This window comes from Nibrella viscosa, from assembly GCF_039541875.1.
Lineage (GTDB): Bacteria > Bacteroidota > Bacteroidia > Cytophagales > Spirosomataceae > Nibrella > Nibrella viscosa.
Genome location: NZ_BAABHB010000011.1, coordinates 114,501 through 172,171 on the forward strand (window position 1 = coordinate 114,501; position 57,671 = coordinate 172,171).

39 protein-coding genes and 1 pseudogene (2 of these 40 cut by a window edge) are annotated in these 57,671 nt (G+C 56.2%); 15 read left to right on the forward strand and 25 right to left on the reverse strand.

Going from position 1 to position 57,671, the window contains the following annotated elements:
* The 3 genes from ABD931_RS21880 to ABD931_RS21890 all read right to left on the reverse strand — a co-directional run.
* Positions 1–546: the 5' portion of a hypothetical protein gene (locus tag ABD931_RS21880; protein WP_345270098.1), read on the reverse strand. 261 nt of this gene lie to the left of the window's left edge; only the first 546 of its 807 coding nucleotides appear in the window; its start codon is at positions 544–546; the stop codon falls past the left edge of the window.
* Positions 547–704: 158 nt separating this feature from the next.
* The gene (locus tag ABD931_RS21885) at positions 705–1,343 is read right to left on the reverse strand and encodes a carbonic anhydrase family protein (RefSeq protein WP_345270099.1); all 639 of its coding nucleotides are present in this window, start codon (positions 1,341–1,343) and stop codon (positions 705–707) included.
* A gap of 165 nt (positions 1,344–1,508) precedes the next feature.
* Positions 1,509–2,690, reverse strand: coding sequence for an Nramp family divalent metal transporter (locus ABD931_RS21890; protein ID WP_345270100.1), 1,182 nt, complete (start codon positions 2,688–2,690; stop codon positions 1,509–1,511).
* 240 nt (positions 2,691–2,930) lie between these two features.
* Between ABD931_RS21890 and ABD931_RS21895 the strand changes: the two genes are divergently transcribed.
* The 5 genes and pseudogenes from ABD931_RS21895 to ABD931_RS21915 all read left to right on the forward strand — a co-directional run bounded on the left by ABD931_RS21895 (position 2,931) and on the right by ABD931_RS21915 (position 6,487).
* Entirely contained in the window at positions 2,931–3,923 is a 993-nt protein-coding gene (locus ABD931_RS21895; protein WP_345270101.1) for a sialidase family protein, read from the forward strand.
* Between the two features lie 100 nt (positions 3,924–4,023).
* Positions 4,024–4,968 (forward strand): NADP-dependent oxidoreductase, encoded by a 945-nt coding sequence (locus ABD931_RS21900; protein WP_345270102.1) that lies wholly within the window; start codon positions 4,024–4,026, stop codon positions 4,966–4,968.
* A 63-nt stretch (positions 4,969–5,031) separates the two neighbouring features.
* The gene (locus ABD931_RS21905) at positions 5,032–5,322 is read left to right on the forward strand and encodes a Fic family protein (RefSeq protein WP_345270103.1); all 291 of its coding nucleotides are present in this window, start codon (positions 5,032–5,034) and stop codon (positions 5,320–5,322) included.
* 164 nt (positions 5,323–5,486) lie between these two features.
* A pseudogene (locus ABD931_RS21910) lies at positions 5,487–5,786 on the forward strand (Fic family protein); the annotation flags it as partial.
* The gene (locus ABD931_RS21915) at positions 5,669–6,487 is read left to right on the forward strand and encodes a hypothetical protein (RefSeq protein ID WP_345270104.1); all 819 of its coding nucleotides are present in this window, start codon (positions 5,669–5,671) and stop codon (positions 6,485–6,487) included. The pseudogene ABD931_RS21910 and the gene ABD931_RS21915, both read left to right, overlap by 118 nt.
* A 59-nt stretch (positions 6,488–6,546) precedes the next feature.
* Here ABD931_RS21915 and ABD931_RS21920 read toward each other — a convergent pair whose 3' ends face one another.
* Positions 6,547–10,401 (reverse strand): hydantoinase B/oxoprolinase family protein, encoded by a 3,855-nt coding sequence (locus tag ABD931_RS21920; RefSeq protein ID WP_345270105.1) that lies wholly within the window; start codon positions 10,399–10,401, stop codon positions 6,547–6,549.
* 1 nt (position 10,402) lies between these two features.
* Positions 10,403–12,910, reverse strand: coding sequence for a PIG-L family deacetylase (locus tag ABD931_RS21925; RefSeq protein WP_370469345.1), 2,508 nt, complete (start codon positions 12,908–12,910; stop codon positions 10,403–10,405).
* A 207-nt stretch (positions 12,911–13,117) separates the two neighbouring features.
* On the opposite strand from ABD931_RS21925, the gene ABD931_RS21930 reads away from it, so the two are divergent.
* A complete protein-coding gene (locus tag ABD931_RS21930; protein WP_345270106.1) occupies positions 13,118–15,382 on the forward strand; it encodes a sodium-translocating pyrophosphatase in 2,265 nt (754 codons plus the stop codon).
* 59 nt (positions 15,383–15,441) lie between these two features.
* Here the strand turns inward: ABD931_RS21930 and ABD931_RS21935 are convergent, their stop codons facing one another.
* From ABD931_RS21935 to ABD931_RS21995, 13 genes are all read right to left on the reverse strand, one after another.
* Positions 15,442–16,005 carry a 50S ribosomal protein L25/general stress protein Ctc gene (locus tag ABD931_RS21935; RefSeq protein WP_345270107.1) on the reverse strand — a complete coding sequence of 188 codons (564 nt, stop codon included), beginning with the start codon at positions 16,003–16,005 and terminating at the stop codon, positions 15,442–15,444.
* Positions 16,006–16,095: 90 nt separating this feature from the next.
* On the reverse strand, positions 16,096–17,037 hold the full coding sequence (locus ABD931_RS21940; protein ID WP_345270108.1) for a ribose-phosphate pyrophosphokinase: 942 nt from the start codon (positions 17,035–17,037) through the stop codon (positions 16,096–16,098).
* Between the two features lie 147 nt (positions 17,038–17,184).
* Positions 17,185–20,823 carry a VCBS repeat-containing protein gene (locus ABD931_RS21945; RefSeq protein WP_345270109.1) on the reverse strand — a complete coding sequence of 1,213 codons (3,639 nt, stop codon included), beginning with the start codon at positions 20,821–20,823 and terminating at the stop codon, positions 17,185–17,187.
* A gap of 109 nt (positions 20,824–20,932) precedes the next feature.
* On the reverse strand, positions 20,933–22,672 hold the full coding sequence (locus ABD931_RS21950) for a RagB/SusD family nutrient uptake outer membrane protein (protein WP_345270110.1): 1,740 nt from the start codon (positions 22,670–22,672) through the stop codon (positions 20,933–20,935).
* Between the two features lie 16 nt (positions 22,673–22,688).
* A complete protein-coding gene (locus ABD931_RS21955; protein ID WP_345270111.1) occupies positions 22,689–25,916 on the reverse strand; it encodes a SusC/RagA family TonB-linked outer membrane protein in 3,228 nt (1,075 codons plus the stop codon).
* 183 nt (positions 25,917–26,099) lie between these two features.
* On the reverse strand, positions 26,100–26,672 hold the full coding sequence (locus ABD931_RS21960) for a phosphatase PAP2 family protein (RefSeq protein WP_345270112.1): 573 nt from the start codon (positions 26,670–26,672) through the stop codon (positions 26,100–26,102).
* Positions 26,673–26,725: 53 nt separating this feature from the next.
* Positions 26,726–27,706, reverse strand: coding sequence for a tryptophan--tRNA ligase (gene trpS / locus ABD931_RS21965; protein WP_345270113.1), 981 nt, complete (start codon positions 27,704–27,706; stop codon positions 26,726–26,728).
* Positions 27,707–27,819: 113 nt separating this feature from the next.
* Positions 27,820–30,087, reverse strand: a complete 2,268-nt coding sequence (locus ABD931_RS21970; protein WP_345270114.1) for an NADP-dependent malic enzyme — start codon at positions 30,085–30,087, stop codon at positions 27,820–27,822.
* 69 nt (positions 30,088–30,156) lie between these two features.
* A complete protein-coding gene (locus ABD931_RS21975; RefSeq protein ID WP_345270116.1) occupies positions 30,157–33,492 on the reverse strand; it encodes a UTP--glucose-1-phosphate uridylyltransferase in 3,336 nt (1,111 codons plus the stop codon).
* A gap of 25 nt (positions 33,493–33,517) precedes the next feature.
* Positions 33,518–34,474, reverse strand: a complete 957-nt coding sequence (locus ABD931_RS21980; protein ID WP_345270117.1) for a UTP--glucose-1-phosphate uridylyltransferase — start codon at positions 34,472–34,474, stop codon at positions 33,518–33,520.
* A 3-nt stretch (positions 34,475–34,477) separates the two neighbouring features.
* Entirely contained in the window at positions 34,478–36,559 is a 2,082-nt protein-coding gene (locus ABD931_RS21985) for a cation:proton antiporter (RefSeq protein ID WP_345270118.1), read from the reverse strand.
* A 24-nt stretch (positions 36,560–36,583) separates the two neighbouring features.
* A complete protein-coding gene (locus ABD931_RS21990; RefSeq protein ID WP_345270119.1) occupies positions 36,584–37,153 on the reverse strand; it encodes a hypothetical protein in 570 nt (189 codons plus the stop codon).
* 107 nt (positions 37,154–37,260) lie between these two features.
* Entirely contained in the window at positions 37,261–38,223 is a 963-nt protein-coding gene (locus tag ABD931_RS21995) for a CvpA family protein (RefSeq protein ID WP_345270120.1), read from the reverse strand.
* 233 nt (positions 38,224–38,456) lie between these two features.
* On the opposite strand from ABD931_RS21995, the gene ABD931_RS22000 reads away from it, so the two are divergent.
* Positions 38,457–39,692, forward strand: a complete 1,236-nt coding sequence (locus ABD931_RS22000; protein ID WP_345270121.1) for a PQQ-dependent sugar dehydrogenase — start codon at positions 38,457–38,459, stop codon at positions 39,690–39,692.
* 336 nt (positions 39,693–40,028) lie between these two features.
* On the opposite strand, the gene ABD931_RS22005 is transcribed toward ABD931_RS22000, so the two are convergent.
* The 3 genes from ABD931_RS22005 to ABD931_RS22015 form a co-directional block, all read right to left on the reverse strand.
* Positions 40,029–40,772: a molybdopterin-dependent oxidoreductase gene (locus ABD931_RS22005; protein WP_345270122.1), complete on the reverse strand. Its 744-nt coding sequence runs from the start codon at positions 40,770–40,772 to the stop codon at positions 40,029–40,031.
* A gap of 1 nt (position 40,773) precedes the next feature.
* Positions 40,774–41,532, reverse strand: a complete 759-nt coding sequence (locus ABD931_RS22010) for a cytochrome b/b6 domain-containing protein (RefSeq protein WP_345270193.1) — start codon at positions 41,530–41,532, stop codon at positions 40,774–40,776.
* A gap of 75 nt (positions 41,533–41,607) precedes the next feature.
* Positions 41,608–41,937, reverse strand: coding sequence for a winged helix-turn-helix transcriptional regulator (locus tag ABD931_RS22015; RefSeq protein ID WP_345270123.1), 330 nt, complete (start codon positions 41,935–41,937; stop codon positions 41,608–41,610).
* A gap of 94 nt (positions 41,938–42,031) precedes the next feature.
* Here ABD931_RS22015 and ABD931_RS22020 point away from each other — a divergent pair, with 94 nt between their 5' ends.
* The gene (locus ABD931_RS22020; protein WP_345270124.1) at positions 42,032–42,664 is read left to right on the forward strand and encodes an NAD(P)-dependent oxidoreductase; all 633 of its coding nucleotides are present in this window, start codon (positions 42,032–42,034) and stop codon (positions 42,662–42,664) included.
* Positions 42,665–42,666: 2 nt separating this feature from the next.
* Here the strand turns inward: ABD931_RS22020 and ABD931_RS22025 are convergent, their stop codons facing one another.
* The 4 genes from ABD931_RS22025 to ABD931_RS29290 all read right to left on the reverse strand — a co-directional run bounded on the left by ABD931_RS22025 (position 42,667) and on the right by ABD931_RS29290 (position 48,433).
* On the reverse strand, positions 42,667–44,556 hold the full coding sequence (locus tag ABD931_RS22025) for a beta-N-acetylhexosaminidase (RefSeq protein WP_345270126.1): 1,890 nt from the start codon (positions 44,554–44,556) through the stop codon (positions 42,667–42,669).
* A 44-nt stretch (positions 44,557–44,600) separates the two neighbouring features.
* Positions 44,601–46,208 (reverse strand): hypothetical protein, encoded by a 1,608-nt coding sequence (locus ABD931_RS22030; RefSeq protein WP_345270127.1) that lies wholly within the window; start codon positions 46,206–46,208, stop codon positions 44,601–44,603.
* A 203-nt stretch (positions 46,209–46,411) separates the two neighbouring features.
* Positions 46,412–48,079 carry a DUF8614 domain-containing protein gene (locus tag ABD931_RS22035; RefSeq protein ID WP_345270128.1) on the reverse strand — a complete coding sequence of 556 codons (1,668 nt, stop codon included), beginning with the start codon at positions 48,077–48,079 and terminating at the stop codon, positions 46,412–46,414.
* A gap of 144 nt (positions 48,080–48,223) precedes the next feature.
* Positions 48,224–48,433 (reverse strand): TonB family protein, encoded by a 210-nt coding sequence (locus tag ABD931_RS29290; RefSeq protein WP_370469346.1) that lies wholly within the window; start codon positions 48,431–48,433, stop codon positions 48,224–48,226.
* 145 nt (positions 48,434–48,578) lie between these two features.
* On the opposite strand from ABD931_RS29290, the gene ABD931_RS22040 reads away from it, so the two are divergent.
* The 7 genes from ABD931_RS22040 to ABD931_RS22070 form a co-directional block, all read left to right on the forward strand.
* On the forward strand, positions 48,579–49,178 hold the full coding sequence (locus ABD931_RS22040) for an RNA polymerase sigma factor (RefSeq protein WP_345270129.1): 600 nt from the start codon (positions 48,579–48,581) through the stop codon (positions 49,176–49,178).
* A gap of 44 nt (positions 49,179–49,222) precedes the next feature.
* Positions 49,223–50,335 carry a FecR family protein gene (locus tag ABD931_RS22045; RefSeq protein WP_345270130.1) on the forward strand — a complete coding sequence of 371 codons (1,113 nt, stop codon included), beginning with the start codon at positions 49,223–49,225 and terminating at the stop codon, positions 50,333–50,335.
* 27 nt (positions 50,336–50,362) lie between these two features.
* A complete protein-coding gene (locus ABD931_RS22050) occupies positions 50,363–53,869 on the forward strand; it encodes a SusC/RagA family TonB-linked outer membrane protein (RefSeq protein ID WP_345270131.1) in 3,507 nt (1,168 codons plus the stop codon).
* A gap of 127 nt (positions 53,870–53,996) precedes the next feature.
* Complete coding sequence (locus tag ABD931_RS22055) at positions 53,997–55,517, forward strand: SusD/RagB family nutrient-binding outer membrane lipoprotein (RefSeq protein ID WP_345270132.1); 1,521 nt, start codon at positions 53,997–53,999, stop codon at positions 55,515–55,517.
* 61 nt (positions 55,518–55,578) lie between these two features.
* On the forward strand, positions 55,579–56,547 hold the full coding sequence (locus ABD931_RS22060; RefSeq protein ID WP_345270133.1) for an amidohydrolase family protein: 969 nt from the start codon (positions 55,579–55,581) through the stop codon (positions 56,545–56,547).
* Positions 56,544–57,338, forward strand: a complete 795-nt coding sequence (locus ABD931_RS22065) for an HpcH/HpaI aldolase family protein (RefSeq protein WP_345270134.1) — start codon at positions 56,544–56,546, stop codon at positions 57,336–57,338. Before ABD931_RS22060 ends, ABD931_RS22065 begins: the two co-directional genes overlap by 4 nt.
* Positions 57,339–57,397: 59 nt before the next feature.
* On the forward strand, positions 57,398–57,671 hold the 5' portion of the coding sequence (locus tag ABD931_RS22070; RefSeq protein WP_345270136.1) for a GntP family permease. 1,175 nt of this gene lie beyond the right edge of the window; the window shows 274 of its 1,449 coding nt (coding positions 1–274); it begins with the start codon at positions 57,398–57,400; its stop codon lies off the right edge, out of view.

Sequence of the window (57,671 nt, forward strand, 5' to 3'; positions counted from 1 at the left end):
CTGAATAGCCTGATAAGCAGCATTGTGCGACGCCCGGTTGGTGGCCCACTGATCGAATGTCTGGTTTTTGCGGGAGGTAGTAGAGGCTACATCGCTGGCGATCACCGCCACCAGCAATACCGTGTTAATAATTCTGGCCCGCTTCAACCGCTTCTCTTCCCGTATCTGATTGCGGGCTACTACATCGGCTTCGTAGATGGGGTCGGCTGCCTGACGGATGTACGGCTGATAGGTATTGGGGCGGGTTAGCGTATCTTTATCGCGGTTAAGGACGTAGACCGAAAAGTCGGCGGGGTTTAGGTCAATGGCCTGCTCGGTCTTGTTCTTTACTTCGACATCCAGGACTACATAGTCCATATCCACCTTTTCGTACGAGGCCACCACCACAATGCCGTCTTTCTCCGCTTTGGTAACGGGCCGGCCTTCAATCAGGGCCACATCGCCGGAGACCGGACGAAGCTGGTAAACCGATGGCGCACAGCCGCTGAGTATACTCAGTAAGCCAGGCAGCAGGATCAGTGTCGGCAAATAACGTACCCGTTTCATAGCCAGATCTTTAGTTTATGGCGAAAATACAAAATAAGAATCTATACCGTTGAATAACGGTATAGATTCTTAAAACCAGTAAAAGGTTGCACCGGCATCGGAAAATAAGTCCGATGGTTGCTTTTCTACTTGATTCCCTCGTATACCCAAGTAAAAAGCTAGGCGTGGATTGACTCCTCCAGAAAGGAAACCGCACCACTGGTTACGTCGTACATACCCCCGTAAATTTTGATACTGCCCTCATCGACCAGCTCCGCAATAATTGGACTCTGTTTGATGATCTGATCCATGACCAGACGAACATTCAGTTCGGACACTTTATTAACAAAATCTAAATTTTGACCGTTGCGCTCGGTTTGGTTTGTGGTTTCACGTTCCATAGCCGGGACTATTTTTTGCACCAATTGGGTAAGGTGACCCAGTTCGGCATGGTCGCAGGCCCCTTTGATGGCCCCGCAGCTTGTGTGGCCCAGTACCAGGATGATTTTTGAGCCAACTACCTTGGTGCCGAACTCCATACTGCCCAGAATGTCGTCGTTAAGAATATTGCCGGCGATGCGGATGTTAAAAATATCGCCGATACCCCGGTCGAAGATCAGCTCGGCAGGGGCGCGGGAGTCCATGCAACTCAGAATGGTGGCAAAAGGATATTGTCCGGTGCTGCGGGCGTGTACCTCCTCCAGCAGGTCGCGGTTCCGGTGCAGGTTATTGCAGAAACGATCGTTGCCCCGTTTCAGCAGGTCGAGGGCGGCTTCGGGCGATAAGGCTTGTTGCGCTTCTTTGGTACCTTCGTACATAACAAAGTGAGTTTTGGTTGGGATATAAACTTAGAATCCTTACTAAAAGCTATGGCCAACAGAAATCTCGTTGTCTGATCGCAATTAGTGAAGAATACGTAGAGAATCAACCTGGCCTTTGCGGGATTGTTTAAGAGAATTGTTTCAACGAATTCAGGATCGATGTTACTGAAAGGCCAGCCAGAGGTTGCGCAACCCTAAAAATGCAGTAACGGCTACAACAAGCAGCATGGCGACGTTTTGCCGGACCGAATTGCGGTAACGCGCAGCAAGTAACTGCTTGTGGTTGACGGCCCGCAGCAGAAAGACGGTAACCAGCGGCAATAACAGGCCGTTGATCGCCTGGGCCGTAATAATGACCGGCACCGGCCGGATACCCAGCCAGCCGAACGTCAGCCCCACAGCCATAACCAGCAGCCATACCGACCGGAAGGAAGCGGAGCCGGGTGACCAGCCCAGCAGCCCCTGGGCCGTCACGGCAGCCGCCAGCGGAGCTGTCAGACAGGAGGTAAAGCCGGCGGCAAACAGCCCAAATGCAAACAAACGACCGGCCCAGCCGCCCAGCCGATCCGATAAGGTCTGGGCAATATGCCCAAACGAAAATTCCCCCGTCACCAGTGTTCCCGCGACCAGGATAGCCATTGAAATCAACCCGCCGATAAGGACTGCGAGTCCAATGCCCCACCGCATCTGGGGCAGTGATTGCCCCTGCCCGATGCCCGAAGCCAGAAAGAGGTTGTAGGGCACAATGGTGGTGCCGATAAGGCCGATGACCAGCACCAGCGAGTCGCCGGGCAGAGCCGGAACCACCAGGGCCCGGCCAAAAGCGGCCGGCGAGGGCGCGGCACTGAACGCCACATAGGCAAAGGCAATCCCCATCACAAACACAACCAGGCCCAAAAATTGCGCGATCCAGCGGGTGGAGCCTATCCACAGGAGCGCAATGCCGACCAGACCAACCGCCGGCGTGAGCCAATGGACGGGCCAGTTGGTCAGCAGGCTCAGGCCGGAGACGGCCCCCAGAATGTTGCCGGCCTGGTAGGCGGCACAGCCGAACGCAACCGCCAGAAACAAAAACCAGCCGATAGCCCGCGAACGAACCCCGTACGACAGCGCGATGATCTGGCCCAGGCTATAGCCGGAAGCCAGCGTAATGCGGGCGGCTGCCTCCTGCAACACCACCGTACTGATGGCCGAAAAGGTGAGCGCCCACAACAGTTCCAGACCGAAGCGGGAGCCGGCCAGGGCACAGGTAGTTACCGTGCCTGGGCCAATAAAAGCGGCTGAAATGACGGACCAGAATAATAAACTGCTGAAGCCGGTACGGAGGGCGAGCGTTTTTGCCATGGTAGGATAAGCGACAGGTTACGGGAATCAGGAACGGGAATGCTGCAAACTACAGAAATGATTGATTTGACCGGCAGCATCGGTATAATTTCCGGCCTGATTGTCTTTTGGTTTTATCATCTTTATGGCGTGACTTGCCAATGAAGCCCTACGTCATGTAACCCACTCAGCTAACCCATTCGTATGCGTACCGTCCCTTTTTCCGGTTTTTTATCTGCCCTGTTACTGCTAGCCTGCCGAATGGCCTTCGCCCAGCCCGATCAGCAATCGGCTATTCTGCGTAGTGAGCTGATTTATGAGCAGGCTCCGTTTCCCCAATGCCATGCCTCTACGCTGGCCCAAACCCCGCAGGGTCTAGTGGCCGCCTGGTTTGGGGGCACCCACGAACGCCATCCCGACGTCGGCATTTGGGTGAGTCAACGGCAGGGTAACCGCTGGACTACCCCCGTGGAGGTGGCAACGGGTGTGCAGGCCGACGGCAAGCGGCTGCCCTGCTGGAATCCCGTGCTGTTTCAGGTACCCAACCGCGAGTTGATCCTGTTTTACAAAGTTGGTCCCAGCCCCTCGACCTGGTGGGGGCTGCTGAAACGATCGACCGACGGCGGCAAAACCTGGTCGGACGCCGAGCGGCTGCCGGAAGGGATTCTGGGACCGATCAAGGATAAACCCGTGCTGCTGGCGAATAATACCCTGTTGTGTCCCAGCAGCTCGGAGCACGATAACTGGCGCGTTCACTTTGAGACGACCACGGATTGGGGAAAAACCTGGCAGAAGACCGAAGCCATCAACGACGGCAAGTCTTTCGGGGCCATTCAGCCGACGGTGCTGGTGCATAAAAACGGACAGTTGCAGGCGCTCTGCCGCAGTACCAACGGATATGTCGTGGAAAGCTGGTCGACCGATGGCGGCAAAACCTGGTCTCCGCTGGTCAGTACCAGTTTGCCTAACCCAAACTCGGGCTTCGATGGGGTGTCGATAAAAGACGGTCGACATCTGCTGGTATATAATCCGGTTACCATTAATCCCGGTGCACGGAGCGGACTGCGTACTCCGCTCAGCGTGGCGGTTTCGCCGGATGGGAAACAGTGGAAACAGGCGGTGGTGCTGGAAAATGAGCCCGGCGAGTACTCGTACCCGGCCATGATTCAGACGGCCGACGGGCTGGTGCATATCACCTACACCTGGAAGCGGCAGCGCATTAAATATGTCGTGCTTGATCCCAGGAAATTATAAGGGCAGACCGCTAAGCCGGAAGGTCACCCGGTTTGGTCAATTTGGTTAAAACTACCGAAAGGCATCTCGTCCGGGATGCTTTTTTCTTTATTTTGCCGCGATGAAAGCAGTTGTATTAACAGAATTTGGTGCCCCGGACATGCTGGTTGTACAGGATGTGCCGACACCCGCGATCGGGGATAATGACGTTTTGGTTCGGGTAAAAGCCGCCGGTATCAATCCCGTGGATGTAAAAACCAGGCAGGGAAAAGCATTCGCCAATCAACTGAAAGAACACCAGCCGCTGATTTTGGGCTGGGATATATCCGGAGAGGTCGTTGAGGCTGGAGCCAGTGTGACTACGTTCAAACCGGGTGATGCAGTGTTTGGGATGGTCAATTTCCCCGGCTACGGAGCCGCCTATGCCGAATACGTGGCGACACCGGCGGCTCACCTGACCCACAAACCCGCCAATATCACCCATGAAGAAGCCGCTGCGGCCACCCTGGCTGCGTTGACCGCCTGTCAGGCGTTAGTTGATAAAGCGCACCTGCAGAAGGGACAAAAAATCCTGATCCATGCGGCTGCCGGAGGGGTAGGGCACTATGCCGTGCAACTCGCGAAGCACCTGGGCGCTTATGTGATCGGTACCTCATCGGCCGCCAACCGGGACTTTGTGCTGTCGCTGGGTGCCGACGAGCACATTGATCATAACAATCAACGATTTGAAGACGTGGTGCAGGATGCCGATGTGGTGCTGGTGGCAACTCTGGCCGACAATACCAAAGACCGATCGGTAGATACCGTGAAACCGGGCGGTACACTGGTGAGCATCCTGAGCGGCTTATCAGGCGAGAGCGCCGATAAAGCTGCGGCCAAAGGCCTCCGGGTCGAAGCATTTCTGGTAGCGTCAAACGGCGAACAGATGCAGCAACTGGCGCAATTGCTGGCAGCAGGTACGATCAGGTCGGAGGTATCTATGGCGGTGCCGGTGGAGCAGATCAGCGAAGCGCACCGGCAGGTAGAAACCGGCAAAACCAGAGGGAAAGTCGTAGTGACGTTCTGACCAATGACCACCGCAGTTGTCGTATCGACCCCACCCGAGTCTCAATCATGCCTATCAGGCGCTATGGACTTAAAAGACGTTATCGACCAGATTGACCAGTTAAAAGTTCAGATCGATGCCCTCGGACCGCTTTCAAAGGACTCCCTTGAGCGACTTGAGCAGAAGGTTCGCCTTGACTGGACGTATCACTCCAATGCCATTGAGGGGAATGCACTTACCTACGGAGATACCCGTACATTGCTGCTGTGGGGTATAACGGCCAAGGGTAAGCCCCTGCGCGATCATCTGGATCTGGAAGGGCATAACGAAGCGATTAAACAGTTAGAAAAGCTTGCCAAAAAAAGGAGCTGCTGAAGGAATCGTTGATCGAAGAATTTCATAAACTAATTCTGGCAGAACCATTCGAAGATTATCGGAGCGATATATTGGTTGGTAAATACAAAGACCGCGGCAATTACTTATACAACTACCGCGGAGAGCGGATCGACTTTTGTTCTCCCTAAGAGGTACCCAGACGGTTAAACGAACTGGTCAACTGGACAAACAACGCCATTAATCCGCCTAAGCGCCGAAAACAGCAGTATGACATACATCCGCTATTAATAGCCACTCACTTTCATCTTGAGTTTGTAAACATTCATCCGTTTAATGATGGAAATGGACGGCTGGCGCGGATTCTCTCCAACCTCATACTGATGCAATGCGGCTACCCGCCGTACATCGTAAAGGTAGATCAGCGCGAACAGTATCGGCGAACCATTCTAATGGCACGGGAAGAAGGATTGGCGGTCCTGGCCTTATTTTTGGCGAATGCCTGATTGATTCGCTTAATTTATACCTGAAGGCGGCAAAAGGAGAACCCCTGGAAGATCCGGACGACCTTGATAAAGAAATTTTCTTGCTGACGCGGCAACTGGAGTCTACAGGTGAAAAGCTACTGCTGGAAGATAAATCATCAGTAGTACAAAACCTGATCCAACAGGGACTTGGTGAGTTGCTGGACCTATCCTCACAGATGCTGGCGAAGTTGAATCCCTTTTTCAAAGGAGGTTCGGCTGATATGCGGTTTGTGGCCGTAGACGATCGGGGCAGTACAGTAACCGAACAGGAAGTGCCTGACTTCGCGGCTGTTTACAAGGCAGCCAAAAGTGGAGATACGTCTGAGAACACGGATGTCTTTTTGTTCAGCACAAGCAAAGTCAAGAGACTATCGGCACTGATCGGGAAATACCATCCTGTAAAAGAGGTCTATTTTACCACAAGGCTGGGCAATTCCGATTACCTGCCGTTGACCCAGGTGTCGTTGCTGTGTCAGGAGGAACTTACATTCGCTCCCGAGCAGTATCAGTACTCGGCACGGCTGGAATGGCAGCATGATGCCGGGTCTGAACCGATTATGGAGTACACCTGGCGGCAGCCTTATACCGTCAGCCCTGACCTTCCCGCCTTTGAGAAAAAGGTAAGGGAGACCTTGAAAGAAGTCTTAAGCCAGATTAAACGTAGCCTGAAAACCAAGTAGCATCCTCACAACTGCCAGCCCCTTATAACTGCCGGGCGGGGCCACCCAGGCGGTCCCATCTAGGCGGCTCCGTCATCACTCCTAACACCCCATCCTCCGCCCCCCGGCGTCTCAATCCGAACACGGTCACCGGGTTCAAGGGGCATGGTGAAGATACCGGGTAATGGCTTTTCGTCACCGTCGGCGCGAATCAGCGTTTGTCGGCCAGTCTGTCCGGGTTGGCCGCCGGCCATACCATACGGAGCAACTACGCGGTGCTGGCTTAATAGTGTAGTCTGTACCGGCTCCAGAAACTCGATTTCGCGAATGATACCGTCACCCCCGCTCCACTGACCGGCACCGCCGGAGCCTTCACGAACGGCAAACTGATGCAGCCGCACCGGATAGCGTCGTTCCAGTTCTTCGGGGTCGGTCAGGCGGGTGTTGGTCATATGCTGGTGGACCGCCGAACGGCCGTTAAAACCCGGCCCGGCACCGGCTCCCCCACCGATGGTTTCATAATAGCCGAACTGGCTGTTGCCGAACAGGAAATTGTTCATGGTACCCTGGCTGCAGGCGGCTAAGCCCAGCGCCTTCAGTAAGGTATCCACCAACCGCTGGCTTACTTCGGTGTTGCCGCCGACCACCGCCGGACAGCGCTCCGACGCATCGTCAAAATCAGGATTCAGGAAGGACGATCCGGGTAGGATAAGCCGCACCGGCTCCATTAGCCCTTCGTTGAGCGGGATGTCTTTACCCGGATGGCCGTACCCCGGATGGCCGTACCCCGGATGGCCGTACCTGAGCCACAGCCGCAGTACGTACAGAACGGCACTGTACAAAATGGCCCGGTTGGCGTTGAGGTTGTTTTTATGGACGTCGGACGTGCCGGTGAAATCGAAGGTGATGATCTGGTTGAGGATGGTGATGGAGATGAAAATACGCTGATCGTCGTCCAGGAGTTCTTCGGCGTCAAACGTCTGATCTTCCAGCGGAGCCAATACTGCCCGCAGCGCATCGGCGGAGGCCTGTTTGAGCCGGCGCATGTAGTGGCGGAGGGTTGGCAGGCCGTGGTCGCGCACCAGTTTCAGCAGCGCCTGCTCTCCGGCTCGTAAGGAAGCTAAAGCGGCTTCAATATCGGCCCGGTTTTCGGCCAGGGCGCGGGTGGGGTAGGAGGCTGTCGTAAACGCTTTCTCTACCTCTTCCCAGCAGAATACGCCCTGCCTGACGAGGTATTGCGGTGCCAGTACCACGCCCTCTTCGGCCAGGTTTACCGCATCGGGCGGCATGGAACCAGGCACCTTCCCGCCAATCTCGGCATGGTGGGCGCGGTTGATGACGTAGCCGACCAACTCCCCGGTATCGGTAAAGACCCCGCTCAGCAGCGTTACATCGGGCAGATGCGAACCGCCGTATTTAGGGTGGTTGGTAATGACCACATCGCCGGGACCCATACCAATTGTTGTCTGCACCAGCCGGGCACAAACGCCCAGACTGCCTAAATGCACCGGAATATGAGGGGCGTTGACCAGCAGTTCAGCATTTTCGTCGAGCAGGGCGCAGGAGAAATCGAGCCGTTCCTTGACGTTGACGGAGAAAGCGGTGCGCTGCAACTGAGCGCCCATCTCCTCCGCAATGGCCGTAAAGCGCCGGGCAAACAATTCGGTCTGGGCTACCTCGGCCAGTTCGCTGTATAGCGCTTCATCGGAAGAAACATACTCCACCACCGCGTTCTGGTTGGCCCGGACTACGAGCCGCCAGCCGGGTTCGATAAAGGCCGAGGAGGTTTTGTTGAGCAGCAGGGCCGGTCCCCGGAAGGTATCTCCTTCGCGGAGTTGGGCCCAATCGTAGGCGGGGTAGGAGGCCGACGTAAACGCTGGGAGTACATGGGTGTGCGAAACCGGCGGGGCCGTGACGGGTTCTTCTTCGCCGACGGTACTGACCACCACCCGGATACCTTCAACTTCAATGGCTTTGCCGGTGGGGTAATGGCCGTAGAGCTGCTGGTATTTTTCGTGGAAGACATCCTCAATGTGTTGTATCATCCCGGCATTTTCTGTCACCCCTACGCCAGGAGGGATTCCGGAAGAACGCTCTGGCGTGGCAATAAACGAAAAGGGTAGTGCCACTTCAATCGCCGTTTCCTGGCCCTGCAACCGGAGAAAAAGGAGTACCGACTGTACGTCTAGCGGAGTTTCCGTGCCCACATCCTGCCGTAGCGCATCGGTAGCCTGCCGGATGAGGTTGGTCATTCGGTCCGGCAGTTCTGCTTCTACCGTCGAGAGCAGTTGCAGCACCGGCGCTGAGGCCATTCGCTCAATGCGGGCTTGTCCCATGCCGTAGGCGCTCAGCAGGCCCCCGTCGAAGGGCAGGATCAGCCGGTCGATGCCGAGCAGCCGGGCGACGGAGCAGCCGTGGAGGCCACCTGCCCCGCCAAATACCAGCAGGGCATATTCGCGCGGATCGAAGCCACGGGCAACGGAGATTTTGCGGATAGCGCCGGCCATCGCTTCATCGGCAATGCGGGCAAAGCCCAGCAGTAAATCGCGCTCGAGGATGGGGTTACCTGTTTGTTCGGCAATGCGTTGCTGCAGCGAAAGCAGGGCTGCCTGTGCCCGTTCAGGAAAAACCGGAATGCCGAACTGACCGGGGTGAAGCCTGCCCAGCAGCAGGTTTACGTCGGTAATGCAGAGGGGGCCACCGGCACCGTAACAGGCCGGCCCCGGCGATGCTCCGGCGCTATGGGGGCCGACCTGAAGCTGTACCCCGTCGAACCAGCAAACCGACCCACCGCCGGCCGCTACCGTTTCAATGGCCAGGGAGGGCAGCTGGAGGTCAAAGGCACCAATTCTGGTGGAGAAGCGGTAGTCGACGCGGTGGTCGTAGCGGGCGGTATCGGTGCTGGTGCCGCCCATGTCGAGCGTCAGAATACGGTCGAAACCCAATTGCCGGGCAACAGCCGCCGAGCCGATAACGCCACCCGCCGGACCGCTCAGCAGGCTATCTTTGGGCCTGAATAAATTCGCTTTGACAAGGCCGCCCGCGCTGGTCATCACCCGCACCGATTGCCCACCTAATTGGCGGGTGAGATTGTCGAGATAGGCTCGCAAAACCGGCGTCAGATAGGCATCCACTACGGCCGTCTGGGTCCGGGCAACGTACTGAATAGCCGTAGAAACGTCGGTCGACAACGTAACGGCAGGAAAGCCGGCATCCCGCAACGCATCATCGAGTTGCCGTTCGTGTACCGGATTGCGGTAGGCGTTCAGCAGCGAAACGGCAACGGCATCAACGCCGGTAACTTTCAGGTTCTCAATCAGGCGCGTAGCCTCCTGAAGCGGCCTGAGCACTTCGCCGGTAGCGGTAAGGCGTTCGTCTACTTCGTACACGTGGCTATACAGCAACTCCGGCGGGGGAATATCGAGCTGGAACAGGTCCGGCCGCTGCTGGGTGCCAATGCGCAGCAAGTCTTTAAATCCTTTGGTTACCAGCAGCGCAACCCGGCCCCCTTTGCGTTCGAGCAGGGCGTTGGTGCCACGGGTGGTGCCCAGCCGCATAGCGAGCGGTGGAAAAGGCCGGCTCAGCGGAGTTTGGGTGAGTAGCCGCGTAGCCAGAACGGGCGCTTCTTCGCCCGTAAACAACTCCACGGTAGCGGGTAGTGGGGCAGTCAGAACGCGATCAAGTGTTAGGGTGCCATCGGAAGCCAGCGAAACTACCGTAGCCGTATCGCCGAATTCGACAAGCCGGAGCTGATACTGGTCGAAGATGGGCGTCGTAAGCCAGGATGCTTCCAGCCGGAGCCGTTGCGGCTCTCCGGTGAGAATGCCCCGCAGGCAACTGCTGCTGAGTACTTTGGCACGGAGGAGCGTTCCATCCGGAGTCAGCGCTAAACCATCGGTAAAAGTCCCCCCGGTATCAATCCAGATTTGGTACATGCTACTTGCCGGCCGAAATCATGTTGGCAAAGAGCCGGTAGGCGCCGGGAACACCGGCCGGAAGCTCGCGGAAGAACGATAAGCCGGTATATATGAAATGACCTTTGCCGTATTTGGCGTAGATCAGGCTGCCCTGTTTGGGTGCTTCATTGGTGTCGTTGGCGGAGAACAGCGGCTCGTAGGCTTTGTCCCAATCCTGCGCAAAGTACAGCCCACGCTCCTGAATCCAGCCCTCAAAGTCTTTCTGGGTAATCTTGTTCGGGGTGTTCAGCAGCAGGTGCTGCGGGTTCAGGAACGTCATAACGGCGTCTTCTTCCGCCACCCGATCGCGACCCACGGAGAACGGATACGGGCCAAGCTGGTTGACCTTCAGGCCATTCTGAATAAACGAGCCGCCGGGCGTTACGTACTGCACAATCATGGTGCCGCCGTTGCTGACGTACTCCATCAGCTTTGCCTGGTAATTCTTCAGCCATTCTTCCGTATTGTACGCCCGAACGCCTACCACAATGGCGTCGTAGCCGGATACGCTCTTGTTGAGGTCGGCTTCGCTGAGCATGGTTACCTGCGTACCCATCTGTCGGAGGGCGGCCGGTACTTCGTCGCCTGCTCCGGCAATGTAGCCTATGGTTTTGGCCCTAACCTTTACGTCCAGCTTCACCAGTTTGGCTTCGGCGGGGGGAAACAGCGTCTGCGTCGGGATGTGCTTGTACTGAATCAGTCGCAGTCCCGTGGTAAAGGTGCCGGTATTGGTTGTCATCACGGCCCGGAGTTTGCCGTCGGCAGCCCGGCCGGCCGGCGTGACGGTAAAGGTTACCCGCTGTTCCTGAAACTTATCGTTCAGCCTGAACGGCAGTTGCGCCGGCTCCACCCGCCAGCCTTCCGGCGTCTCCAGTTTCAGCGTACCGGCGACGTTCGCCCGGCCGGCTTTCAGGATAACCTCCACGGTCTTGGGCGTATTGTCGGCGAAGACATACACCCGATCAGCCAGATTGGCCATTACGTCGGGCTGAATGACAAATGGGCGGTAGATTTCGCCGTCGACGGGGTCAGTGGACTTATAGATCCACGGCCGCGAGAACGTAAACGGTTGCCCGTTGATATCGAAGGTAAATTCGGCGATCAGAGCGGGCGGGTTTTCCGGCAAACCGATCAGCCGCTGGTCATCTACCTGAAACAGGCCCCGGTCCAGCGGCTTCCGCAGCCAGTAGGGTTGCGAAATGGGCTGGTTACGGGCAATGGTTACCGTGACGGGAAGTATCTGCTGGTCGTTGGCTGCCAGCGACAGGGCCAGGGTGGTATCCCGCCCGACGTCGGGTAGCCGGATTTTGGTCAACTGCACCGGTACATTGCTCCGGTTAACCGCGCTGAGCGTAACGCGGACCGATTCGCCGGGGGCTGCGGCATAGGTGGCCGGATTGGCTTCGAACCACAAGCCCAGGCAGTCCTGAATCAGTTTCTCAACGTCCTGCTTTTTGGCCGCCACGTAGGTATTACCGGCATCCAGTTTCTGCAATTCGCGGTAGAGGTTCACCAGCACCGGTACGGAGGCCGACGGCTGTTCGGGCCGGAAGGTGGCGATGGCCTGGTTCACCAGCTCCTGCACCCGGCCGCTGTTCGGCACGCGCTTCCAGCTCAGATCTACACCGTCGAAGGGGTCCTGCTGCACGGGATCGCCGTTTCTGACCAGCAGATAGTCGATGCGGGAGCCCCGGCTGGCGGGTACCCCAAAACCCTGACTCTTGTGCTGACTGCGGCTTTCGGCGGCAATTTCGCCGTACGATTTACCGAGCAGCGGATTATAGAGGCCGGTTTCGACTCCGACCATGTTACCGGCTTCGTCGGGCTTTTTATTGCTCATGAAGGCCCCCGGAATAAAGATATTCCACATGATCCGCTTCGCCTTCCAGGGTTTTACGTAAGCGAGTTGCTCGGGGTACCTGGTGGGGTCGCCGGAAATTTTAAACGCTTCTTCGGCCAGGTAGGCAGACGCGCTATGGTGACCATGACCGGCGCGGGCGTCGGGCGGAAAGCGGGTAATAATAATGTCCGGCTGAAACTGGCGAACCCGCCAGACCACATCGGCTAAAACTTTATCCTGCCCCCAGGTTCGCACGGCTTCATCCGTCGATTTGGAAAACCCAAAATCATAGGCCCGGCTGAAGAACTGCTGCGGACCGTCGATACGCCGGGCGGCCAGCAGTTCCTGGGTACGAATCACCCCGATATTTTCGCCCTGCTCCGGGCCGATCAGGTTCTGACCGCCATCGCCCCGCGTCAGCGAGAGGTAGGCTGTCCGGACCTGCCGCTCGTTGGCGAGGTAGGTCAGCAGCAGGGTATTTTCGTCGTCGGGATGGGCCGCTACGTATAGCGCCGAGCCGACAACGTTGAGTTTTTTCAGGTCGTGGAGGATATCTCCGGCGGAGGTCGATCGATACGGTTGGCCAACAGCTCCGGCGGTCAGACCGAGGAGGCTGGAGAGGAATACGAACAGGTTTGGGATACGCACAGCTAAAAGCAGGATAAAAGTCTGAATGCCAATTTGACAAAAATAAAGAGGCCTGTTCAGATTTAGGTCTTCTGTATCAAAATATTACCGTTTTGCCTTTAAATTGGTCTATTTCCAGAGGGGTCTCTTTTGCTGAAATCCGCAGCCAAACTCTATATTTGCGCTCACTTAAACAAAAACAAATAACCTATCCTTAAAACTTTACGCATGGACAAGAGTCTTTATGTAGTTCCCTTGTTGGGCATCATCGGTCTGGTGGTGATGTTTACCAAATTCCGCTGGGTTTCGCGGCAGGACGCCGGCGACGCCCGTATGCAGGAAATTTCGACATACATCGCCAACGGTGCCATTGCCTTCTTACGAGCAGAGTGGCGGGTCTTAATCGTGTTTGGTCTTATCGTTGCCGTAGTTCTCGCGTTTTCGGCAACATTAGTTGAAAACTCCGACTGGGTAATTGGAGTTGCCTTCGCCATCGGAGCGTTCACCTCCGCGCTGGCCGGTTATATCGGCATGAAAATCGCCACTCGGGCCAATGTGCGTACCGCCCATGCCGCCCGCACCAGCCTGACCCGTGCGCTGGATGTTTCCTTTACCGGTGGATCGGTGATGGGTATTGGCGTGGCCGGTCTGGCAGTGTTAGGTTTGAGTGTCTTATACATTCTCTTCTATAATATGTACGTGTCCGCTTCGGGTAATCTGAACGGCATTGAAATGGAGACAGCGCTGGAAGTGCTGGCCGGCTTCTCGCTGGGTGCCGAATCCATTGCGCTTTTTGCCCGCGTGGGTGGCGGTATCTACACCAAAGCGGCCGACGTAGGGGCCGACCTGGTGGGTAAGGTTGAAGCCGGTATTCCGGAAGATGATCCGCGTAACCCGGCCACTATTGCCGATAACGTGGGGGATAACGTGGGCGACGTGGCTGGTATGGGGGCCGACCTGTTCGGGTCGTACGTGGCAACTATTCTGGCAACGATGGTGCTGGGCCGTGAAATCCGGATTCCGGCAGACGTTAACATTTTTGGCCATGCCCCGATCGTGCTGCCGCTGGTAATTGGCGGCATGGGCCTGATCTTCTCCATCATCGCTACCTATTTCGTTCGCGTCAAAGATGATAACGGCAATGTTCAGGGTGCCCTGAACATGGGTAACTGGGGTTCCATCATCCTGACCCTGATTGCCTCCTACTTCCTGGTAGTAACCATGCTGCCCGACGTCGACATGCGCATTCGCGGGGTGGTTTTCGACCGGATGGATGTGTTCTATGCCATCGTAACGGGTCTGGTTGTGGGGGCGCTGATGTCGATCATCACCGAGTATTACACCTCCATGGGCCGTCGGCCGGTATTGTCCATTATCCGGCAGTCGGGTACGGGTCACGCCACCAACATTATTGGTGGTCTGGCGGTCGGTATGGAGTCGACGGTACTGCCGATTCTGGTGCTGGCGGCCGGTATCTTTATGTCGTATAAATTTGCCGGTCTGTACGGGGTGGCTATCTCGGCCGCCGGTATGATGGCAACCACGGCCATGCAGTTGGCCATCGACGCCTTCGGGCCGATTGCCGATAATGCCGGGGGTATCGCCGAAATGAGCCACCTGCCCGATGAGGTGCGGGGCCGTACGGATATTCTGGATGCCGTAGGAAACACCACAGCCGCTACCGGTAAGGGTTTCGCCATTGCCTCAGCCGCCCTGACCTCGCTGGCCCTGTTTGCCGCCTTTGTGGGTATATCGGGGATTACCGCTATTGATATTTACAAAGCCGACGTTCTGGCAGGCCTCTTTGTGGGCGCTATGATTCCGTTCATCTTCTCGTCGTTGTGTATCGCGGCTGTAGGCCGTGCCGCTATGAAAATGGTGGAAGAGGTACGTCGTCAGTTCCGTGATATTCCGGGCATCCTGGAAGGAACCGGTAAGCCGGAATATGAGAAGTGCGTAGCCATCTCGACCCAGGCGTCGATCCGGGAGATGATCCTGCCGGGGGCTATAGCCCTGAGTGTTCCCGTTATTGTCGGCTTTATCTTTGGCCCTGAGGTATTAGGGGGGCTGCTGGCCGGCGTAACCGTATCGGGGGTGTTGATGGGTATTTTCCAGAACAACGCCGGTGGGGCCTGGGATAACGCCAAGAAATCGTTCGAGAAAGGTGTAGAGATCAACGGGCAGATGTACTACAAGAAATCGGAGCCGCATAAGGCGTCGGTGACCGGAGATACGGTAGGTGACCCGTTCAAGGACACCTCCGGTCCGTCGATGAACATCCTGATCAAGCTGATGTCTATAGTCTCGCTGGTGATCGCTCCGTTCATCACAGTACCGGCAGGTACGGTAGAAAGTGGTACCGATCCGCGCATCGAACAGCCGATCGTACCACCGGCCGGCCGTGTTCAGGATTCCGACGCCCCCGGCCGCGAATCCACCGTCGACGAGCGGTCCGATGACGGCTCGGTGATGAGACGGGATACGAATCGGTAAAAGAAAAAGCCGGCCCAATCGGGCCGGCTTTTTTGTATATCTATTAGCTAAGAAAATTATTACTTCACCTGACCACGCAGTGAGCGCGGGATTTCAATAGTTGCTACCGGGTTCGACATCGACTCCAGCAGCGTAATGCCTTGTACTTTGATCTGGTTAACCCGTACGGATTTACCTAGATCGAGGCCAGACACATCGACATCAATATAATCGGGGATATTTTCGGCCGGTCCTGTAACGCGCAGTTTCCGCACGCGGGTCACCAGCTTACCACCTTTCTGAACACCCGGAGCCGTGCCCACCAGACGAACCGGTACGGCTACTCTAAGGTCTTTTCCATCAACAATCTGAAGGAAGTCAGCGTGCAGCAAGGCATCGCTTACCGGGTGAAACTGAGTATCCTGGAGAATGGCGCGGTATTCGTCGCCTTCAATATTCAGGGTTACTTCGTATACATCCGGCGTGTACAGCAAATCGCGGAAGAGAATAGCCGGTGCATAGAAGTGAACCTGCTCCTGACCTCCGTAAAGAACGCACGGCACATTGCCTTCAGCACGGATGGCCTGAGACTCTGATTTGCCGAGATTCGCTCTTTTATACCCTACAATCTCGAGTTTTTTCATTTGAAATTTATTTAGTGATTGAGTGAATGAGTGATTGAGTGAGAAGTGACAGGCAAGAAAACTCGCTCAATCACTAAATCGCTAAATCGCTCAATATTTTATGAAAAGTGAGCTAATAGATTCATGATCACGGATGCGGCCGATGGCTTTGGCAAACAGCTCGGCTACCGACAACACTTTAATTTTCGGATTGGTTTCCCGCATGGGAATAGTGTCCGATACCACCAGTTCGTCCAGCATCGAGTTGGCGATGTTTTCGTGCGCTTTGCCCGACATGACCGGGTGCGTACACACCGCCCGCACCGATTTGGCCCCTTTCTCCATGATGATCTGAGCGGCCTTACACAGTGTACCGCCCGTATCGATCAGGTCGTCGATCAGCACGACATTGGCTCCTTCCACATCCCCAATCACCTGCATGGACGCAATTTCGTTGGCCCGCTTGCGGTGCTTGTCGCACAACACGATTTCGGCATTGAAGTGCTTGGCAAACGTTCGGGCGCGGGCCGCTCCGCCTACGTCCGGCGACGCAATCACCAGGTTATCCAGCTGCAGGCTCCGAATGTACGGCACAAACACCGACGTGCCTTCGAGGTGATCCACCGGAAAATCGAAGAACCCCTGGATCTGTCCCGCGTGCAGGTCGATGGTCATCAGCCGATCGGCGTGTACTGACGCCAGCATGTTGGCCACGACTTTAGCGGCAATGGCCACCCGGGGTTTGTCTTTTCGGTCCTGGCGGGCGTATCCGAAATACGGAATCACAACCGTGACATAATGCGCGGAAGCCCGACGGGCGGCATCCACCATCAGCAGCAGTTCCATCAGGTTGTCGGAAGGCGGAAACGTCGACTGGATGATAAACACATCACAGCCCCGCACCGACTCCTCGAAACTGGGGGAAAGTTCACCGTCGCTGAATCGGCGGAGGGTGTATCCGCCGAGGTCTTTACCGTAGTAGTGAGCGATTTTTTCGGCGAGGTAAGTCGACTGACTACCCGCAAAAATCTTCACCGGATTGAACGAAGCCATCGTGCCGAAAATTTGCGCAAAGGTACGAAAATAAAGCTAAATATGCCATTTCTGCCTGATTTAGCTTCCTGGTAGTTATTCATTGAACTAAATACGTCGGATTATAGCAGTATTTCAAGAAGCAGTAGACAGTTTTTGGGGGGCGCCTTATAGATTGATCTGCCGACGCTGCCCCTGGTAGGTAATCAGCTCGACCTGCCGGACCTGCTGGTCGATGCACAACCGCCGATATTCCTGCGAGAGGTAGGTGCTGCCGTAAAAAACTTCGACCTGGCGTTTGCGGCCATTGGCAAAGGTCAGTATAGCCTTAGCGTCGTCGGGCCGGAGCGGGATAAACCGCTGCGTTGGGTTTGGTAGTTCATAGGCTTGCAGCCGCCCCCGGTTCTGGGTCGCCAGGATGAGCTGCCGGTTTTTTCCAAGCTGTAGCCGGGTAATGGCCCGCGCGTCGCCGGGTACCACAAAACCAGATTTAGCCATTGGCAAGGGCTGAAAGCGTCCATCACCAAGATTCTTCAGAACCAACCCATAGGCGGCATCGGCCTGCCCCTGTACCAGCTCCATGCCGTAGTCGTTACCAACCAGCAGCATGTCCAGCAGGCCATCGGCATCAATGTCGCAGGGCAGCATACCAAAGATGGGGGCGAGTTGGGCTTCCGTCGGGAGCGGACTCATCCGGAACTGGCCGTTGCCGAGGTTTTCCAGGTAGCAGCTTTGCAGGAACGTGGCTTTGCGAATCAGGGCGTTTTTGGTCTCCTCGGGTGTCAGCACCTGCTCCCAGGTTGCTTTGCCGAAGTCTTCGTATTTCAGGAAGCGTCGCCGGAACAGCAGCGACTGCTTGATCATGTCGTCGCGGGTGTGGTAGGGATACAGATGGCGTTCGCCTTTGGCGTTGTTGTCGTGCTGGGCCAGAATGGCGTCGTAGCTGCCGTTGCTGTCAAAATCGTTGGCGTACACCCAGAGCGGTTCAGCTTCTGAGGCTTTGTAGGCGGTATTGAGGCCGTAGTTGCCGGCCAGGTAATCGGTATCACCATCGTTATCAAAATCCCCGGCGCAGAGACTGGTCCACCAGCCGGTGGCCTGGTTGAGTGGTTGAGTGGTTGACTGGGTAATTCGTTTCCCGTGCTGGTTTTGGAGTATCGTAATCGGCATCCATTCGCCGGCGAGGAGGAGGTCGGGCCAGCCGTCGTTGTTGTAGTCGGTCCAGAGGGCGTCGGAGATAATGCCGATGTGGGTCAGTTGGGGAGCGATTTGCTGCGTTACATCGGTGAAGTGGGGCTGGTTGGGAGCCGGTGAGTCGTTGCGGAGGAGGAATGAGCGGTCGGCTTGAGGATAAGCCCTGGGTACGGTGCTGCCGCCGACAAACAGATCGAGGTCGCCATCCCGGTCGAAGTCGGCGGCCCGAACGGTCAGGGTATTCGACGTTTCGTGCGGCAGTGCCAGGCTGTCTCGCCGGAAGTGGCCCCTGCCGTCGTTGACATACAAGGCATCCTGCAGGTAAGGTGAACCGGCTTCGTGCTGGTAGCTGCCACGGGCGCAGTACAGATCCAGATCGCCATCGCCGTCGGCATCAAACAGCAGTACACCCAGGTCTTCTTCTTTGGCGTCTGTCAGGTGCTTCAGCTTTTGTTTCTGCTCGTTGAACGTGCCGTTTGCCTGTTGCAGGAATAGTGACCCTTCGACCTTTGACGATCCACCGACAAAAAAATCATCCAGCCCGTCGCCGTTGACATCCCCAACGGCAATGCCCGGTCCCTGCTGCGAAAACTTATGGGGCAGCGTTTTCTGCACGTTGAAGTCGATGTAATCGCCCTCCGTATGCTGGAACGTAAGGCCCAGCAACTCCGGCATGATGCTGGTCCACAAGGGAGCAGAAACCGGAGAGGCAGCCCTACCGGGAGCCTGATGCTGGTAAACCACGGTCAGTACCTGATCGGTCGGTATGTTGGTCAGGGTTTGCTGCCGGCCGTCGGGCCAGGCAATCCGGACCGAATCGGCCTTACCGGCGTTGCCCAGCCCGAAATGCAGAATCGGTTCGGAGGTAGACAGATAACCCCGGACAATGTTCTGTTCGGCGAAATACCGGTTGCTCCCCGCAAACACCTGCACGGTAGCCCCGACGCCCATTGGGTTCAGGTTGGGTCCGGTAAGCCGGATGCGCAGGTAGTGCGGTTTTTGGGCCTGCTCGTTCAGGGTATTGCGGTAGACGTAGGCGTAATCATTGGTGTTGTTGACAACCAGGTCAAGGTCGCCGTCATTGTCCAAATCGGCATAGGCTGCTCCGTTGGAAAAGGTAGGCGTATCGAATCCCCATTCTTTGGATTTATCGGCAAAGGTGAGGTCACCCCGGTTGCGGTAGACGTAGTTTGGGATCTTCACCTCCGGGATCATCCGGTAGAGCTCCGCTTTGGAGGTGGCTACGCTGGCAATGTCGTTGCGGTAGGCCAGAAAATCCTGGTCGGTGATGTCTTTGGGAAAGCCGTTGGTGATGAACAGGTCGCGGTAGCCGTCGTTGTCGGCATCCAGCCAGAGCGGGCACCAGCTCCAGTCGGTTTCGCTGATGCCGGCCATCTGGCCGATGTCGCTGAAGCGGGGCAGACCCGTCTGCGGATCAAGTCCCCGGTTAAGTTGCAGCGTGTTGCGGATGTGCTGATATTCGTACTGGTACTGTTCCGTAAAGATGTAATGGGTATAGTTGTTGGCCCGCAGCAGGGCTTTCTTGCGCTCGTTATAATCCGGCAGCATATCCATGGCCACGATGTCGGGCAGGCCGTCGTTGTTGATGTCGGCCACATCGTTGCCCATTGCCGACCACGACAGGTGCTTCATGCAGTCGTGAACGGCGTCCTTAAAGGTGCCGTCGCGCTGGTTAATAAACAGGTTGTCGTTGGAGAGATAATCATTGGTCACGTAAATATCCAGCCAGCCGTCCTGGTTAATATCCATTACGGATACCCCATGCCCATACCCCTGCGCTTCAATGCCGGCTTCGCGGGAGACATCGATGAAAAGAGGGGAGGAAGGAGAATAGGAGGAGGGAAGGAAAAAAGGAGAGGAGTTAGCACCTGCCGATTTTCTTTCCGTCTTCCTTTCGTCCTGTCTTCCTTTTCTCCACTCCACCGTCATATTCCGCAACAGCCGGTCGGCGGTGGGGGAGTTGGCCTGCATCTGCTTCGACAGGTACTGGTTGGCATACTGCATATCCATGACATTGACCAGGATATAGGCATCCAGATCGCCGTCGTTGTCGTAGTCGAAGAATACAGTCTGGGCGGAGTGGCTGTCGCTGTCGAGGCCATATTCCCGGCCCAGTTCTTTGAAGTGGGGAACCCCCTGGCCATCGTTGCCCTGATTGACATACAACAGGTTCCGGCGCAGGTCGGCATCACCGTACATCATGTTGGAAACGTACAGGTCCAGTTTACCGTCGGCGTTGATGTCGACCACCGTGGAGCCCGCCGACCAGCATTTGTTTGGCTTGCTCACACCCGCTTTTCGGGTAATATCCTCAAACTCCAGATTGCCTTTGTTCAGGTACAGCGCATTATCGACCATATTGGCGGTGAAGAACAGGTCCTGAAGGCCATCGCCGTTCCAGTCGCCCACGCTGACACCGGCTCCATTATACACCAGCTCATTGTCGAGGATATTCATCGTATCGGCAATGGTCAGCGCATTGCCGAAAGTAATGTGCGTATCGTTGGGCGACAGTAATTCAAACTGCGTTGATGTACGGCAGGCACTAATCCCCACAACCAGCAACAGGGTGAAAAAAGACGTGTACTTCATTTTTTTAGTTTGAAGTTTGACGTTTGAAGTCTGAAGTTTTGCAGGGCCACCTACAGGTTGAAATGGCAAAGCAACTTCAAACTTCAAACGTCAAACCTTAAACCTTTTTCTAATACCCCGGATTTTGCTTCAGCGTTGGCTGGCCGTTAATGGAACTGCGGGTAATAGCCCGCTGGGGAATGGGCCGGAACTCGTTCTTGCCTTTGGTGAACCGGGCACCCGACAGGTAAGTCCGCTTTTTGGCCTCTTCGGTCAGGTATTTGTTCAGTTCTACATCGGCAATACCCCAGCGTACCAGGTCGAAAAAGCGGTGACCTTCCATACCCAGTTCGATCCGGCGCTCGTAGCGAACGGCATTGCGGGCCAGGTTCTTGTCAGTCCAGGCAGTAGTGTACAGACCTACCTGATAATTGGCGGCCGGCTTGTCCGAAAAGCCCGTTTCCGGCTTGGCATCGTCCTTGTAGGCTTTCACAAACCCATCCGGGTTAGATGCCCGTTTCCGGACCATGTTGACATATTCCCGCGCTTTCTCCAGACTACCCACTTCTACCTCGACTTCAGCTGCCAGCAACAACAGATCGGCGTATCGCAGCAGTTTTACGTTATTGGCGTTGAAGCCCTTAGTCCAGCCTGAAGCTGAAGTCAGAGTTCCTTCCTGCGCCTTATAATACACATTCTTCTTGGGCGAATACGGTCCTGCATAGGCGGGGTCACGCTGCCAGGCGGTACCGCCGTGCAGGCCCCAGTCCAGGTACGGGATACCACGCCGGCCAACGGTCCAGTCCAGCCGCGGGTCCAGGGGGGCTGTATCCGGGGTAAAGGGGTCGGTAGCCCGCAGGCCCTGGTCGTTTTTCACGTCGGTATTGTTGTATGTATCCAGCAGGGGCAGGCCTCTGGCATCGACGCGGAAGGCATTAACCAGATTCTGCGAAGGCTGGTGGAAACCGCAGCAGCCACCGGGCCCGGCGCTGTAGGGGAAGTTCAGCACATCGCCGTTGTTGCCCTGATCGTCGGTACCGATGTTGACCGCCTGCTGTACTTCCAGAATCGATTCGGCGGAGTTGTTGAAAGCGGGGTCGAAATTATCGCCGTATTTGGCGTTCAGCTTGTACACATTCGATGCGATAACGGCATCGAAAAGGGGCTTGGCCTCGGCGAATTTGTTCTGCCACAGGTACGTAATACCCAGAAATGACTGGGCAGCTCCCTTCGTGATGCGTCCTGGTTCGGGTTGTTTCAGCGGGAGTTGCTGCACCGCAAACTGGAAGTCGGCCTGAATCTGAGGCATAATATCCTTATCGTTCGGCACCCGGAACTCTGTAATGGTCTCATCGATGTACGGCACCATTTTAAAGACTTTATAAAGCTCTAAATGGTACAGGCCACGCAGGAAGCGGGCTTCGCCCAGCCGGATATTTTTTATAGCCTCCGGTGCGTTGGTCAGCGATTTGTACGCCTTAATGGCCTGGTTACACCGGGCTATACCGTCGTAGTACGTATTCCACTTGGATTCAATATACGGGTTGGCGGAGTTGATCTCGTGCCGTTCTATGGGCACAATATCCGGCTGGTCGTTGGCTTCTGAACCTTTGTAGGCATCTCCACCGCTAATACTGCCAAACGTCCAGTTCGATGCGGCCGAGCCCCAGGGGTTCCCATTATCCCAGCTCGAAAAGCCGTCGAGGTTCGAGTAGGCGGCAATCAGCAGGGCGTCGGCACCGGTCAGGTTGGCCGACAGGGTGCCTTCGTTAACGGCACCGTAGGGCTTTTGCTCCAGAAAGCTATCCTTACAGGCCCCTACCAGGCCGATGGTCAGGATGGCGGTTCCGATGATTATCTTTTTATTCATGATCGTTCGAGTGGGATTAGAATTCAACATTCAGACCAACCAGGAAGGAACGGGAGATTGGGTAACGGCCCTGATCGATACCCATCGACAGGTCGCGCCGGGTATTATAGCCTTCGGTGATGTTGGTAATGGTCACGTCCGGGTCCAGACCGGTATATTTGGTAATGGTAAACAGGTTCTGCGCCTGCACATACACCCGCACGCGGTCGATACTGGCCCTGTTCGCCAGGCCGACGGGTAGGGTATAGCCCAGGGTCAGGTTCCTGGCCCGGAAGTAAGAGCCCGGCTCAACGTAGAAACTGCTGCGCTGGGCGCTGTAGGTGTCATTCCGATCCAGCTTGGGATACGTCTTGCCGGCTTCGTACAGCATGTTTTTGGAGTAGTTCGCCTGGAAGGCCGGGAAGTCGGTGAAGTAGCGAACGTAGTTGAAGATCTGGTTGCCGTATACACCCTGCAGGAACATCGTAAAGTCGAAATTCTTGTAGCTGGCGGTCAGGTTGATGCCGTAGTTCAGCTTCGGAATGGGACTGCCGATCACGGTCTCGTCCTTATCGTCAATGACACCGTCGTTGTTCAGATCCCGGAACCGCATCCGGCCCACTTTGGCATCGCCGGGTGTTTTGGGCAGTTCCGATTCTGACTGAACAATACCGTCGGAGATATAGCCCCAGAACTGTGAGACCGGGTAGCCGATCAGGGTACGGGTAATATTACCGATCCGCGAACCACCGCCGGCGATAAAGGTGTTGGAGTTGGCATCGATCCGGACCATTTTATTGGTGTAGTGGCCGCCGGTCAGCTGGACGCCGAAGTTCAACTGTTTGTTGATAGCCGTTCCCCGGTACCCCACCGAGAAGTCGAAGCCGCGGTTTTCCATATCGCCGATGTTTAGCGGCAGGCTACCAATATTGCCCTGTGTCGATGGGATATCGACCTGGTACAGAATGTCGGATGTTTTACGGTCATACCATTCCAGGGTTACATCGAGCGTATTGAGCAAGCGGGCGTCTACGCCAATGTTGAGCATTCGGGTAGTCTCCCAGCGCAGGTTGGTGTTGGCTAATGAGCGCTGCGCAAACCCCGGTGTAACGGCATTGGGATTACCCTGGATGGCGTAAGCGCTTCCGCCCAGATCCTGGGCAAAATTGGCGTAACCGGGGTAGTCGCTGCCGATTTCGTTGTTACCCGTTATACCGTAACTGGCGCGGAGTTTGAGATCGTTGAAGGTGGTAATGTTCTTCATGAACTCCTCCTTGGAGATGCGCCATCCGGCAGAAGCTGAGGGGAAGGTACCGTACGGGTTATTGATAAACCGCGAGATACCGTCGCGACGTACCGTGGCGCTAAACAGATATTTATCCTGGAAAGTATAATTAACCTGCGCAAACTGCGAGGCAATGGTTACCTCACCCCGGTACTCGCCCAGGTTCCAGGTTTTGGAGTTGGTATTGGTCAGAATCCGGTAGAAAGGATCATCACCAAAGGTAAGCCCGTTACCACCGGCGTTGAACCCATCGTAGGTATTCCGCCGGGCTTCGGTGCCAATGAGGGCACTGACGCGGTGGGCACCGTCTCCAAACTCCTGATTATAAGCCAGTGTATTGTACCACACCCAGTTCCGGTTGCTGTACATGCTGCGACTCATGCTGTTGGAGGAGTTGATCTCGGTAGCCTCGAAGTTCCGGTAGCCGTAGCCGCGGCCCTGACCGGTGTTGAAGTCGAGGCCAAAGCTGGTTTTGGCGGTAAAATGCCGCAGAAAGTCGATCTCGGCAAATACATTACCGGTCAGACGAACGCTGTAGCCTTTGTTCCCTTCTGCATTGCGGGTCTGCTGCGCTACCGGGTTACCAGCGTTGGAGTTGGCGGGTGCCGGACTGCCCCAGTAGCCCTTGATGTCGTAGACCGGCACAATCTGCGGCATCCGCAGCGTGTTCATGAACACCGAGCCTTCACTGGGATTACCCAGGCTTCCCTGCGTGGTCTGGTAGGCAATACTCAGGTTTTCGCCCACCCGAATGGCTTTTTTGACGTTGAAAACACTGTTGATCCGGGTCTGGTAGCGCTTATAAAAATTCTTCAGCATGATCCCGTTATGATCGTAGTAGTTGGCGCTGAAGAAGTACTGACCCCGTTCGGAGCCGCCCGATGCACTCAACTGAACGCTCGTCAGCGGAGCCGGATTGAACACCTCGCGGAACCAGTCGGTGCCTGCTTTATTCGCCTGCGAGATCAGGTAGTTCTGACCGGCATCGGCCGTGGGGTCGGAGTTCAGGAAGTACCGGTTCGGGTTAACTTCGGGGGCACCGGCCTTGTAGCCACCGGTGAAGTTGTTGCCGCCGTCGCGCACCAGAAAATCAGGTAAGGTCCACCGACCACCTTCGTTAATATATAAACGGGAGGAGAACGGAATACCCGCTCCGGCCGAGAGGCCCTGGTTGATTTTCAGCAGCTCCTCCGGGTTGGCCAGGCTTGGGTATTTGGCCGGCGATTGTACGCCGGTAAAGATGTCGATGTTGATCTTGGCCGTACCGGCTTTGCCTTTTTTGGTTGTAATCACAATTACCCCATTGGCCGCCCGTGACCCGTAGATAGAAGCCGAAGCCGCATCTTTCAGGACCTGAATCGACTCAATATCGTTAGGATTCAAAAAGTTCAGGTTTGATTCGTTCTGAACCGGCACCCCGTCGATCACATACAAGGGCTCGTTCTGGTTGATGGTACCAATACCCCGTATGCGGATGAAAGCAGCACTACCCGGATCTCCGGAGGAGCTAACCTGTACCCCGGCGATGCGGCCCTGAAGCTGGTCGGCAATATTGGAGGCCGGAATTTTCTTCATCTCCTTCACATCGACTACGGCTACCGATCCGGTAATGTCACGCTTTTGCTGAGCGGCATAACCCGTGACCACCACTTCTTCGAGGGAGGTTACGTCGGGAACCAGGGCTATGTTAACCACAGACCGATTTCCAATGGACACTTCCCGGGCGGTGAAGCCGACATACGAGAAAACCAAAGTACTGTTACCGGAAGCATTGATATTGTAGTCACCGTTGGCGTCGGTGGTGGTACCGGTAGTGGAGCCTTTAATGAGGACGGTTACACCCGGCAGGGGGGCTCCGCTTTCGGTGTCGGTAACTTTGCCGGTGACTCGTTGCGCCTGAGCAAACAGGACGGTGCTCGCCAGCAGACCAAGTAGCAGAACGGAAAACCGCCAGCCTACTTTTCTGTAGTAGTACATCATAAAAATTGCTGTTAAGTGTAGGAAAAGAATGGAATATTTTGGGAATTTATTAAAAAAGAATTAGAATAATCAATATATGGATAAAACTTTATACGGATTAAATTTGGATTAAAACTTATTGATAAAAGCGTTATAACAGGCGCTGTTTTTTGGTAAAGAAGAAGAATTTAAAGTAATGAAAGATCAGCTTATGTAATCGGGCCGGCGGGCCTTGATTTGGCGGTACACAAAAGCACAGAGTACGGCCATACTCACCCCAATACCCGCACCCGCCAGCACATCCAGCGGATAATGGGCACCCACATAAATTCGGCTGTATGATACTACCAGCGCCCACCCAAAGACCCACCTGACCCACGGCTGACGTTGACCAATCAGTAGCCACAGCCCCATCGCCAGCGCAAAGCTATTGGCGGCATGGGAAGACGCAAAGCCGTACTGCCCGCCACACTCCAGCACCGGATGAATTAGCGGCTGTAGTTCAGAAACGTGGCAGGGGCGGAGCCGGAGGGTGAGGGGTTTGAGCAGCGCCGACGCCGTCTGATCGCTGAGGGCCACGGCCGCAGCCAGCGTCAGCACCATACCAATGGCCTGCTTCCGGTACCGGAACGCCAGCCAGCCCACCAGCAACACATAAAACGGAATCCAGCTATTGCGCTGTGTCACCCAGACCATAACCGGATCGAGCCAGGGCGCATAGTGCCCGTTCAGCCACAGGAACAGGTCGGTATCGAGTTGGTTGAGCGAGTCTTTCATAGGCGAAAGAGCGAAAGAGTGTAAAGCCAGCGGAGCTTTACACTCTTTCACCGTTAACTATACCCCAACACTTCCCTGACCCGCCGAATCGTGGCTCCCGCCACGGCGCGGGCTTTTTCTTCGCCGGCCTGGAGTTCTTTCTCCAGCGCATCTTCGTGGCTCATGTAGTAATTGAAGCGTTCGCGTTCGTCGGCGAAGCGGGTGAGGATGAGCTCGCACAGTTCCTTTTTGGCGTGGCCGTATCCGTAGCCGCCGGCCAGGTACCGCTGGCGCAGGGCTTCGGTCTGTTCGGGGGAGGCTATGAGTGAATAAAGCTGGAAGGTAATGTCGGTATCCGGATTCTTGGGGTCTTCCAGGGGTGTAGAGTCGGACAGGATCTTTTTAATGATCTTGTTCAGTTCCTTTTCGGGCAGGAAGATATCGATGTAGTTGTTGTACGACTTACTCATCTTCTGGCCGTCGATGCCCGGAATGGTCATGATCCGCTCGTCGATCTGTGCGTCGGGCAGGACAAAAATGTCGGCTTCGTACTGGTGATTGAACGCGCCGGCAATGTCACGGGTCATCTCCAGGTGCTGCCGCTGGTCTTTGCCGACGGGCACCAGGTTGGCGTCGTACAGCAGGATATCGGCAGCCTGTAGCACCGGATAGGTAAACAAGCCCGCACTGGCCGACCGTTCCCCAAACTTCTCGACCTTATCCTTGTACGAGGTCGCGTTCAGCAGCATCGGCATGGGCGTAAAGCAGTTCAGGTACCAGGCCAGTTCCGTATGCTCCGGCACCTGCGACTGCCGCCAGAACGTAGTACGCCCGGTATCGAGCCCGAACGCCAGCCAGGTAGCCGCAATGGCGCGGGTGTACTCCCGGCGCGTAGCCCCGTCGCGGAGCGAAGTGAGTGAATGCTGATCGGCAATGAACAGAAATGAATCATTGCCCTCCTGTTTTGCTAAATCAATCGCGGGTTTAATGGCCCCCAGAATATTACCCAGATGGGGCCGCCCGCTGCTTTGTATGCCTGTTAGAATTCGTGCCATTTTTGATTTAATGATGAATGCATAATGATAAATGATGAATGGGCTGTCGCGTCTTTACACTGCTTTGATGCCACCATTCATCATTTATCATTATGCATTCATCATTTATAAAATTATTTCCCCTGCGCTTCCACCACCGCAGTGGCTACTATATTGACGATCTCGCGCTCGGAAGAGCCAAGCTGGAGGACGTATACCGGCTTGCGGATGCCAAGCAGGATAGGGCCGATGATGTCGAACCCGGCGGCTTCGCCCATGAGGTTGTAGGCGATGTTGCTGGCCGAGAGGTTCGGGAAAATCAGGGTGTTGGCCCCTTCGTCCACGAGTTTGCTGAACGGGTGGTTCTGCCGCAGCAATTCGGTGTTGAAGGCGAGGTGGGCCTGGATTTCACCGTCGACGATCATATCCGGGTGCTTCTGCTGCAGGATTTCCACCGCCCGGTTCATCTTCTGGGCGTCTTCACCTTTGGCGCTGCCGAAGTTGGAATACGAAACCAGCGCAATACGGGGTTTGATGTTGAAACGCTCCACTGCTCGGGCTGTCATTTCGGTGATCTCAACCACTTCTTCTGCCGTGGGGTCGAAGTTGACCGTGGTGTCGGAGAAGAACAGCGGGCCGCGCTTGGTGAGCAGAATGTACATACCGGCCACTTTCTGAATGCCCGGTTCCCGACCGATAACCTGGAGCGCCGGCCGGATGGTATCCGGGTAGTTGCGCGTCAGGCCGGAGATCAGCGCATCGGCTTCGCCCGTTTCGACCATCATGGCCCCGAAATAGTTGCGGTAGTACATCGTCTTCCGCGCTTCGGTGGCGTTGACGCCTTTCCGTTTGCGCTTCTCATAATACAGATCGGCAAAGCGCTGGATCAGTTCGTCCTGCTCCGGAGCGCGGGGGTCGATGATGGGGATGTTGCCGAGATCCAGCGAGTTTTCTTTAATCAACTGACGGACTTTGTCCGTTTCACCGAGCAGAATGGGGAAGGCAATGCCTTCGTCGCGCACCTGCTGCGCGGCTTTCAGCACCTTCACGTTTTCGGCATCGGCAAAGACCACCCGCTTGGGGTTCGACTTGGCCTTGTTCAGGATCACCCGCGAAATCTGGTTATCCTGCCCCAGCCGGCGGGCGAGTTGCAGTTCGTAGGCTTCCCAATCCGTAATGGGGTGCTTGGCCACGCCCGAATCCATGGCGGCTTTGGCTACGGCCGGGGCTACGGTGGTCAGCAAACGCGGGTCAACGGGCTTGGGAATAATGTATTCCCGGCCAAACATCAGGTTGGATTCGCCATAAGCCAGGTTCACAATATCCGGTACGGTTTTCTTTGCCAGGTCGGCCAGGGCATGAACGGCCGCCAGCTTCATGGCTTCGTTGATCTCCGTGGCCCGCACGTCGAGCGCTCCCCGGAAAATGAACGGGAAGCCAAGCACGTTGTTGACCTGGTTGGGATAGTCGGAGCGGCCGGTGGCCATAATAATGTCCGGCCGGGCTTCGGTGGCTTCCGGATACGAAATTTCGGGCGTGGGATTGGCCATGGCAAACACAATGGCGTCTTTGGCCATTGAGCGCACCATATCCTGCGACACCACATTGCCTTTGGACAGGCCGATAAACACATCGCAGCCGACCATCGCTTCTTCCAGTGTGTGGAGGTCGCGGCTGGTGGCAAACAGACTCTTGCGGTCGTCGAGGGCGGTGCGTTCGGTACGGATGACGCCCTTGCTGTCGCACATCACAATGTTTTCAATTCTGGCCCCGAGCGAGACGTACAGCTTCGTACACGAAATGGCCGAGGCACCGGCTCCGTTCACAACAATTTTTACATCTTCGATCTTCTTGCCGACCAGTTTCAGCGCGTTCAGCAGGGCGGCCGCGCTGATGATGGCGGTGCCGTGCTGATCGTCGTGCATCACCGGAATGTGCAGGTCTTTCTTGAGCCGCTCTTCGATCTCGAAGCATTCCGGGGCTTTAATGTCCTCCAGATTCACCCCGCCGAAGGTTGGTTCCAGGATCTTGACGGTCCGGACAAACTCATCGACGTCTTTAGTATTCAGTTCAATATCGAACACGTCGATATCGGCATAAATCTTGAACAGCAGGCCCTTGCCTTCCATCACGGGCTTGCCGGCTTCGGGGCCGATGTCGCCCAGTCCTAATACTGCCGTGCCGTTGCTGATCACGGCCACCAGGTTGCCCTTAGCGGTGTATTTATAGACATCCTCAATGTTGGCGGCAATCTCCAGACAGGGCTCGGCTACACCGGGGGAATAGGCGAGAGTGAGGTCGCGCTGGGTATTGGTTTCTTTGGTCGGAATAACTTCAATCTTACCGGGACGACCTTTGGCGTGGTACTCTAAGGCGTCTTCACGACGGATCTTTTTCTCCATGTGGTTTTGTTGGGTTGCTGGAAAAGTCGCGCTAAGGTAAGAAAAAAAGCCCTGTCGACTTTCCGTTGGTCAGGCAAATGTACATAGCGAGGCTACATAATCCTTGCTGCCGTCGGTGACCCAGGAGTCGAGTTGCGCCGGGTCTTTCATCTGCTGACCACGGTACCGGGGCACTGCCAGGTAGCCGCATTTGATGTCGGGCAGGGCCGACATATCGCTCCAGAGCTTCTCGATCTGCGCCACCGGGTAGATGTCTTCCTGCCCGTGTCCCCACCGGTATTTGACGTCCTTGATGGTTACATAGGTGGGAATACGATGGGCTACGCTGCGAACCGCTTTGGCCAGTTGGGCTTCATCGCCCTGCTGTAAATCGGCGCGGGTGAGGCCGAACAACTGCAGCAGCGGGTCGATCTGTATCCAGGTGGTCATGGTATTGTAATAGCTCAGGTTCAGCTCGTCTTCTTCACGGGGTTGCGCCAGCCCTTCCAGCAGCCGGATCTGGCCGTTTACGCGGGCCAGTCCACCGCCCCGGTCCTCGATGCGCCGGGGTACTACCTCAAAAGTCAGCACATGACCCGACTCCAGGTGGTAGCCCAAAGCCGCCGGGTCTACATCGGCCCCCAGCGTATCGATGTTGTGCAGCATCAGCGTCTGCACCTGCGGCTGTTCGGCCAGCAGGCGGGCCAGGGTGCCGTTGCGCAGCAGGTTGGAAACCTCATACCAGTGGCCCAGGGGAGAGAAGCGCTGGGCGGCAATGTTATCGGTATAATCCGAGCCTTCGCCTTTGGACCGGGCCCAGCCGATCAGTGTCTGGCGAACGGCATCGCGGACCTTCTGTTTGTTTTCGTCGAGGGTTTCCTGCGGCATTTCTTCCCACATAAAGCGCAGGTCCCGCTCCATCGGTACAAAGCGCTGCCCAATGGAGCGCCCCGGCGACAGCAACGCCGGGCCTGAGTAGCCGAAGTTGCCGGTCTGCTCTAGTTTTTTGTGGATGGGCTCATGCGTGAGGTAGCTGGTGGCGACCAGGTGCGGAATCATGGCACCGTATTTCTCGGCTACTTTCCGGGTCTTTGCCATGTGAATTTCCAGGAAACTACGGTGTACTCCGTCGATCTCCACAAACGGGTTGATGGCTTTGATCACCCCGGCTCCTTTGGTCCAGCGGCTGCCGACGCCGGCCGCCAGGCTCATCACGGCTACCGTGCCGGCGCGGATGGCTGCTTCACCGGGTTTGACCGAGGAACTCAGTTTGTCGAGGTGGGCCAGCTCATCCGGCCGCACATCGTCGATGGTGCTTTCGGCGGGCAGGCGGTTGCGGGCTAAGCCGATGCGGCCTTTCTGTAGTTCTTCCCGAATTTCTTCGTGCTGGATGTAGTCGAAGCCATTTTCTTTTTTGATCCGCTCCGCCTTTTCGTTCTCTACGTTCCGGTTACTCTGGGTAGACGGGTCAGATACTTTGAAGAGATTACTGACAACCGTGCGCAGCAGGGGATACGCCAGGTTGTTCTGCTCGCAGAAGGTGGTGAATACGTCGATTTCGGCCCGGCGGATGTAGGGAATGGTAGCCGGGTCTTTCCGCACCAGCTCCGACACGTGAATGCCGTAGTACTGTTCGGGCATCAGGGCGTCGGTGCCTTCCTGGAGGCTGGCCCAGGTGCCTCGGGGGTTAATGCTCCAGTTGTACACCACCGGCTCCATCGCGAACGGCAGCGAATCGGACAACTCGTTTTTGGTATTCCGCAGCAGCTCCAGCACCCGCATTTTATACTCCTCGTACCGCTCCGGATTCACAAACATACCCATACCACCCCCAGACATGCCGCCCAGCATCAGAAAGCCGTAGTAATCGTCACCAAACGACTGTCTGGCTTTGGCGATGATCTGCTCGGTAAAATACGTCGACGCCCAGGGAATGATCGTTTTGATCGGGTACTCCCAGTTGCGGGCCGTATTGGCGCCCAGCTTCCGGATGTCACCTTCCTGAATGGCAGTCAGGATATTGTCGAAGATCTGGTTGGTTTGCCGGCGGGCGTCCCATTCCTGTTCGCCCCGAAGCAGGTACTTTTCGGTTACCATCTCCAGAATCGGCCCGACGTTGGAGGCCATACCGCCGTGCATCAGCACCAGCGAGTGCATGATCTTTTCGTTGAATTCGGGGTGTACGGCACCGTTCTGCAACACCCGGTGACGGGGCAGCAAGGCTCCGCGACTGGTGCCAAATTCCGGATCGCCCTCTTGTGCGGGCATACCCTGAATGGCCTTAATGCCCGGCCAGACGCCCCCCGAATCCTGCCAGCCCCCGCCGGAGCCGCCGATCCATTCGCCCAGAATGGCGCGGGAGGCTACCAGCCGCCGTTCGCTTTCTTCCAGCCCGCCTTCCAGGTTTTTGGTCTGGCCCGTCGCCCGCATCAGCAGACTGATAATGCAGCCGAGCAGGTTGGTCGATACCGCAAAGCGGGAGCCTTTGGGAATATCGTTGACTTTGGTGACCAGTTCAATACCCATACCGGGGCCTACTATCCGGGCCAGTATATCGGGCAGCGACTGGTTGGTGCCTTCAAACGAAGGCGGTATCAGCCCGGAAGCAATCACCCCGGCTTTGATCAGGCTCAGGTAATCGTTGCCGAAGTTGAAGAGATCTTCCAGGTCGTGAATGTCTTTGGTAGTGTTCAGGTCGACGCTGGTCAGCCGCAGCACGGGTTCGGTTATCACGCGCACATAGCCGTGCAGGGGTGGCCGGATGTCTTTGTCGCGGCCAAATATCCCCAGGTCGATGGAGATATTGATGACCCGCGCCCCTTCGGGATAGTCCATGCCCAGAAAGAAAATATCCGACCAGCCGCTATGGGTCAGGTCCATCCGCACCGAGGTCTGCTCGTGCAGAATGGGGTAGAACAGCGAGTTATCCGGGCGTTGCAGCAGCCGGGGATGGATGCGGATGGGGTGTTCGTCCTGATGCCCAACCCGGAACATCCACTGGTTGCCCCGGCTGGACCGCACACTCTTGCGGACCTGATCGGCCAGGATCTGGAAGGATAGGTGGTGGTAGCTGTCGGCCAGGGCGCTGAACAGGGCGGCATTGGGGCCGTGGGTGTCCAGTTTCTGGTAAAACGTATGGATGGCCTGTTCGAAGCGCCGGGCGAGCAGGTCCTCAAAGCCGGCATAGGGTATTTTGCCGGTGGTGGGCGTTTCCTTCGCTTCCATCAGCACAAAGCGGTACCCGGCATACAGGAACAGAATGGCCCGGACTTTTTCGTACAGGTTGGGAGTAGTTTCCCGAAAGCGATCCAGCTCGCGCAGGGCGGTCAGCAGTTCTTTCGCGCTAAATGGCCGGCTAAGCTCAAAAAAAGATCGGTTGCGTTTTTCGGGGTCGGTGGCGGTAATGGTCTCGATAAAGACATTCATAATCGGCTACGGTCAGGGTACTTGATTAAACCAGGCGGGCAGAGCGGGTATTGGCCTCCGCCAGCAACTCCACCATAGTCGACAGGGTTTCGTCGTGGGCCTCCCCCGCCAGGCCGAGGGCAATTTGTGCCCGCAGCAGCCCGTGCCGGCGGCTCAGGTCATACCGGTTGCCTTGTACTTCCAGCGCCAGGTATTTTTCGGTTTCGGCCAGTTCCTGCAGGGTGGGGGTGAGCAGGATGTTGGTGCTATTCTGATCGATATGCGTTTGCAGCATGTCGAACACCACGGGCGTGAAAACGTGCATCCCGAAAAAGCAGAGGTAGTACCCCACACGTAGCCCCGGTGTCTGCAACTCCAGTTCGGCCACGCTCAGCGAGGGTTTTTCGATGATCCTGTTGATCTGGTACACCCCCGGCCTGTTGGCCAGGTGTTTGCCGGTTAGCGTGCCGTAGCGGCCAATCTGGTGCTCGATGGTTGGGTTGACGGCGGATACCGAGCAGTTTCCCTGGGTAGCGAGTTCGATCAATTGGGCGGCACAGCGTTTCTGCGCCAGGTTGGACACGTACAGGTAGTCGCCCAGCAGCAGCAGAAATGGCTCGTTGCCGACAAAATCACGGGCGCAATACACGGCATGGCCATAACCGAGTGGTTCGCGTTGTTCGGCAAACTGAATCTGCCGCATCAGGTGGTCGATCTTATCGGCCTCATCTTTAGCCCAGTCGACGCTGCTGAAAGATCTGACCAGGTTGTTACGGAGGGAGGTAAACGCGCTGAGGTAGCGTTCTCCATCGCCCGGTGCGCAGACGATGCAAATTTCTTCTATGCCACTGCCGAAGGCTTCTTCGGCAATGATCTGGATAACGGGTTTATGCAGGCCATCTGTATCGATGACGGGCAGCATGGCTTTCTGTATGGTATCGGCCACCGGGTAGAGACGTTCGCCCCGGGCGGCTGCGGTAATGACGGCTTTTCTGACGCGCATGGATTAGTGAGACGGGATAATATTAAAAAGATCGACGTTCAGGCTGGTTTCCAGTTGTTTGGGGTAGAGAATGATGAAGCTGGTGTTCTCAAAATAATTGGTCAGGTAATACGGCAGCTTATCGAGCTGTGTGTTGTACGATGTATGCCCCCGACGGGAGGAGACGATCACAAACAGATCGTTTTGCCTGATTTCACGGCCTAGAATCAAAAAATCGCTCCAATTTATAAATTTCCGGAATGTCACCCGCATGGCCGTGGTGCTGCGCTGAATAATCTTATCCAGATGCCGTATGGTGTCTGGATGGGCATAAAAGAGCAGATCCAGCCCGGCTTCTCGGGCCAGGTTGGTCAGTTTGCTGTACCAGTGCAAAAAACCCGGCTCCAGTTCAGCCTTGGGCGGCACGGCTATTACCATGCGCTGCAGCGTGTTGAGCGGCTGCGCCGTTTTGTAAATGTAAATGGTCTCCGGCACGCGCTTCAGGATTTGTTCGGCAATAGGCCCGAAGAACTCGTTGTCGCCGGCATTGTGGTGCAGCCCAATCACCACGTCGGTAATGTTCTGTTCTTTAATCGTATAGATGATGCCGTTGCTGATATTAGCATCGAAGCGGGTGAGTGGCGTGAGTTCATTATCGGTGGCGGCTGCGTGTCGCATGGCCAGGTCCAGCATTTTTTTGCCCGTTACGCGACCGTTCTGGTTGTCTTCTTCATTGACGATGTGCAGCGCATACAGAGCCGTATTGCGCTTGGGGGGCTTCAGCATCAGACCCAGGTTAACCAGGTCGGTCACGGTATCCGGATACGCCAGCGAAATCATTATTTTTTCGGATGTGTCAGGCGTTTCGCTTTCGGCGGCTTCGTTGAGCAGGGCGATGCGACTGGAGGCTTTTTCCACCGAAAACGAACTGATGGTACACGTCACGAGGATCATCAGAATGGTGCCGTTCAGCACGTCTTCGTTCAGCAGGCGGATGGGTTCGCCGGTGGCGGTTTCGCCGGTAATGATGTTGTAGCCGACCAGCACAACGGCGAGGGTGGCGGCTGCCCGGGCGGTGCTCAGGCCAAAGATTAGCCGGCGCTCTTCAGCGTTCAGCCTGAACGTTTTTTGGGTCAGCCAGGCGGCAATGTACTTAGAGATCAGCGCAACGGCAATCATCACGGCGGCTACTTTCAGCGCCCCGATGCCGTTGAACAGCACCCGCACATCCACCAGCATACCTACCCCGATCAGGAAGAACGGGATAAAAAGCGCATTGCCCACAAAATCGATCCGGTTCATCAGCGGAGACGAATGGGGAATGAACCGGTTGAGGGCCAGGCCCGACAGGAACGCCCCGATAACAGCCTCCAGGCCGGCGGCTTCGGCCAGAAACGCCCCCAGAAACACCAGCGCCAGCACAAAGATGTACTGCGAAATATTGTCGTCGAACTTCTTGAAAAACCAGCGGGCAATGAGCGGAAAGACAAACAGGACGATACCGGCGAAGATCAGGAACGAGACGACCAGCCGGATCCAGAACGCCGAGCTGATGTCGCCCTTGGTCATGCCGACGATGATCGCCAGAACCAGCAGCGCCAGAATGTCGGTAATCATGGTGCCGCCGATGGTCAGCGTAACGCCCTGGTTGCGGGTAATGCCGTAGCGGCTGGCAATGGAGTAGGCCAGCAGGGTATGCGAGGCAAACATACTGCCCACCAGCATGGAGGTCATAGCGGTATAGCCCAGCAGGTAAAAGGCCGCCGAGGTGCCCATGACCATCGGAAAGAAAAAGGTGTAAAAACCGAAGACCAGAATCCGGTTGCGGCTCTTGCGGAACTCCTCCAGGTCTATTTCCAGCCCGGCCAGAAACATGATGTACAGCAGCCCCACTGTACCGAAGAGGACAATGCTGCTGTCGCGCCGGAGCAGGTTCAGCCCGTACGGTCCAATCAGAATACCGGAAATAATAAGCCCGATCAGGTGCGGAATCCGGAGCCGGTTGAACAGAATCGGCGCAAACAGAATGATAAACAGAACAATAGAGAAAATGATGACCGGATTATTGAGCGGCAGCGAAAAATCTAGCTCGGTCGTGAGAATCATGGGTTACAAATGGGTTTAGGAGGACTACAACTTGTTCAGCACCAGGGCGTAGATGATACGGCAGTTGTTTTCACGCGTGATTTCGCGCTGCCCTTCCATGATGGTGGGTGTTTTGAACTGTAGCCTGACCGTTATGGTCGTATTGGCCGCCGAAGGGTCCTGCTGGGCCGTCAAGAGCAGAACGTCCTGCTGGTAGTAGCCGGTGTATACCCGAACCAGCCGGTTGTTATCCAACGCCTGAACAATCACCGTATTGTCTTTGTAGCTGATGGTCCACTGCTCGGTTCGGGTATCGCCCACGGCGGAGCCTTCGCAGGAGGTTTCGGTGCAGCGCATCAGGACTGTCCAGCGGCCAACCAACTCGGGCTTGTACACGATCGACAAATCCTGGGTGGTATCGGCGGTACTGGTCAGCTTTTTTTCCCGCCGGCTCAGGTCTTCTTCTTTCAAGTTGAGTTGCTGCTCCCGCAAGGCCAGTTGCTGTTCTTTCTGATTGAGCTCCAGCGTTCGCCGGTTCACTTCTTTTTCCCGTTCGCGCAGGCGGCAACCCGAAAAGATAACGATAATGAGTACTAGCAGATAAGAGAGCTTCATTAATAGGTAAATGGGTGATTGAGTGATTGAATAGGACGTATACGCAATGAATTGACTAAATGTACAAAAGTCTGACGTCCATCGTCTATTATCTAATGCCTAAAAAGCTAATTCCGGAAGTTTTGGGTAACCATCAGGCCATACATGCCGCCGTCGAAGATGCCGATGCCCACCCGCCCAAAGGCCGGCCGCAGGATGTTGGCCCGGTGGCCGGGTGAGTTCATCAGCCCGGTATGGGCAATAGTCACCGTCTGCGCAAGTGCCAAGTTTTCGCCGGCCGTCAGGAACCGCACCCGGGCTGCCCGTATTCGGTCGAAGGGGTCTTTGCCGTCGGGCGTGACGTGGGCAAAATACCCCCGTGCAAACATATCGCGGGAGTGGTTACGCGCTACCTCGGCCAGTTCGGGATCGGCTCGCAAGGGTTTTAACCCTTCTTTGCCCCGTTCTTCATTGACGAGTTCCAGCATCCGGGCTTCCAGATCGGGCCGGACGCGGGGGCTGTTGACGGTAAACGGCAGGTTAACGGATTTTTCGGACGAGGGTGCCACCGTCAGGTTGTTCAGCGACCGCCCCACGGCCCCTTCAAATACCGGGGCCAGTTTGCTTTCCAGCCATTCCACGGGCTGGGTCAGGCGGCTGGCCAGCAGGCTGTTGCGGCTGCTGGTGGTCAGGCCGTCGGAGAGCGGCAGCGCCATCAGCAGGGCGGCCGCAAACGACGCGTAGAGTACGCCCATGATAAAGCCGGGAATAATGCCCAGCAGGCGGTTTACGCTATGGTAATGGGTCTCGACGGGCACATCGCGCAAGGCCCGGCTGGTGATGGATGACAGCACGATGCGCGCCATGATCAGCGTCAGCAGAAACGCCACCGGCATAGTCCAGACGCCCAGCGACGGGATGTATCGGTCCAGTGACACGGCCAGGTACTGGTACAGATAGAGGGCGATCAGCAGGCCTGCCAGCAGCGACAGCAGGTCGATAATGCCGAAAATAAACCCCTTCTGCCAGCCGCTCCATACGGATAAGAGCACGATCAGAATGAGCAGTAAATCAATAAATGTCAAATCCATAACCCGTTTCAGTACGGTAGTGCTTACCAGAGAAACCGCCAGGAGCTGGACAGGGTTTGTGGGCATCCCGTTTTTCTAGTATCCTGCCCGGCCGCAGCGGGTTGTTTCTCCTTTAACCCGCAGGCAGGCGTCATACGCATAGGTTCCCATTTATTGATACTTGAACAACAAGGATGAATCGCCTGTTGCTACAGTATTGTCAACCGTTATCCATCATTCACAAACCAAACGTTATGAAACAAGTAGCAGTTGTGCTGGCGGGAGCATTCCTGATGTTAGGTTCATGCAATACCGGCACAAACGACGCCAGTAAAGAAGAAGCCATCGGCAACGAAACGCCTGGACAGCCAGTAGAAACCCGGGAGCAGGATGCCGGCTACCAGCCTGCGTTTGCGGGCCAGTTCCGGGCCCCCGGCGTCCAGACAACTACACCCTACGAAGGCCGGGTAATCACCGATAAACTCGATGAACCCTGGGGCATTGCGGCCATGCCGGACGGTCGCTTCCTGATTACCGAGAAAGGCGGTACCATGCGGATCGTAACCCAGGATGGTCAGGTCGGTGACCGAATTGAAGGGGTACCGGCCGTTGTTGACAAAGGTCAGGGCGGACTGCTCGGCGTAACCCTTGATCCGGATTTTAGCGCGAACCGGATGGTGTACTGGGCTTTTACCGAGCAACAGGGCAACGGAAACCTGACGGCCGTGGCCAAAGGTGCCTTGTCGGCAGACGGGCGTCGCCTGGAAAACGTCCGGGTGATCTACCGCGCCACCCCGGCCTATGAAGGTGACAAGCACTATGGCAGCCGCCTGGCCTTCGATAAGGCCGGTAATCTGTACGTCACCACGGCCGACCGCTTCGAACCGGAACGGCGCAGGCATGCGCAGGACCTGACGACATCGCTGGGGAAAGTACTGCGCATTACCACAGACGGGCAACCGGCACCGGGCGGTCCGTTTGCGGGCCAGTCCGGTGCCCGGCCGGAGATCTACTCCATCGGCCACCGGAACATCCAGAGCATCGACTTCCACCCCCAGACCGGCGAACTGTGGATCGCCGAAATGGGACCGCAGGGCGGTGATGAACTGAACCTGGTAGAGGCCGGTAAGAATTACGGCTGGCCGGTAATCACCTACGGTATCGAATACAACGATGACAAGATCGGAAACGCCATTACCCAAAAGGAGGGCATGGAGCAGCCGGTGTATTTCTGGGACCCGGTCTTGTCGCCCAGTGGCATGACCTTTTACCGGGGTAACGCCATTCCCGAATGGCAGAACAACCTCTTCATCGGCGGCCTCAACAGCCACCACATCGCCCGCCTGGTGCTCGACGGCCGGCGCGTGGTGGGTGAAGAACGCTTACTCGCCGACCAGCAGCAGCGCTTCCGGGCTGTGACTGAAGGAACCGACGGAGCCCTGTACGCCATCACCGACGAAGGCCGGTTGTATAGGATCGGGCGGAAATAATGTATCGCTTTTCACGGGTAGAGACAGGATGGCTGACCATGTCAGCCATCCTTTTTTTGTATACCGGGGTGTTTTTGGGCTTTGGTCAGGTGCCCAACTGGTGGCTGTGATTGATGGGTAGGCTATAGATGCCTAACCCGTAGCCGGTGATACCCCGGCCGAGGTTATGGGAAACATACTAAGCGATGTAGCGGCCTTATCGCTCAAATAAACGGCCAAAGCGCTGTCGGTGTGGTTATTCCCTATCCCTGGCAAAAAAGCCGGCGATACTGTAGCGTTCGCCAATTCACACCTGACCGCTACCACAGTTATGGAAATCAATAGGTAGCTGTCCGCTCAGATACCCACATACCAGGCCCAGCCGCTGTCGCCGGTGTCGACAAACTCGTCGGTGACTACGATGCGCTGGAGGTACTTGACACTCTTATACCCTATTTGCGTCTCTACACGCAGGCGCACGGGTGCTCCATGAGGGATGGGCAGGTGGCGCCCGTTCATACCGTAGGCCAGAATGGTCTGCGGGTGAAAGGCATCCAGCATGTCAATGCTTTCCATATAGCCATCATAAGCATAGCAATTCACAAAACGGGCACTCGGCCTAATACCTGCGTGTTGAAGAACTGTGCTCAGGGGTACCCCGGTCCACTCGGCAATGGCGGTCCAGCCTTCTTCGCAGGTGTGCCGGGTAATTTGCGTACGTTTGGGGAATCGTTGCAGGTCGGCGAGCGAATACAAGCCGGGTTTGGCTACGTTACCTTCAATCGACAGCCGGTAGTCCATAAAGGTACCGTTGTGCAATCGTCCGTAATCCTCGCTGTAGGACTTATGTGTTCGGTCGGCGGGGTTGGTGGTGCCGGTAGCCGGAAACGAGGAGATATCGCTCTGTCTGTATTCTTTGGCCAACGCTTGTCCGGGCAGCAGGGTTCGGTGAGCCAGATACGTCAGTGCATCACCCATGCGCAGGATATTGCCATAGGTGGGCGGGGCTTGTTTTGAACAGCCGGGCAGGAGCAGACCTGTTAATGAGGTCAGACCAGTGATCAGTGCCTGGCGTCGGGTGAGGATCGTTTTGTTTTCCATGTCAGTCGCCCAGGGTCATTGACCGTATCTGTTGTTTAAAACCCGACCGGATCACCATGACCACGTGGATAAGCAGAAAAAGCATCAGCGCCAAAAACGCAAAGAAGTGGATAGTGCGCGCCGATTGGGCACCCAGAAACAGCTTCAGCAGGAATGGATAGGCAGCCGTTATCGCCGGCGACATGGTAAGCCCCGTCAGCACGATCAGTGGCAGCAGGAAGAAGATAACGACAACGTAGGTGCACTTCTGCAGCAGTCCATATTGTGGGCCGTGTGTCGCAGCGGGTACCTTCATCCGTACATGGCTGACAACATCACGCCAGAACGCAGCTCCAGTTAACTCACCGGACTGTGGCCAGAGATGCTTGCGGAAATGGCCGGTGTAAATCCCCATCAGCAGATATACCAGACCAGCTACCACCAGAAACCAGGCCGACAGAAAGTGCAGACTCCGGCCCCAGCCGTTCTGGTTAAATATATCATACGTACGGTCGGCGCTAACCGGAGAACCTGCCTGCCTGAAAAAGGGCATGCTGGTGGTCCACCCCCCATGCTGGTAGTTTCGGCTGATGGGCAACTCGAACAGGGCGGGTGTCAGGTCGTTGCCGACTTCACCCCAGTAAAGCCGGGGATGGCACATCAGAATGACAACTCCGCTGAAAGCAAGCGCCAGAAAACTCCCCGTTACCACCCAGTGCAGGATTTTTACCCAGGTAGCGTGGTGAGTCGATATGGGTTTTAACGTGGGAAGGGCGATCATCACAAGGAGCGCATTTAGGCCTAAGTTTTTGAAACAGAGACTAAATGTACGTGTCTCGTTAACAAAAACCAACGCTCATCCGAATCGCTCGTAATTAAGCGCAAAATTCCGCATCTCTTCAATCAGCGGCAGCACCAGTTTACCCTTGCTGGTCAGGGCGTATTCAACTCTGGGCGGCACTTCGTGGTAGTCCTGCTTGTCGATCAGGTCGCTGTTTATCAGATTGTGCAGTTCCTGGGCCAGCATCTTCTCCGAGATGTCGGGTATCCGTCGTTTGAGTTCGGCGAAGCGGAGGGTGCCGGTCGAGAGCTGGAATAAAATAAGCAGTTTCCATTTGCCGCCCAGCATTTCCAGCGTAGTTCGGATTGGGCACCGGGCCGTCACCTGAATTGAATTCGACTCCATACTTACCAAAAGGTTACTACCCCACTATTTTTCGCTCTGCTAAAGATACGGTAATCTTGCCACATTGATTTCATTCAGCGAATTAAACAGGAACATGAAAACGATTGCATTGTTTGGCGGGTCGGGCAAGACCGGGCAGCAGTTTCTGGAGCAGGCCCTGGCGAAAGGATATACCATTAAAGCACTGGTGCGCAACCCGGCCAAGGTGACGCAGACCTCCCCCAATCTGGAGGTGATCAAAGGCGATGTACTGAATCCGGCCGATGTGGAGAAAACCGTGCAGGATACCGATCTGGTAGTAAGTCTGTTCGGGCAGGTTAAAGACTCGCCGAAGACGGTGCAGACCGATGGTACCCGAAATATTGTGGCGACTATGCAGAAATGCCGCGTGCCCCGCATCATCTCCCTGTCGGGTGGGGGGTTGCCCTACGAGAAGGATCAACCCAAAGTACCCGATAAGCTGATTCGTTTTATAATGAAAGTGGCCGTCCCGCATATGCTGACGGATGCGCAGGGCCACTACGAAGTGCTGAAAAACAGCGGCCTTAAGTGGACCATAGTGCGCGGGCCACGGCTCACCGACGATCCTAAACAGGGTACCTACCGCGTGGGCTGGGTCGGCGTCAACGCCAGTACAAAAATCAGCCGGTCGGACCTGGCTGATTTTGTACTGAAGCTGGTTGAGGATGAGCAATACGACGCTCAGATGCCGTTTGTGAGCTACTGAGCTTATTCGCGGCCCGCCCGGCGACGCAGGTCGTCGCGTTTCAGGGTGATGAGGTGGCCGATGGGCTTGTTGTCGCGGTAGGTAATCACCCGCAGCGTAATGGGGCCTTCGGGTAGCTCAATGGGCTGGGCGTATTTAGGCGACTGGTTGTCGGGCATGGTATCGTCGATGCTGTAGTAGATGTCGAGGCCCGGCATCTCCGACTCCAGTTGCAGCACCAGCTTATCGCCTTTCACGCTTGTTTTCACGATGGCGTCGTACAGGGCGCGGGAGTAGCTGACGTTGGCGGCATCGGCCCTTTCGAAGTGTTTCTCAACGCGCTGCGCAAAGTTTTCCCAGTTCTTCACCTCTTTGGGCGACCAGTACACTTCCGACAGCGCCCAGGCCCGTGGGTAGGTCATGTACTCGGCGTAGCGGAGCGTTGGTATCTGCTCGGTCCAGAGGTTGCCCTGTCCACCCAGAATGTATTTGGGATCGACCCCGTCCGGAACGGGGTCAAAGCTGTAGCTTTTTTTCATCCGCAGACCGGCGTACAGGGGCGGCTCTACGGAGGCTTCTCCCTGCTGATAATCCAGGTAGGCAAAGGTGGTGGGTGTCATCACCACATCGTGACCCATATGGGCCGCTTCAATACCGCCTTTGATGCCCCGCCAGCTCATGACCGTGGCATCGGGTGAGATACCGCCTTCCAGGATTTCGTCCCAGCCGAGCAGCCGTTTGCCTTTGGTTTTCAGGATACCTTCCACGCGGTTCATAAAATACCCCTGCAGGTCTTCCACATGCCGGATGTTCAGCTTCTTCATCAGAGCCTGGCAACCGGGGTCCTGTGCCCAGTAGCCTTTGTAGCACTCGTCACCGCCCACGTGGATATACTGGTTTGGGAAAAGCATCGCCACTTCGGTAAAAACCTTGTCCAGAAACTCATACACCTTCTCGTCGGCGGGGTTCAGCGTATTTTCGACCAGCATTTTGAACGTGCCGTTGCCGTACCATTCCGAGAAACGCGTACCGGGGTTAACGCTGGTATTCGGGTTTTTGGTGGTACCCAGTTCCGGATAAGCCGCCAGGGCCGCCATGCTGTGGCCGGGTACGTCAATCTCCGGAATAATGGTCACGTTACGCTCCTGGGCAAAACGCACAATCTCCCGGATGTCGTCGTGGGTGTAAAAACCGCCGTAGGTGGTCGGCTCACCCGGCTTAGGGTCGGCGCGTTCGCCGAAATGCCCCGCCCGCGCTACCCGCCAGGCACCCACTTCGGTGAGTTTGGGCAGGGATTTAATTTCGATGCGCCAGCCGTTATCGTCGGTCAGGTGCCAGTGGAAGGTATTGTATTTGAGTTTCGCCAGTTGGTCAATATACCGCTTCACTTCGTCTTTGGTGAAGAAATGGCGGCTTACGTCGAGCATGATCCCCCGCCAGCCGAACCGGGGGTAATCGGTAATGCGCACCGCCGGGAGCGTCCAGTTGGCTTTGGTCACCGTCTGCCCTTCAATCGCAGCCGGGAGGAGCTGCATCAGCGTCTGCGCACCATAGAACAGGCCGGCCGGCTGGTTAGCCGTGATGATAACGCCCTTCGGCGATGACTCCAGGGTGTAGCCTTCTTTACCGAGCTGGTTGTCGGGGGTGTCGGTCAGCCGGAGCTGGATAGCGCCGGTTTTGCCCGATTGCGCTTTGATGGAATAGCCCGTGGGGGTGCTTAACCGCTGCGCCAGCAGATCGGCTACGGCTTTTGCGTCGGGTTTGTTGTAGGCAATGGCCGCGCCGTTTTTTAGGGTGTATGAGCCGCTGAGGGGCTGCACCTGAACGGGTTGCGGAATCAGGTTGACGGTATTGTTCTGCGCCCTGCCCGTGGTCACCGCCAGCAGAAGCAGGAAGAAGAAAGTGTGTTTCATGAATAGAGGTTAGGTAAAGACCTGCAAGTTAGCAATAACCCGGCTTACGGCATAATAATTAGCTGAAGCCCTTCTCCAGGCTTTAGCGAAACCGTATACCCGTCAATCAGCACTTGCCCACTAATCCGGGTGGTCTTGCTGGGAGTGGTGCGGTTAATGAGGATGTACGTCTTCTTCGGGTCAATCGGGTACCACTCCTGAAACTGGTTGATGCGGGGGTAATTAACCGGCAATTTCAGGTTGTCTTTATGCAGTTGGGTGCCGAATGTCAGCGTGCCGGTCCAGGGGCTGGAGTCGGTATTGGCAACGCTGACGAACAGGTTGTCTTTGCTGACGGCCGCGCCGTAAACCACGTTTTCGTTCCAGTTCGTTGCCGTGATGCCGGCGGTTTTCCAGAGGCTGTACATGAGCGTGGTGCGGGCAAAGTTGCCGTCGCCGTGCCAGCCTTCAATGATGCCGCTGGGCTGCTGCATGGCCCACATAACCTGAATCTGACTATCCAGCCAGGGTTTTACGGAGGGCACCGGCTCCCGGAAGTACAGGTTCAGGGCACCCTCAATGGCATCGGCATAGCCGTCGCTGCTGCCCTTCTCCCAGTCATAGTTCCGGTAGCGGCTGTTCAGTGAGCCGAGGGCTTTCAGCACGGCATCGCGGTAGGTAGTTTTGCCGTCGAGCAGATAGGCTGTGTACAGGGCGTTCATGGTGTAGCCCCAGGTGTCGGCAATACCGTTGTCGATGACATCGCCGGTAACGGGGTTTACCTCGTTGTAAAACAGACCATCCTCGTTCCGGCCGTGCGCCAGCACGCAGTCGAGCATCTCATGCATAAAGGGCTGCCATTGTTTTTTCTTCGCCGGATTAGCGTAGTGAACGGCGGCATACACCTCGGCTAAGCCGGCTACAATTTCGCAGCCGTGGTCGCGCAGACGCAGGCGCTTCAGGCTGCGGGTGGGCAGGTTGTCGGCACAGAGGTAATAATCGCCCAGTTGTATGGCGCGTTTCAGATAGCGGTCGTTGCCGGTCATCCAGTACATGCGCGAGAGTACCTGAAGCAGGTCACCGGCGGTTTCTACATCGGCGCTGTTGCCGTAGAACTGTCCCTCCAGATGAATGGGCAGGTGCACAAGCTTCTCCAGATCATCCAGAATGGCCAGCATCCGGTCCGACCAGGGGCTTTTTCCCAGCCATTCGGTCAGCGGCATCAGCCCATCTTTCATGTACTCCGCACTGCCGAACAACACCTGACTGGTATCAATCTGCTCGTTACGAAAACCTTTTTTGGTAAACGAGTACGTATCGGGCAGGCTGCCGATGCGGGCCGTCATTTTCTTTTCGGTATTCAGCATGTCCAGCATCTTCCCCTTAAACAGTGCCGGTTTCAGCATGGCCGAGGTCATGACCATAAAGGGGTAATTGTCGGCGGCCGCGTCCCAGGCATTCCAGACGTCGCGGCTCTCCCTGAGGTTGCGGGGAATCAGACCGGTTGTGGAGTCGGCCTGAGCCAGCCAGCCGGTCATGTAGCGGTTGCAGCGTTTGAAGCCCTCGTTAGCCAGCTTGCCATTGGCTGCGGCTTCCTCAAACAGTTGCGTGGTTTGCTGCGCCTGTGCCGATGTAAAGAGGCCAAGCGAAAGAAGCAATAAGAAATTTTTCATATAATGTTACGGACTTGGTAAAGGAGCGATCAAAAGAAAGCATTCAGTTTGTGGTATGCATAGCTTTTCCTATAGGCCTGGCACCCCTTCGGGGTTAGTAGCTTGTGCCAGTAAATCCTGAAGGGATGACATTGTTATAGAAAAGAGCCTAGAACAATTCCCCGAAACCCCGAAGGGGTAAAATGATTCTCTTATGACTAACCCTACTGCAACCCCAGCACCGCCGGGCCTTGCTCGAAGACAATATCGACAGGAATGCCTTTTTGCTGAAGCTGATTAAGGTCGGCCTGTAAGGCTGGTTTAACGACGGCTTTCGCCTGTTGCAGCGCTTCAGCTTTTGCTTTGTCGCCGTTGCCCTGCAGGGTCAGAATCAGGTTGCTCAGTTCATTGATGGCGTTGCGGAATTTGGCGTGGTCAACTTTATACCGACCATCGGCGGTTTTCTCAAACGCACCTTTCTCCTGAAAAAAGTTAAACGCGAGCATATTGGCCTTGCCGTGCGCTTCACCTGCGCCAAACCGCACCGACCGCAAGATTCCCGCCATAAAAGTCGTGTAATAGGTTTCGATAGGGCCGGGGAGTTCCCCTTTCTCCACCAGTTTAGTGACCATGTACAGGCCCAGAATGTCGGCCTTGGCTTCTTCAAGCCATGAGCTTTGCTCCTGCAGGGCCGCCCGTACGGTGCCTTTGCCGTTGACAGTATTTTTAATGCCCAACCCATGCGCCACTTCATGGAACATCACATCGGCAAAAAAGGCATCGAACTGCACCTGACTTAGTTGCGACGGATCGATAAGCTCCCTGGCGATGGGCATCATGATCTGATCGAACTTAGCCCGCATGGCGTTCTTCAACTGCGACCGGCGGGTGCCTTTGCTCTTCTGGATTTCTTCATCATTGGGCAGGTTTACGGCAATGGTTTTGCCACCGCTGTTGCAGTGCCCGGCATAGTAGACAATATCGTAGGCGTTCAGTTCCGAGGAGGTACCCGGCGACTCCTTTTTATACTGCGCATCCACCGGCAGCCCCTGCTGCAAGTCGGGTAACATTGCTACGTATTTGGCCAGCCTCCGGCTCCATTCCTTGTCTTTGATAAGGACATAGGCTTCGTAAGCCGTACGGGCATTGTATAACCCATCTTCATAGGATTCTATCGGCCCGATAATGCAGTCGACGGTATTGGTCTTCATATCGAGCCAGGCAATATCGCTGGGGTCGTACTTGTCGGTTACCAGCGCGTCGGCGCGGAGCTGCAGGTAGCGTTTCAGGCCCGGATCTTCGGCCAGTGCAGATGCCTGCTTCAGCAGAGCAGCGGCCCGCTGCAGGGGCTCTTTATAGGCAACATGGTACGGAATGGAGTAAAGTTTGCCGGTCGAGTCGCGCCGGATCAGAGAATACAGCCCCATTTTGTCGGCTACGTTTGACTTCTCCAGTTCCTCTTTGGTCATATCGGCCGGGTAAAACTGCGCACCCGGCGGTTTGGGACCAACCCCCGGCAGAAAAGGTTTGTCTTCGTTGAGCTTGTCCCAGGGGCCGTAGTTGATCCGGACAAAGGCTTTGGTCTTGTCGTTGGTGAGGGCGTTCAGCAGGCTGTCTTTTTTGCCGTAGCACTGCTGCCAGTAGAGGTCGTCCATGATCTGAGCGGCCTGAATCAGCAGCGGAATCATCTGCCGCTCTTTTTCGGTAAGAGCTGAGAGGTCGGCCGTGAGCCGGACAGGGGCGTAGCCGGCCAGCCGCTCTTCAATGTATTGCTGCGTCGAGTCGCTTGTAGCGGCTGTTTGAGAGCCGGACGAATGGCCGGCGGGGCCATTGCAGGAGAACAGGCCTGCCGCAGCCATACAGGCGGGTATCAGGAGGAGAGAGGTCTTCATGGGGTCACGTTTTGTCAGGCGTAATGGAACAGGTTGGGGGATCAGGCTATTTCTACAACTTTATGGGAGGAAAGGTATAGAACCTGTTCCGCACAACAAAATAGCCGGCTCAAATTTACCCCTCAGGATGTCATTGCGCCCTCATTACTTTAACGAAAATGTAATGGGTAAATGGTACTTCATCCGGATTTCCTCCCCTCCGAACTGGCCGGGTTTCCTTTTACCGCTCATTGTTTTTACCACCCGCAGAGCCTCCGGATCCAGAACAGGCGTAACACCTTTTACGACTTCACAATTGGTAACACTACCGTTTTGTAACGTGCCACACGCGGTGTAATCGCGGGCCTCGGGCATCCGCGTAGCAAACGCGGACGAACCGCTGCGCTACAATTGCCCCATATGTGACAACTTTATAAAAATTCTCAGAAAATATTTTAAAAAAGGAGGGTAGATTAGACCTGCTGATGTATCATGTAGAAAAGTCCTGACCCCTTCTGATATGAGCAGACGGCTTGACCCGACAGAAGCGCAGCAACTCTGGCACGAATACCGGGCCGGGGATATGTATGCTCTGGCGAACATTATCCAACAGGTTTACCCGGATCTGTTCCATTGGGGTATGCGCCTGCACGCCGATCGCGAATTTGTCAAAGACTGCATCCAGGAGATGTTTGTCAGCCTCTGGAAGATACATGACACCATCGGGGCAGTCGAGAACGTACGGTCTTACCTGCTTGTGGTGCTCAAGACCCGCATTCTGCGCGAACTCTCTAAGAAGCACAACACCCACCAGTCGAGCCTGTCGGATGAATATTCGTTTTCGGTGGAGTTTGCGGCCGACCTGCGGCTGATTGAGGAGGAACACGAAATTTACCAGGTTCGCAAGATCGAGCAGGTGATTAAGCATTTGCCCGACCGCCAGAAAGAACTGATCTACCTGCGTTTTTACCAGGATCTCAGCTACGAACAGATCGCCGAAGTCATGCAGCTGGAGCGGCAGTCGGTTTACAACCTGCTCAATAAATCGCTGAACAGTCTCCGGAAGAACTGGACCGTCGGCCTGATGGGGCTTATCTTCCACTGGCTGGTCTGGGTTTAATAACGCCCTCGCCGTGTCTATTTATCAACAGAACAAGCACTGACATGAAGAATTACCAGCTATATACGGTCGAGGACTTTATCCGGGACGAGGACTTTCAACACTGGGTGCAGGGCCGCAGCAGCCAGGAATTGTTCTGGCTGACCTTTGTGCAGCAACATCCCGAAAAGCAGGCCGCGATCCGGCAGGCCGAGCAGTTTATCCGGGCGGCATCGGTTGCCCCGGAGCGGATCAGCGAAGCGGAAGTCCGGCGGGAGGTCGAACGATTTATCGAAACGGCCGGGGCGTTCTCTCTGCCTCCGGTGCCTGTATCTGAACAGGCTGCCGACGGAGAAGGCCGGGTAATGGCCCGACTCGGGTGGCGGTGGGGTATGGCGGCTGCGGCCTCGCTGGTGGCGGTACTGGCGGTGGGCTGGTATTTCTACGCCGGTAAGTCGGCACCACCGGCCGCTTCATTGGCAGCGGTTCCGGACAGGCAATTGGTGGAGACGACCAATGATACGGATCACCCCCTGCGTATAGTGCTTACCGATAGCTCCGAAGTGCTGCTGAGCCCGAAGAGCCGCATCCGATACCCGTCGGTGTTTGCGGAGCAGGCCCGCGAGGTGTACCTGACGGGGGAGGGGGTGTTTTCGGTGAAACGGCAGGCCCGGCCGTTTTTGGTGTATACCGGCGAAATGGTTACCCGGGTGCTGGGCACCCGCTTTGTGGTCCGGGCGTTTGCGCTGGACCGGAAAATTTCGGTGCAGGTCTTATCCGGCAAAGTATCCGTCTATAAACATAAACCCGAACAAACCCCCGCTACCAAAGAAGTCAGTGGATTGATTCTGACCGCCAACCAGGCCGCCATTTTTGAGAAAAGCGACGGCCATCTGACCAAAACGCTGGTAGCCAATCCGGCACTGGTCGAGACAAGTAGTCGGACGGTGGATTTTGTGTACGATGAAGTTCCCCTGCCAACGATTTTACGGGAACTGGAAAGCAGTTACCAGATTCCGATTCAGTTTGATGAGCAGAGCTTTGCCGCCTGCAACGTGACGGCCGCGCTGACCAGTGAGTCCCTGTACCAGAAGCTGGACCTGCTGTGTAAGTCGGTGTCGGCCAGCTACGAAATCACCGATGGCCAGATTGTCATCAGCGGACGGGGATGTAAATAAACCTGAACCTTTAACCTTCTGAATCTTATGGAAAATCACCTTTACAGGCAACTGTGGCTAACGCTTATGAAATTTTCGCTGACCCAAGGACTGGTTATGCTGCTGCTGGTGGGGGTATCGTATGCCCATACCACAAGGGCGCAGGAGTACCTGAGCAAACGCCTGACGTTACACGCCGATAACCTGGAGATCAAAAAGGTGCTGGCGGAGATCGAAAAAGCGACCGAAGTGCAGTTTGTGTACAGCTCGCAGGTCATCGAGTCGCGGCAGAAGATCAGCATCCACATCAACAACTCGACCCTGAAGGAGGTGTTGACTAAGCTCTTTAAGCCCATGAACGTCAGCTACGAGCTGGTGGGCAAAAAAGTGGTTTTGTCGCCCGGCGCATCGGCTTCGGTAGAAACCGGGCTGAAGGAGTATATAGAGGAGGTCGGCGAATCGGCCCCCAAACGAATCGTGTCGGGGAAAGTATCCGATGAGAAGGGTGCCGGACTGCCGGGCGTATCTATCCTGATTAAAGGCACGCAGCGCGGTACCAGCACCAACGCCCAGGGAGCTTTTCAACTGGAGGTGCCGGATGAGAATAGCGCATCGACCGTGCTGGTATTCAGCTTTGTAGGTTTCGAGAGCAAGGAAGTAACGGTAGGCAATCAATCTGTTTTCAATGTCTCGCTGAATCCGGAGAATAAGGCGCTGGAGGAGGTCGTGGTAACGGCTCTGGGTATCAAAAAGCAATCCAAGAGCCTGGGGTATGCCACTGCTACGGTGCCCGCCGAGGAGATGACGGTAAACCGCACGGCCAATTTCATGAACGCCTTACAGGGCAAAATGGCGGGCGTAAACATTACCCAACTGGGTTCCGGTCCGGCCGGTACCAGCAAGATCCGGATTCGGGGGCAGTCGTCGTTCGGCGGTAATAACTCCCCGCTGATTGTGGTGAATGGGGTGCCGATCGACAACACGACCTACGGAGCGCGGGGGGATGTCTCCGAGCGGGGCAGCAACCGGACGTCCGACGGGGGCGATGGTCTGAGCAGCATCAACCCGGACAATATCGAGACCATGACCGTACTGAAAGGGGCGGCTGCGTCGGCGCTGTACGGCTCGCGGGCCAAAGACGGGGTCATTATGATTACGACCAAAAACCGGGGCAGCGGCAACGGTATCGGCCTGGAGTTTAACTCCAACTTTACCACCGACACGCCCCTGGACTATACCGACTACCAGTACGAATACGGGCAGGGTGAGAATGGCCAGCGTCCCACGGCTCCCAACCCCACCTCGGGGCAGTGGAGCTTCGGCGAGAAGTTCAAGCCGGGCATGACGCAGATCCTGTTCGATGGCGTAGAGGTGCCGTATGTGCCGCAGCGAAACCAGATTACGCAATACTACCGGACCGGACAGACGTTTACCAACACACTGACGCTGTCGTCGGGTGGTGAATTTGGTGGTTTCAGCCTGTCGATTTCCAACCTGGGCAACAAAACCATTCTGCCCGGTTCCGGCTACGACCGGCAGACCATCAACCTGGGCTTTACCCAGACGCTGGCGAAGAAGCTTACCGTGTCGGGTAACGTTAACTACTCCAAAGAATACCGGAAGAACCCACCAAACATTGCCGAGCAGGATTACAGCCCGGTAGTGCTGTTCAACATGGCCAATTCCATGCCGATGGATCTGCTGGAAAAGTACGCCACCGACGCCAACGGCAACGAGTACGTCTGGTCGCGCTTCACCAACCGTACCAACCCGTATTTTGCCCTGCAGCGCTTCGACAACATCCACACCGACCGGATCTTCGGCAACATCACGGCCCGGTACAACTTCACCGACTGGCTGTTTCTCCAGGGCCGCATCGGGCAGGATTACTACTCCCGCGAGCAGGACTACAACCTGCCCACCGGCAGCCAGCGGCAGCCGGCCGCCCCGGCCGGTTTCGTCAACGGCCAGTACGTGCAGGATGCCCGCAACGTCCGCGAGCTCAACGCCGACTTCCTCCTGGGGGGCAACAAGACATTTGGCCCCATTGGGGTCAATGTAAACCTGGGCGGCAACCAGATGTACCGGAAGATCAGCCGGCATAACGTTTTTGTGCAGGATTTCTATACGCGGGGCCTTTACACCATCAGCAACAGCCGCCAGCGTGACCCGATCTACGAAGTCTCCGAGCGGCAGGTCAACTCCCTGTACGGCTCGGCCGAGGTTTCCTATAAGGACTTCGTTTTCGTGAACGGAACGGTGCGCAACGACTGGTTCTCGACCTTGTCGCCGGCGAACCGTAGTATCCTTTATCCCTCCATCACGGCTAGTTTTGTGTTTTCGCAGGCTTTTGCCGGTTCACTGCCTAACTGGCTGACCTTTGGTAAGATCCGGGCAGCTTATGCCGAAGTGGGTAGCGATACCGATGTGTCGCCTTATTCCAATAATTTGTTCTACAGCATCAACCCGCAGCAGTTTCCGTCGCCGAGCGGAGCTTCCCAGCCGCTGGCCAGTATCAGCGGCACCACGGTGCCGAACGCGAACCTGCGGCCCATGCGGGTCTCCGAAAAAGAGGCCGGCCTGGAACTGCGGCTGTTCAATAATCTGCTGGGCCTGGACCTGACCTATTACGATAAGCTGTCGTCTGACCAGATCCTGCGGGCCCAGATCTCCAACGGGGGCGGCTTTCAAACGCAGTTGATCAACGTAGGCGAAAGCCGGAACCAGGGTCTGGAAATGCTGGTGACGTTTTCGCCCATCAAGAGCTCCGGCTTTAGCTGGAATACCATTTTCAACGCAGCGTATAACAAGACCAAAGTGCTGAACCTGGGTAGCTCCGCCAGCGACAACATGATTACCGTCGGCACCGGCGACTTCACCGGCGAACTCCGGCAGGTGGTGGGCTTGCCGATGGGCCAGTTGTTTGGCTTCGGTTACCTGCGCGACGCCCAGGGTCGGCAGGTTTTCGATGCCGGTAACGGTCGCCCGCTGCGGACACCCACTCAAATCAATTTCGGGAGCGCCGTGCCGCTCTGGGTCGGTGGAATCACCAACAGCTTTAGCTACAAAGGGATCAACCTGTCCTTCCTGATCGACTTTAAGCTGGGTCATAAGATGATTTCCGGCACCAACCACAATGCCTGGCGGCACGGCCTGCACAAGGCCACGCTGGTGGGTCGGGAAGAAGGCTTTGTCATCGGTACCGGCGTAAACCCCAACGGCGAGATCAACCAGACCAAAGCGGGCGTGCAGGCTTATTACGAAACGGTCCGGTCGCAGAACATTGCCGAGGAGTTTGTATACAATGCCGGTCTCTGGCAACTGCGGCAGGTGACGCTCGGCTACGATTTCACCAGGTTGCTGCCGGCCTCTACGCGGTTCATCAAAGGCATCCGGCTGAATGCCGTGGCCAACAACGTGGCCGTCCTGAAGAAGTGGGTGCCCAATATCCATCCGGAGCAGTTCGGTTTTCCGTCGGATAACCTGATTGGTCTGGAAGCCACCGGTTTGCCCATTACCCGCAGCATGGGCTTCAACGTAAATCTTAAGTTTTGATATAGTTTGAAGTTTGTAGTTTGAAGTCTGAGGTTGCTTCGCCTATTCGGCCATTTGGCAGCATCGCTCAACTACAAACTACAGACTACAAACTTCAAACTCTGAAAGACTACAAACTCTGAAAGACATGAGAAATACTAAACTATATCTGTTCCTCGCTTTCTTCGGTCTGGCGTCCTGCGACCGCGGCTTCGACGAAATGAACATCAACCCCGTAGCGCTGACCTCGGTCGACCCCGCATTTCAGTTAAACACCGCCATCGTAAACAGTGCGCCCGGCTATGGTAATCTGAGCTACGAAACCACAATTGTGAAGCAGATGATCACCCCCTTCAGCGGGCAGGGATCGGCGGCCAACTTTAACCAGGATAACCGGGGCGTTACGGCCGGCAACTGGAACACGTACTACGGCAACATTATCCGGGAGCTGACGGATGTCGTCACCAAAACCAAAGACAATGCTCCCCGCTCCAACCTGTACAACATGGCCCGGATCTGGCGGGCGTATGCCTTCATGCTCATGACGGATACCTACGGCGATGTGCCGTACACGCAGGCCGGCAAGAGCTACCTGGAAGGCATTGTTACGCCGGTGTACGATTCGCAGGAGGCTATTTATACCGATATTCTGAAGGAACTGGAAACCGCTTCGGCCGCGTTGGATGCCGCTAAAGCCAGGGTGACCAGCGATGTGCTGTACGACGGCGACGTGGCTAAATGGAAGCGGCTGGGCAATTCGCTGCTGCTGCGGGCGGGTATGCGGCTCGCCAAAGTAAACCCTACGCTGGCGCAGGCAACGGTTCAGAAAGCGGTAGCCGGTGGGCTGATGCAGTCGAACGACGATAACGCCATCATCCGCCACAATCCCAACTTTACCAACCCCGTCGGCTCGCAGCTGAACGGCGGGCAGTCGGCGTTCTTTTACCTCGACGAAGAATTTGTCGATTTTCTCCAGAAGAACAACGATCCCCGGCTGGCCTCGATTGCGGTCCGGTACGTAGGTGCCACCAGCGGAGCCCAGCAGGTAGAATCGCGGGCCAACCGCCAGCCGGGTGTGCAGATCGGCGCTCCCCAGGGGTACGACAATACCACCATAAGTGCCGCCGTCACAGCCAAAAAATTGGCCAGCTTGTGGGATTTCAGTCAACTCGACCGCACCCGCATGGCCAGCCTGACGGCCCCGAGTTTTCTGGTGACCTACGCCCAGACCCAACTCCTGCTGGCCGAAGCCGTGGTGCGAAAATGGACCACGGGCGATGCGGCTGCGCTATACGCCAACGGCATCCGCTCGCACATGCGGCAGTTTGCGCTTTATGGTACCAGCACCGCCATTGCCGATGCCGCCATAACGGCCTATGTACAGGCGAACCCGCTGGCAGCGGGCAAAGAACTGGAGCAGATCAACACGCAATACTGGGTGGCATCCTTCCTGATCGGCCCGGAAGCCTGGGCTAATTTCCGGCGGAGCGGCTATCCGGTGCTGACACCAAATCCGTATCCGGGTAAAGATCTTAAGACTGAGCCTTTTATACGCAGACTCACCTACACCGATGCCGAACTGAACGTCAACAAAACCAATGTGCAGCAGGCGATCAGCCGGCAGGGGCCTGATTTGCTGGATACCCGGGTGTGGTGGGATAAGAAATAGTCGAAGGATTGAATGGTTGAGTCATTGAATGGGGAATCGGGTTTGTAAAGAGCAAAGGGAGATGAAAAGGGTTTTGGGTGATGCCAGTGATGAAACAGGAAATATGCCAACCCGGCGCGACGTGCTGCTTACGTTAACGGGTGTCGGGCTGGCAGGATTTGGTTTCGACCAGGCGAAGGCCGAAGGACCGTCTGGTGCCGGCTTTACTTCTGCCGTTGCCGAACCCGTTATTGAGTGGAACGCCCATATCTTCAGCCCGGACATACAACGGTTTCCGTTTCATCCGCAGGCGGTGTATAAACCAGACGTGTCCAAACAACCCGCCGATCCGCTGGCTGCGTACCTGAAGCGGCTGGATGACGAAAAAATCGACCGGGCGGTGATTGTTCACCCGGAGCCGTACGGCGATGACCATACCCTGATCCTGGACTGCCTGCGACGGGAGCCCAACCGACTGCGTGGCACAACCCTGTTCTACCCGAAAGACCCCGACGCGCCCAAGAAACTGGCGGCTCTGGTGCGGCAGGAGCCGCGTATGGTCGCCACCCGGTTTCACGCGCACCGGGGAAAGGAGTTTTACCTGAACACCTTTGCTGATGCCGGCGTGCGGGCTTTGTGGAAGCAGGCGGTGGATAACAACCTCATCATTGAACTGCATATCGGACCCAACTACGCCCGGCAGGCCGGTGAGGCTATTGCGGCTTTTCCCGGCTGCAAAGTCCTTATCGATCATCTGGCTGAGCCACATCTGGGTACGGGGGTAGAGTTTGCCGATGTGCTGGACCTGGCCCGCTTTCCGAACGTGTACATGAAGCTCTCCGGCCTGGACTATTTTGCCCCGGACGGTCCATACTTCGAAAGCGCACGGCCGTTTACCCGGCGGGTCATTCAGGAGTTTGGCGTGGATCGGGTAGTCTGGGGGAGTGGCTCACCCGCTATCGTCGACAAACAGATGCCGGGCTACTCCGAAGCGGACCGGGCGAACGTCAAAGGCGGAAATCTCCGCAAGTTGCTGAACTGGAACACATGAAAAAGCTGAAAAAACGCCTGCAGCAGGGCGAAACCTTACACGGATGCTGGCTGAACCTGGGCAGCTCGCTCACCGCCGAGATTGTCGGGCTGGCCGGTTTCGACTGGGTACTTATCGATCTGGAACACGGTGCCGGCTCCGAGCGGGAGGTACTGTATCAGTTACAGGCCCTCGAACATACCCCCACGGCAGCTCTTGTTCGCGTAGAAAGCACGGAGCCGCAACGCATTCACCGGATACTGGATATGGGTGCCGAGGGCATTATGTGCCCTAAAGTCAGCAATCCGGCCGAAGCCCGCAAGGTGGTCGGCGGGCTGCACTACCCCCCGCACGGCCACCGGGGCGTTGCCAAGATGGTGCGGGCTACCGGCTTCGGGCAACACTTTGGCCAGTACTATCAGGAAGCGCAAGACAACATTCTGGGCGTGGTGCAGATCGAAACCGTGGAAGTGCTGAATCACCTCGACGAAGTAGCCGCCATCGACGGCGTAGACGTGCTGTTTATCGGCCCGGCCGACCTGTCGATGGAGCTGGGTATCTTTGGGCAGTTCGATCACCCCCGGTTCAAAGAAGCCCTGCGGGAAACGGTGAATGCCGCCCAAAAGGCCGGCAAAGCCACCGGTATTCTGTTCTTCAACCCCGACGATTACCAGACCTACCACGACCTGGGCATTCGCCTGATTGCCTGTGGGGCCGATGCCACCTTCGTTGCCGACGGTGCCCGCCATCTGGCGAAGCGGCTGGATGCCTTCCGGACTGTACCGGCCGGAGTGAACAACGGCAGCGAATGACTCCTTACCCCCTTCAGGGCTGGGGGTAAACCTCAAACCTTAAACCTCAAACCCCCAAAATGACAGACCCACTCTTAATCCTGCTCATCGGCGTACTCATCGTAATGGGTGGGATCATCGGGTTAAAGCTCCACCCGTTTCTGGCCCTGCTGTTCGGGGCTTTTGTGGTGGCCATGATGACGCCCGCTGCGGCTATTGAACAGTATGCCCTGTCTAAAGGAACCGCCCCGGCCGCGGCCCTGCAACTGGCGAACAAAAGCGTCGGCGAACGGATCGCTACCGAATTCGGCAATACCTGCGGGCGGGTCGGTATCCTGATTGCGATGGCCGCCA

Excerpts from the sequence above, each read along its gene's own strand:
- ABD931_RS21885 (WP_345270099.1), bottom strand. The coding sequence starts at position 1,343 with ATGTACGAAGGTACCAAAGAAGCGCAACAAGCCTTATCGCCCGAAGCC.
- ABD931_RS21890 (WP_345270100.1), bottom strand. The coding sequence starts at position 2,690 with ATGGCAAAAACGCTCGCCCTCCGTACCGGCTTCAGCAGTTTATTATTC.
- ABD931_RS21895 (WP_345270101.1), top strand. The coding sequence starts at position 2,931 with ATGGCCTTCGCCCAGCCCGATCAGCAATCGGCTATTCTGCGTAGTGAG.
- ABD931_RS21900 (WP_345270102.1), top strand. The coding sequence starts at position 4,024 with ATGAAAGCAGTTGTATTAACAGAATTTGGTGCCCCGGACATGCTGGTT.
- ABD931_RS21905 (WP_345270103.1), top strand. The coding sequence starts at position 5,032 with ATGGACTTAAAAGACGTTATCGACCAGATTGACCAGTTAAAAGTTCAG.
- ABD931_RS21915 (WP_345270104.1), top strand. The coding sequence starts at position 5,669 with ATGCGGCTACCCGCCGTACATCGTAAAGGTAGATCAGCGCGAACAGTA.
- ABD931_RS21920 (WP_345270105.1), bottom strand. The coding sequence starts at position 10,401 with ATGTACCAAATCTGGATTGATACCGGGGGGACTTTTACCGATGGTTTA.
- ABD931_RS21930 (WP_345270106.1), top strand. The coding sequence starts at position 13,118 with ATGGACAAGAGTCTTTATGTAGTTCCCTTGTTGGGCATCATCGGTCTG.
- ABD931_RS21935 (WP_345270107.1), bottom strand. The coding sequence starts at position 16,005 with ATGAAAAAACTCGAGATTGTAGGGTATAAAAGAGCGAATCTCGGCAAA.
- ABD931_RS21940 (WP_345270108.1), bottom strand. The coding sequence starts at position 17,037 with ATGGCTTCGTTCAATCCGGTGAAGATTTTTGCGGGTAGTCAGTCGACT.
- ABD931_RS21945 (WP_345270109.1), bottom strand. The coding sequence starts at position 20,823 with ATGAAGTACACGTCTTTTTTCACCCTGTTGCTGGTTGTGGGGATTAGT.
- ABD931_RS21950 (WP_345270110.1), bottom strand. The coding sequence starts at position 22,672 with ATGAATAAAAAGATAATCATCGGAACCGCCATCCTGACCATCGGCCTG.
- ABD931_RS21955 (WP_345270111.1), bottom strand. The coding sequence starts at position 25,916 with ATGATGTACTACTACAGAAAAGTAGGCTGGCGGTTTTCCGTTCTGCTA.
- ABD931_RS21960 (WP_345270112.1), bottom strand. The coding sequence starts at position 26,672 with ATGAAAGACTCGCTCAACCAACTCGATACCGACCTGTTCCTGTGGCTG.
- trpS (WP_345270113.1), bottom strand. The coding sequence starts at position 27,706 with ATGGCACGAATTCTAACAGGCATACAAAGCAGCGGGCGGCCCCATCTG.
- ABD931_RS21970 (WP_345270114.1), bottom strand. The coding sequence starts at position 30,087 with ATGGAGAAAAAGATCCGTCGTGAAGACGCCTTAGAGTACCACGCCAAA.
- ABD931_RS21975 (WP_345270116.1), bottom strand. The coding sequence starts at position 33,492 with ATGAATGTCTTTATCGAGACCATTACCGCCACCGACCCCGAAAAACGC.
- ABD931_RS21980 (WP_345270117.1), bottom strand. The coding sequence starts at position 34,474 with ATGCGCGTCAGAAAAGCCGTCATTACCGCAGCCGCCCGGGGCGAACGT.
- ABD931_RS21985 (WP_345270118.1), bottom strand. The coding sequence starts at position 36,559 with ATGATTCTCACGACCGAGCTAGATTTTTCGCTGCCGCTCAATAATCCG.
- ABD931_RS21990 (WP_345270119.1), bottom strand. The coding sequence starts at position 37,153 with ATGAAGCTCTCTTATCTGCTAGTACTCATTATCGTTATCTTTTCGGGT.
- ABD931_RS21995 (WP_345270120.1), bottom strand. The coding sequence starts at position 38,223 with ATGGATTTGACATTTATTGATTTACTGCTCATTCTGATCGTGCTCTTA.
- ABD931_RS22000 (WP_345270121.1), top strand. The coding sequence starts at position 38,457 with ATGAAACAAGTAGCAGTTGTGCTGGCGGGAGCATTCCTGATGTTAGGT.
- ABD931_RS22005 (WP_345270122.1), bottom strand. The coding sequence starts at position 40,772 with ATGGAAAACAAAACGATCCTCACCCGACGCCAGGCACTGATCACTGGT.
- ABD931_RS22010 (WP_345270193.1), bottom strand. The coding sequence starts at position 41,532 with ATGATCGCCCTTCCCACGTTAAAACCCATATCGACTCACCACGCTACC.
- ABD931_RS22015 (WP_345270123.1), bottom strand. The coding sequence starts at position 41,937 with ATGGAGTCGAATTCAATTCAGGTGACGGCCCGGTGCCCAATCCGAACT.
- ABD931_RS22020 (WP_345270124.1), top strand. The coding sequence starts at position 42,032 with ATGAAAACGATTGCATTGTTTGGCGGGTCGGGCAAGACCGGGCAGCAG.
- ABD931_RS22025 (WP_345270126.1), bottom strand. The coding sequence starts at position 44,556 with ATGAAACACACTTTCTTCTTCCTGCTTCTGCTGGCGGTGACCACGGGC.
- ABD931_RS22030 (WP_345270127.1), bottom strand. The coding sequence starts at position 46,208 with ATGAAAAATTTCTTATTGCTTCTTTCGCTTGGCCTCTTTACATCGGCA.
- ABD931_RS22035 (WP_345270128.1), bottom strand. The coding sequence starts at position 48,079 with ATGAAGACCTCTCTCCTCCTGATACCCGCCTGTATGGCTGCGGCAGGC.
- ABD931_RS29290 (WP_370469346.1), bottom strand. The coding sequence starts at position 48,433 with ATGCCCGAGGCCCGCGATTACACCGCGTGTGGCACGTTACAAAACGGT.
- ABD931_RS22040 (WP_345270129.1), top strand. The coding sequence starts at position 48,579 with ATGAGCAGACGGCTTGACCCGACAGAAGCGCAGCAACTCTGGCACGAA.
- ABD931_RS22045 (WP_345270130.1), top strand. The coding sequence starts at position 49,223 with ATGAAGAATTACCAGCTATATACGGTCGAGGACTTTATCCGGGACGAG.
- ABD931_RS22050 (WP_345270131.1), top strand. The coding sequence starts at position 50,363 with ATGGAAAATCACCTTTACAGGCAACTGTGGCTAACGCTTATGAAATTT.
- ABD931_RS22055 (WP_345270132.1), top strand. The coding sequence starts at position 53,997 with ATGAGAAATACTAAACTATATCTGTTCCTCGCTTTCTTCGGTCTGGCG.
- ABD931_RS22060 (WP_345270133.1), top strand. The coding sequence starts at position 55,579 with ATGAAAAGGGTTTTGGGTGATGCCAGTGATGAAACAGGAAATATGCCA.
- ABD931_RS22065 (WP_345270134.1), top strand. The coding sequence starts at position 56,544 with ATGAAAAAGCTGAAAAAACGCCTGCAGCAGGGCGAAACCTTACACGGA.